This is a genomic window from Ruegeria atlantica, assembly GCF_013033965.1.
Lineage (GTDB): Bacteria > Pseudomonadota > Alphaproteobacteria > Rhodobacterales > Rhodobacteraceae > Ruegeria > Ruegeria atlantica_D.
The window spans coordinates 226,370-283,524 of record NZ_WQFE01000003.1 but is presented as its reverse complement, the minus strand read 5'-3'; the positions used below and the strand labels follow the sequence as shown (position 1 = coordinate 283,524).

The window sequence follows — 57,155 nt, the reverse complement described above, 5'->3', positions numbered from 1 at the left end:
TGGCAGAGCCGGTCAGGATCATCACAATGTCACCGGCAGCCTCTGAAACAGCCTGCGACAGCGGTTCGGCTTTGTGTGGAACTATCCGCACATCGCCAAGGTCCATACCAAGGGCTTCGACCCGGCCACGAATGGCGGCGATGCCTTTGTCGTTGGGGGGACCGCCCGGAATATCCGTAACAATCAGGCCTGCCGTTTTGTGAATCGGCGTTGTCAGGCGGATCGACGCTTTGGCCAGCCCCGCTGCTTGCTCGACATCACCTTTTGGAACGGCGTAGGAAATCACCTTGATCGTGGCGACCATCCCGCCCGCGCCCATCTGTTGATATTGCGGCACCGTCGCAACCGTGATCATCGGATTGACGCAGTTGAACGCGTGCAACGCCCCGACATCCAATTCGACAACACCCGGTCCGCCAGCCAGCAAATTCACCCGCCCTGTAAACGGTTGTGTTACTCGCAATCCTGCCGCCTGCGGATTAGGCGCAAGCGCTGCGGCCAGCATTTCCGCCGCCTCGTCCTCGTGGCAATCTCCGGGCTCAAGCTGTGCAACGGTCACTTCGTCATACCCGGCTGCGGTAAGTTGACCGCAATGTTCGGCAGTCAACAACAGCCCCTTGCGCAGCTTGTTGTCCTGAACCTGAACAGAATGGGCCAGGATCGCGCCGGTGGCCTGGGCTACGGGAACAGGGCCGAACTTCACGCTTTGCCCCGCAGCACGGCTGTCATCTGCGCCAGAATCGCCACGGCAATTTCAGACGGATCAGCCGCGCCAATATCCAATCCGATCGGCCCATGGATCTGAGCAATCTGTTCGTCGGAAAAGCCCGACTCTTTCATCCGCGCGACGCGCTTGGCGTGGGTCCGCGTAGACCCCAGCGCTCCGATATAGAACACGTTGGCCTTCAACGCGGCTTCCAGGGCTGGGTCGTCCAGTTTTGGGTCATGTGTCAGCAAGACAATTGCCGTTCGCGAGTCCATGCCCAGCTTGGCCACCGCCTCGTCCGGCCAATCGGCCAAAATGGTTTCGCCCGGAAAACGGGCGCCGGAAGCAAAGGCGTCGCGCGGGTCGATGATGGCCGGATCATATCCGGCGATCCGGGCCATCGGGACCAAGGCCTGAGCAATGTGAACCGCGCCCACAATTATCAAACGCAGCGGAGGGTTATGGACAGCAACGAAGGTCTGCCCATCCTCTTCAAACCCGGACCGGTCCATACGCAGTCGATCCGGGTAGGCATTGCGACGCAAAGCCCTGTGACCGGTTTCTGTATTTACTTCATAAGCCACCGGTTCTCGTTGTGCCCGAGCTTTGACCAAATCGCGCAACATGGATTCAGGCAGGACCGAACCAATAGGTTCCACCAAAACGCGGATCGTCCCCCCGCAGGCAAGCCCCACAGCAAAGGCGTCTTCGTCGCTGACACCAAATTCCAGCAATCGGGCCTCGCCCTCGTCCATCGCCTCAAGCGCCTCGACAATGACCGCACCTTCGACACAACCTCCGGACACCGACCCCTCGATCCGGCCGTCCGCTGCAATCACCAGCTGAGCGCCTACGCGGCGCGGCGCGCTGCCCCAGGTTTCAACCACCGTGGCCAGAGCGGTTAGGAGACCTTCGTCATGCCATTTCAGGGCCGTCTCTGGGCTGTTGTCGAATCTGTCCATTGCACCCTCCCGGCGTGTTCTGATCCAACATAGGCAGGTTTGGCGCAATGAAAAGTAAGCCTTAAGGCGAATGCCGGCTGCAGCGTCCGTCTTTGACCCTCGGGTGGACATCGGCATATACAAGCCCAGATTGTCACCCAGCCCACAAATCATTGATTGCACTGGACCCAGATTCTAGCCTACACGCGTTGCTGCTGCATTCCAGTATGCGCATATATATTTTTCACAACGGAGACAGAGAGTTGAAACGCATTATTACACTCGGAATGGCACTTGGCCTGTTCACCGCAAGCGTTGCATCCGCAGACACATTCCTGCGTTATGGCGAAGTCGAAGGTTGGAAGGTCTTCGTAGACGAAGACAAGAAATCCTGCCTGATAGAAGCTGTTGATGACGCTGAAAACGTCGTTCAAATGGGCCTGACCGAAGATCGCGGCGTTGGCTATGTCGGTGTTTTCACCAAAGCCAAGACCGATATCAAGCGTGGCGAGAAAGAAGCCGTGGCGATCCTTTTGGGTGACAACATTTATGTTGGCGAAGCGACCGGAATGAAGGGCAACATCACCAAGGGGTATTCCGGTGGCTACGTCCTGTCTGACGATCCCCAATTCGCAGACGACCTCGCCAAGCAGAAGGTCATGGTTGTATTTCCGGAAAAGGAATTTGCCTTTACTGTTGACCTGACCGGCACTTACAAAGCCATGGAAATGGCGCGCAAGTGCAACGAAGAACAGCTAAGCTGATATTCAAGCGGAAAGTGCGGTCATCAACCGCGCTTTCTCACCTACGTCATCGGGTTTTGAGATGACGACGGCCAGATCTTCCAGCGACGCAATCGAATGCCCGGCGCGGAAACTGTCTACATGAGGCAACATGGCCGCTACACCCTGCGCCTTTGGCGCAAAGCCATCCCAGCGCAGCAACGGGTTCAGCCAGATCAGACGGCGCGCGGACAGGTGCAGCCGTTCCATCTCATTCCCCAGTGCTTCGGGGTCTCCACGATCCAGCCCATCCGAGATCAATAGGACCACTGCACCCTGCCCCAAGACGCGCCGCGACCAGTCGCGGTTGAACGCATGCAGGCATTCGCCAATCCGCGTACCACCTTCCCAATCCTGCGCCTCCGCCCCGGCGGCGGCCAAGGCGGCATCTACATCACGTTGCTGCAAATGACGGGTGATGTTCGTCAGGCGCGTCCCGAAGGTGAACGCATGAACCTTGGCCCAACCCGCCCCTTTGTCGTTCGACACAGCATGCAGGAAATGCAGAACGATCCGGCTGTACTGGCTCATCGACCCCGAGATATCGCAGAGTACAACAAGATTGGGCCATCGGGGTTTGGGTTTGAGCTTGGCGATATCTCGCAGCTCCCCTCCCTGACGCATCGAAGCGCGCAGGGTCCGCGCCCGGTCGATACGGTGCCCTAGATGGCTGGCCTGACCGCGCCGAGATTCTATCGGCTTCACCGGCAAAGCAAGACGGGACAACATGCGCTTGGCCTGCGCGATCTCGGCGGTGCTCATCTGTTCGAAATCCAGGCTGCGTAGCCGTTCCTCGGACGATGCGGTTTGTGAGGCGTCTATTTCGAGTTCAGTCTCTTCCTTCTGCTCCGCCACCTCGGGCAGATCACGTTCAACCCCGTCCAGCAACGCCTCAGCAGCTCGCTTTTCGGCCGCATCCGCCTTGCGTTCTTCCTGCACACCACGAATGGCGGGCAGCATCATCGACATCATGTGTTCCAAATACCGGGGATCACGCCAATACAGTCGAAAGACCTGCGCGAACACGGTCCGGTGCTCTGGACGGTTCACGAAACAGGCATGCAGCGTCCAGTAAAAGTCTTGTTTTTGCGTGAAACCTGCCGCCCGAACGGCACGTATGGCATCTACCACTCGGCCAGTCCCGATCGGTAGCCCGGCTTTGCGCAGAGCCCGCGCAAAATGGGTGATGTTTTGCGCCAGCTTTGGGTCGTCGGGGATATCAAGGTCAAGTTGTTCAGCCACGCGGCTGCTCCAAATGTTGGAAAATGACCGCCGCTGCAGCCTGCGCCGTCATATTTGTTACATCCAAGACCACTGCTGCCTCGGGAATGAACAACTTTTCTGAATGCCGAATGGTCTTGAGAATGCCGACATCTGTCAGTTTGTCCCCACCAATACGCGCCGGATCTTGCAGCCGTCTTTGGTTTTCTTGAAGCGAGGCGTCCAACACAAAAAGATGCAAAGGCGCGTTGCGGTCTTTCGCAAAATCAAGTGTTGGTTGGAACAAAGGAACCGCAGCCGGTTCATCCGCTAAAGCGTCCGTAAAAACAATGGGTACCTCTTTGGGTAGCTTGCGGGCGTGACTGAGAATGAGGTCACGCACCTCTTCACGCATTGCAACACTCTCAGGCGTGTTGCGCGCATAAATTGCACGCGTCGCGTCTAGCATCAGGTGATTGTGGATCAAGCGCCCACCCAAACGCTCTGCCAGAACCCGTCCAATCGTCATTTTTCCAACGCCAGGCCAGCCGCCGATATGAACAACAGGTGCGACAGGCATTGGATCAGACGGGCTCCAATTCTGCTTTAGCCTCATCCAGTATCCGTTTCGCCTCGGACCCCTGCAGTTTCTGGATGTCGTCCTGGTATTTAAGGATCGCACCCAGAGTGTCCCCGATAACCTCAGGACTGAGGTTGATCACATCCAGCGCAAGCAGGCATTTGGCCCAGTCGATCGTTTCGGCCACACCGGGTTTCTTGAACAGATCCTCAGTGCGCAAATGCTGAACAAAGGCTACGACCTCGCGGCTCAGCGCTTCGGCGGCTTCCGGCGCGCGGGCGTGCAAGATCTCAATCTCGCGGTCAAAATCGGGGTAGTCGACCCAGTGATACAGACAACGCCGTTTGAGGGCATCATGCACCTCGCGCGTTCGGTTCGACGTGACGATGACGATGGGCGGTTCCGGCGCTTTCACGGTGCCCAATTCGGGGATGGTCACCTGAAAGTCGCTGAGCGCCTCAAGCAGGAAGGCCTCGAATGGTTCATCCGTGCGGTCCAACTCATCGATCAGCAGGACCGGCGCGCCATGTTCATCTGGGCGCATCGCCTGGAGCAATGGGCGTTCGATCAGATACTCGTCCGAGAACAGCTCGGATTGCAGCGCGCCCCGGTCCGCCCCACCCGATGCTTCGGCCGTGCGAATTGCAACCATCTGCGCTGGAAAATTCCATTCGTATACAGCGGAAGAGGCATCCAGACCTTCGTAACACTGCAGACGGATCAGGCGGCGATTCAGACCGGCGGCAAGGGCTTTGGCGATCTCGGTCTTTCCAACCCCAGCCTCACCTTCCAAGAACAGCGGTCGACCCAGTTTAAGGGACAAGAACACCACCGTAGCCAGCGCACGCCCGCAGACATAGCCCTGCGCACCCAGCATGGATTGAACGGCATCGATGGAATCTGGCTGCGTCATGTTCTGGTCTCTCCCTTGCCACAACAGGTCACGCCCGCCCGCGCGCGTCAAGACCGTGTTCTTTCGGGGACTTACGACGATCGGACAAGTTGACAAGGGTTGCTTCCAAATTGAGGGCCTTTCACCGCCGGGTCCGCTGTGCTAGCGGAAGGCCATGACCGATACCCTCACGATCCGCCGCCCCGACGACTGGCATCTGCACCTGCGCGATGGCGCAATGTTGCAGGCCGTCCTGCCCGAAACCGCGCGTCATTTTGCCCGCGCGATCATCATGCCGAACCTTGTACCGCCCGTCGTACGCAGCGATCAGGCCGCTGCCTATCGCGACCGCATATTGACCGCGCTGCCCAAAGGTATGACGTTCGAGCCGTTGATGACCCTGTACCTGACCGAGGATACGGACCCCGATGATATGGCAGCAGCCCATGCCAGCGGTTTGGTCAAAGCGGTCAAACTGTACCCGGCGGGCGCAACAACCAACTCTGCCTCGGGCGTGCAGGACTTCGACAAAGTGCGTCCGGTGCTGGAAAAGATGGCCGAGATCGGCCTGCCCTTGTGCGTACATGGTGAGGTCACCGACGCCGAGATCGACATCTTCGACCGCGAAGCTGTGTTCATCGACCGCGTTCTTGATCCGATCCGCAAGGCCACTCCCGGACTGCGCGTGGTTATGGAGCACATAACGACCGCGAACGGTGTCGATTATGTCAAATCCAATGACAAGGATCTGGGCGCGACGATCACAGCGCATCACCTGATTATCAACCGCAACCATATCCTCGTGGGTGGAATCAAGCCGCATTACTACTGCCTGCCCGTCGCCAAGCGCGAAGAACACCGGCTTGCGCTGCTGGCTGCTGCAACTTCGGGCGATGCACGGTACTTCCTAGGTACCGACAGCGCACCGCATACCGACGCCAACAAGGAAATGGCTTGCGGGTGCGCCGGGTGTTTCACCGCGACCAATACGATGTCACTGGTGGCCGAGATGTTCGACCGCGAGCGGGCTCTGGACAAACTGGAAGGCTTTGTTTCGCTGAACGGCCCGGCCTTCTATCGCCTTCCGGTGAACGAGGAAACGATTACCCTGACCAAGGGCGAACCAGTAGAGTACCCGGACAAGATCGACTCGGACGATGGTCCGGTTACGGTTTTTGAACCAGGCTTCCCGTTGCACTGGCGCGTGGCTTAGCCCGTTAGGAACTTACACAGATCGCGGGCGCGACCGCCGGTGCGCAACATCGACCAGATCGCGTTCGCGTCCTCTGCCCCAATCAGCTTGTTGGCCTTGCCGCGTACTCGATCCTCACGGTCTGACAGAGGCATTGGGGCCAAAAGATCATGGGTGGCCTCGCGCCTCGCCCCATCCCGGCGCAACAAGGTCAGATGCGCCTGCGTTTCCGACAAACTGTCATCCGCTTCGACAGAGATTCGATCCCGCAAGGATACTAGCCGTGGGTCGGCGCATATTTTGTCCGAATAGCTGTTCGGCAAGGCCGTATCATACCCAAGCGCCTGCATCGCGATTACCGTCCGATACGAGAATTTGGCGCCAAGGCCAGTTGTCGGGGATGTCTGGTTGCAAACGCTCATCCACCTTGGATGCGTCTTGATTTTGATCTCGGCCACTTCGGGTTCGGCAATATCCAGATCGCGTGCCGCCTCAAGCGCCGCGTGCAATCCATGGCAACAAGCGTGAAACTTGTGACTGACGCTTTCAAACAGCCATTCCTCGCCCAGCCCATCCAGCGAGGCCGCAATGTCTGACTGTCCGTTGTGGGTCGCGCCAAACCCGTAAGGCCCTTCCAGCGCGTCGGAATTGGGATCGAATCCCGATGCCACCAACAAAGCAGCCTCAACTCCGGCTGACGACGCCAAACCCGCGTTGTACGGTTTACCCATCGTCCCGAATTGGGCCTTTAGACCGGCCGCGCGAGTCGCGGTCAGACCCAGAACCCTTTGCATCTGCTCAACGTCAAACCGCAGAATGCGACCAGCAGCCACGGCTGCGCCAAATGCGCCAGAGGTGGCCGTCTGGTGAAAGCCCGCCTGATAGTGATCCCGCCCCAGCCAGAGACCGATCCGAATGGACGTCTCCATCCCGACCAGCGCCGCCTCCAGAAAATCGACCAGTATTCGGTCATCCCATTCGCTTGCGGCCAGCGCTGCTGGCAAAACGGCAACCGATGGATGACCGATATGGGCGAAATGCGTATCGTCGTAGTCTAGGGCATGTGACACGGTTCCGTTCACCAATGCGGCTCCGCGCAAGGGGGCGGCGCCTCCGCCAAACAAGTGTGCCTGTTCCGCGCCTTGTTCGCCAAGCACAAGGTTCCGCACGGTTTGGGATACGGGTTCCTCATCGCCGGCGCGCCCTACGGCAATCCAGTCCAAAACAGAAAGAGATGTCACAACCCGCGTCTGCAAGGTCGTCGTGATGGGCCCCGCCGCGAAGGCTGCCAAAGATGCGGTAAAATCGGTCATGGGCGCAGTCTAACAACCGCCAACCCGGGGTAAAGGCTTAGCTGTAAAGGTCCTTGGCGCGGGTCTCAAATGCCTGAACAATCCGATGCATGGCCTCGTTGAAGACCACACCGATAATGCCCTGTAGGATGGCGTTCTTGAATTCGAAATCCACATGGAATGAGATGTTGCATCCACCGCCGTCCGCGTCCGAGAACTGCCAGTCTGATTTCATGTATTTGAATGGGCCATCCAGATATTCGGTGTCGATCCGTTTTTGATCGGCAAACAGGGTCACCCGACTGCCGAACCGTTCGCGAAACACCTTGAACGAGATCACCAGATCCGCCTCCATCACCTGTGCCTCACCCGCCGCATAGGTCCGCCGAATGCGGGCAGCAGCGCACCAAGGCAGAAACTCGGGATACTTGGCCACATCCGCGACCAGCTCGTACATCTGCTGTGCAGTGTAAGGAAGGTGACGTGTTTCCGAATGTGTTGGCATGGCGTCCGGTTTTTCAGGTGACAATGGCGCGTCATGTCGTATGTTGCGCGCCAAAGATCAAGGGGGCAGCGATGAGCGACCGCGCATATGTGATAGATACGATGATCTCAGCCAAGGCGATTGCCGCGCGGATCGAGGAGTTATGCCGGGAAATCACCGCTGAATTTGGGGGAACGGACAAGCTGGTTGTGGTCGGTCTGCTACGCGGCAGCTTTGTTTTCATCGCAGACCTGGTGCGTGAGCTGGACCTGCCGATCGAGGTGGATTTCCTGGAGGCATCCTCTTACGGCGATTCGATGGAAAGCAGCCGGGAAGTGCGCATTCTCAAGGACTTGCGGGGCGCGATTGAAGGCCGGGACGTTCTGGTGGTCGAGGATATCGTCGACACTGGTCACACGCTGAACCACGTCACGAAACTGCTGCTCAGCCGCAAGCCAAGCCGCCTGAAATCCATCGCCCTGCTGGACAAGCCCAGCCGGCGCGAAGTCGATTTCCGCTCGGACTGGATCGGGTTTGAAATCCCTGACGAGTTTGTCGTTGGTTACGGGATCGACTATGCACAACGCAATCGCAACTTGCCGTTCATCGGCAAGGTTCGATTTGTCGAGGATTGAGCCGGTCCAGTCCTAATTGTCTCGCAAAACCTGCTGGATGGCTGACAGAAAGATACCGGTTCCGATGGGTATCAGAGCGTCCGGGAAATCATAGTCGGGGTTATGCAATTGCGGGTGACCGCGCCCCGCGCCCAACCAGAACATGGACGCCTTTGCACCTTTGCCAAATTGCCCGAAATCTTCCGAGAACTTTTGTGGCGTCTCCGTCAAGTTGAACTTCACACCTCGAGAGGCACATGCCTTTGCGATGGCAGTCACGGCATCACCGTGATTGACGCAGGCCTCGAAGACATCGTCATAGGTAATCTCAACCCTCAAACGGTCGGCGGACGCGGCATCCTGTGCCAGCGCTTCGGCTTCGGTCATCAGAGTTTGCATTCGGGCATCTGAGACGGTGCGCAGGGTCACCCAGATCTCGGACTGACCCGGAGCGACGCCGAAGGTCGGCTCTCCCAATTGGGCATGCGTCACAGTTGTCAGTGCGAAATCGGTATCCAACGCGCCGCCCACGCCCAAGCCCGCCAGTTTCGACATCAATTCAGACATTGCACGAGCCGGGGAAATCCCATCCTGAGGCGCAGCCGCGTGTGACGTCTTACCGCTCAACGCGATCTTCATCCCGCGCGAGGCGCAATTGGCCGCCCCCTGACACAACTCAACCGCCCCGAGCTCCAATCCCGGTAGGTTGTGCAGAGAGAACACGTAGTCCGGTGCGATCTGGGCAAATTGGGGATCCGCGCGAAAGGCAATGGCACCCTGCCCGGTTTCCTCAGCCGGTTGAAAGATCAGAACCACGCGGCCTTTTGTCGGTCGCTGGCGCGCCAAATCTTCGGCAACGCCAAGTGCCATCGCCATGTGTCCATCATGCCCGCAAAGATGCCCCTTGCCGGGAATTTTCGAAACATGGGGCTGTGTGCTGAGTTCCTGGATCGGCAACCCGTCCAGCTCGCACCGGATACCCACGGTCGGACCGGCTTGTCCGCTGTCAAAAACCGCCGCGACTCCGTGCCCCCCCAACCCGGTCAGCACTTGATCGGCACTGTATCCCTGCAGCAATTGCGCCACTCGGGCAGCGGTTTCACGTTCCTGCCCGGAAAGTTCCGGATATTGGTGCAGGTCGTGGCGCAGGCGTGTCAGCCGAGTGAGCGTTTCCAGGTTCACCCTTGCCCCAGCTTTTTCTGCCGCGCCTCTCGCAACCGGGCAAAGTCATCCCCTGCGTGATACGACGACCGGGTCAGCGGTGTTGCAGACACCATCAGGAACCCTTTGCCGTAAGCCGCCTTTTCGTAAGAGGCGAACTCTTCGGGCGTTACGAAACGGTCCACACCGTGGTGTTTGGGCGTCGGCTGCAGGTACTGGCCGATGGTCAGAAAGTCGATATCGGCGGCACGCATGTCATCCATGACCTGCCGTACTTCTTGTTCATTCTCACCCAAGCCGACCATGATACCGGATTTAGTAAAGATTGACGGGTCCAATTCTTTCACTTTCTGCAACAGCCGCAAGCTGTGAAAATAGCGCGCTCCGGGGCGCACTTCGGGGTAGAGGCCCGGCACTGTTTCCAGATTGTGATTGAATACGTCCGGCTTGGCTTCGACCACTGTTTCAAGGACAGACGGGTCACATTTCAGAAAATCGGGTGTCAGGATTTCGATCGTCGTCTTTGGCGACCGGTGTCGGACTGCACGAATTGTCTGCGCGAAATGGTCGGCCCCGCCGTCCTTCAGATCGTCGCGGTCTACGGAGGTGATCACAACGTGGTTCAAACCCAGTTTTTGCACCGCGTGCGCAACGCGACCGGGTTCGAACGCGTCCAGATCATCGGGCCGCCCGGTGGCGATATTGCAAAAAGTGCAGCCGCGTGTGCAGATCTCGCCCATGATCATCATGGTGGCGTGACCCTGGCTCCAACACTCGCCGACATTCGGACATCCTGCCTCTTCGCAGACGGTAACGAGATTATTCTCGCGCATGATCTTGTGCGTTTCCGCATAGCCCTTACCGCCAGGTGCCTTGACGCGTATCCACTTGGGCTTTTTGGGCTGCGCATTGTCCGGGCGATGCGCTTTTTCGGGATGACGTTGTTCTGGGATCTTCAGATCGCGCACGGCTGGCTTTCCTGACTTTGGGTCAATTTGCTTTGCCCTAACATAGTATGCCTTCAGGTACTATGCTACCCGGGCATACCCGCCATGCAAGGCTGGTTCGCATCCGCAGAAACAGCGCCAAGATTTAGATGCTAAAGAAAGAAATACCAATTTTTTACGGACACTTAAAGACACATTGCAAATGCGGCATTTCTGACGTTGAAGACAGTTTAGAACTGTTTTAAGTCACCTCTAATTCAAATGTGAATCACAGGAGCCCGTAGATGAAAACCGGCGCAAAACTGCCTTCCGTTACCTTCCACACCCGCGTCCGCGATGAAGCAATCGAAGGATCCAACCCGTTCCGTTGGGAAGATAAGACCACTGCAGATTACTTTGCAGGCAAGCGCGTCATCCTGTTCTCGCTTCCTGGCGCTTTCACACCTACATGCTCGACCTATCAACTGCCCGGTTTTGAAAACGGTTATGCCGATTTCACCGCCAAAGGCATCGATGAAATTTACTGCATGTCGGTGAATGACAGCTTTGTCATGAACAAATGGGCACAGGATCAGGGTCTGAAAAACGTCAAGGTCATTCCGGACGGCTCGGCCGAGTTCACGCGCAAAATGGGTATGCTGGTCGACAAGGACAATCTGGGCTTCGGAATGCGCTCTTGGCGCTATGCCGCCATCGTTAACGACGGTGTGGTCGAAGCGTGGTTCGAAGAGCCTGGCCTGATGGATAACTGCCCCGAAGACCCCTATGGTGTTTCGTCGCCCGAGGCCCTGATGAAACATCTGGACGAAGCCAAAGAGCCGGCGCTGGCCTAAGTCTCAACTGGCTTAAACTTTAAAAGGCTCGCCTCTGGCGGGCCTTTTTTAGTGACGGGTCGCAGTCACGATTTCTTCCCCGACGCGGCGAATGACAACGCCCAAACTGTTGAACCAATCTTCGTGCCCTGTCGAAAGGCGCCGAACCAACCCCACCGTTCGCGCAGGCTGCGGTGCCCCAAAACGCATGAGCTTGAGTTCTGGCACGGCATCGGTTTCCGCGCGCGCAGCCAATTCAGGCATAAGCGTCAATCCGAAACCTTCGGCGACCAGTCGCGACAGGGTCGCCAGCGAAGACGCCCCCATATTGATCAGTCCGCTACTTCTGTCCTGACCACAAACCTCAAGCGCCTGATCCGTCAGACAATGCCCGTCATCCAGTAACATTAGTTGTGCAGTTTGTAAGTCCACCGGACGCAAAGCGTCAGGGTCCGAGCGCACAGTCCCAAGCCGCCCGGCGCTGCCGGCAAGCAGAAAGCGATCCTCGAACAGCGGCAGTTCGAACAATTCGCTGCCACCGGCTGGCAACGCCATCACTCCGGCATCGATTTCCCCTGCCCGCAACATGGCCAGCAAGCGCTCGGTCCGAGCCTCGCGGATCTGTACCCTTAGCGAGACGTCTGCAGTACGCAGCCCAGCAAGCACTCCGGGTAAAAGATAAGGTGCAATCGTCGGAATGATCCCGATCGCCAAAGACCGATGCCCAACGGAATGATCCCTTGCGAACTGGTCCAGTCTGTCCGCCGCTCCCAGAACCTGGCGCGCATAGTCCAGAACATCGCGCCCCAACGGCGTCAACAGAATATCCCGGGCCTGACGTTCGAACAGCGGTCCGCCCATGGTTTCTTCCAATGCTTTGATCTGAACTGACAGCGCAGGTTGTGAGACATGGCAGACCTGCGCCGCACGGCCAAAATTGCGCTGATCCGCCACCGCGCTGAAATACTGAAGTTGTCTGAGGGTAAAATTCATAGGCAATTCCTATCACTACCCTCCGAAACCTCAACCTTGAATTATGACCATTCTACCCGATCAGCCGCGTTTTTTCTGCCTGATCTTCGTAATGACGCTTTAAGCGTTGCAGGGCGATGCGAAGCACGATCTTCCCGGATCGCGCCGACCAACCCATGCGTTTTTCAGCCATTTCCAGCCCTTCCAGATAGCAGCAACACCGCAGCGCCACATCGCTCAACCCCGGTCCAAGATCCGACAGGGCACGTTCGACCCGAGCACGCGCATCTGACGATCCTTGTCCGGCACTGGCACCATTGCCGAAACTTCCCCGCCCTCCGGCTGTTAGAAAGTGATCCCAGTTTTGCGCAACCTGCGGTCCGATCTGTGCCAGTTCAAAATCCTCACGCAAACGTTCACCAGCGCTGACAAGGGTTTCATCCAGAAAGGATTTGCCATCCCGGTCCCGTCTGCGCGCCAACGCGATCAGCGGGCTTTCGGCTGCGCTGTACCGGATACGTCTGGCGCGGTTCGGTGCGCCGCTCTGGTTGTGTCCGCACTGCGATTGAAATGGAGTTTGTGCTTCGGCCATGCCGAATTCGTTTCTGGCGCGGGCTTTGTTCTCGGCCTCGGCAATCAGCTGGCTTAGCGCCGACCGCCCGGATGACGAGATGCGGTAACGGGATATACGTCCGGGATTGTCGCAGGAAATCCAATCATTCAGAGCCAGTGCCTGCGCAATCGTGCAATCGACAACAGCAGTTCTTGTGGTCCCACCGTCGCCGGTGTCGCGGACGACTACGGCCTTGTCCATCTCTTCCGCTACGGCCAAAACCGCGCCGGTTTCACATAGGCGGCGAAGTATTCGAAGCGCCTCGCGGTTGAATTCTTCGTCCTTGGTCGCCGTATCGTGGGCCTGTGCCCCCAATGCCTCGTTCAAGGACCCTGTTCGATCCTTTTGATCCGAGAAATGGACTTCTGCCAGCGCTTGCAGCGCGGCGTCTACCAACGGGTCGTCCCGACGCATTTCAATGCGTCGGATCTGTCTGAGTATAGTTGACGCATGGCACCCCACAGACCGCGCAATGTCGCGGATTGATTGACCGGTTTCGGTATGTGCCAAATACCTTTGCGCCCCTTCGGGAACCCACGCCGGAATGGTGAAAGCCATGTTTTCTTGCATAGTTACTTGCCCTCGTCGACAAAACAATCTGTTCTCAATCGCCCCCGATGAATTTGTTAACCAATCCTAACTAGAGCCGCTTTCGTTACTCGTTCGTTAACCAACAGAGGCAAGCACCAGATTTGATTCAAAATCATAAACACTCATGAAGTCAGAGTTCGGGGGGAGCCCACGCAAGGCAACACTCGCTTAGGTTGTGTGACAAAGGGCTATCTTCTGTTCAACCAAGGGAACACCGATATGCAGGACTTGATGACCATGATTACAACGCTCCGCCGCCCACGCCTGTTGGCCCGGGCCGCAAAATTCGGGGCTCAGGACTATGATCGGGATCGTCACCTGCAGCGCGTTTTGGGATACGGATCACTGCCCGGCACAGGGTCCGCACTGGTTCGTCTGTTAGAAATGGAACGAGAGGTTAACGCGCAAAGGCTGGCCGAAGACGCCGCCTATTCGCTGGTCCGTCACTTGGACCTGTTGATCGCGCTGTTGGGCGAGGCGCAACTGTTCAAGGCCAGCCGCGCCACGCAGTATCAGTGATCAGGTGAAGGCATCCGGCATGGATGCTTTCTTTTCCGCCACGTATTCGTTCAGTGCGGCGTTGATTGCTGGGTCGAGTTGCGGCTGCTGGTAGTTGGCCAGCAAATGCTCGACCCGCGCGGTCGCCAGTTGGCGCGTGTCGCGGCCGCCTTCGTCTTCCCAGGTCTCGAATGGCTTGTAGTCCAAAACCTCGGATTTCCAGAACGCGTCTTTGAAATTCGCCTGCGTATGGGCGCAGCCCAGGTAGTGGCCTCCCGGACCAACCTCGCGGATCGCATCCATCGCCTGTGCATTCTCGTCATAGGCCACGCCTTTGGCCAGACCGTGCAGAACACCCAACTGGTCGGCATCCATGACGAACTTTTCGAAGTCAGCAACCAGACCACCTTCGAGCCAGCCGCACGAGTGCAGCATGAAGTTCACGCCAGCCATCAGCCCCATATTCAGCGAGTTTGCCGTTTCGTAGGCCGCCTGAGCGTCCGGCAATTTCGAACCGCAGAACGACCCGGCCGAGCGGAACGGCAAGTTCAGACGCCGCGCAAGCTGACCCGCACCATAGGTGACCATTGACGCCTCGGGGGTACCGAAGGTCGGCGCGCCTGAGTTCATGTCGATCGACGACACGAAGGCGCCAAAGATCGCAGGTGCACCCGGACGAATGATCTGACTGTATGCAACACCGGCCATCACTTCGGCTAGAACCTGCGTCAGCGTACCGGCGACCGATACCGGTGCCATCGCACCGCCAACGATAAAGGGCGAGATGATGCAGGCCTGATTGTTGGCTGCATAAACTTCAAGCGATCCCATCATCACATCGTCGAAGGTCATCGGCGAGTTGATGTTGGTTAGCGAGGTCATCACCGTATTGTTCTGCACGAACTCTTTGCCGAACAGAATCTCGCACATTTCGACCGAATCCTGCGCGCGGCTGGGATCGGTAACCGAACCCATGAACGGCTTGTCGGACAAAGTCATGTGCGCCATCAGCATATCCAGGTGACGCTTGTTCACCGGAACGTCCGTGGGTTCGCACACGGTTCCGCCCGAGTGGTGCAGCCACTTGGACATATAGGCCAGTTTTACGAACTTGTTGAAATCGTCCATGGTCGCGTAGCGACGGCCACCTTGTGCGTCGCGTACAAACGGAGGGCCATAAACCGGGGCCAGAACCAGATTGCGACCGCCGATGACAACCGATTTCTCAGGGTTGCGCGCGTGCTGAGTGAACTCGCTGGGGGCAGTTTTGATCAGCTGACGCGCCAGACCACGCGGAATGCGCACACGTTCACCGTCCACATCGGCACCGACATCTTTCCAGCGCTTCAACGCTTCTGGGTTGTCGACAAAGTTCACGCCGACTTCGGCCAGAATGGTTTCTGCATTGGTTTCGATGATTTCCAACGCTTCTTCGTTGAGAACCTCGAAGTTCGGAATATTCCGTTCGATATACTTCGCGGTTTCGATGCGTACCGCGGTGCGTTCGGCCCGGCGGGCGGCGCCACCGCCACCTCTTGCCCGACGCCGGGTGTTTGCCTCTGCCATGAGAAGATCCCGTCTATTGGTTGGTTTGGTCAGTTTGTTACAGGAAGCATTTGATGCACAGCATCTAATTAACGGCGCTATAGGGGGAAAAGCGACATCCGAAGGAACCAAAACCGTCAGACAATTGCCCCCGTCAGGAAAGTTCTTTCTCCATCAGAATTGTGTTCCCACTCATCTCTTTCTCGACCCAGCTCAAATGCAGGTACATGGACACTGTCCTCTGCATCATTTTATGCGTTCGCAGCCTGAGGATTGTGACGCCCGAATCCTTGGCTTCCTGTTCCGCTATTTCGATCAACCGCCTCGCCAGCCCTGCCCCTTGTGCCTTTGGCGATACGGCGAGATTGAAGATCATCATCGCAGAATCAACCTGGTCAAAAACAATGAACCCGACGATGCCCTCATCCATCGTGGCAACCCAAGCCTGATGCGCCGTGATATCGTCACCAACCCCGTCCGTGACGTCGGGCAGATCAGGAATATCGCGCATCGCATTTGCATAGGCCGCCGCAATGCAATCAGTGACGGCTTCGGTGTCAGCGGCACCCGCGCGGCGAAACTCGATCTCGGACATCTCGCGGCCTTTCTGTTTAATCCTGAAGCACAATTGCACAAATGACGTCATAGCGCTTGCACATGCAAGGCTTGCAACCTAATAGCCAACCATGACCCAAGACACCCATGACCGCCTTCTGATCATCGACTTCGGCAGCCAGGTTACGCAGCTTATTGCCCGCCGCCTGCGCGAGCTGAATGTCTATTGCGAAATCCACCCCTATCAGAACGTCACGATGGACTTCGTTCGGGAAATGGCCCCCAAAGCCGTGATATTCTCGGGCGGTCCGGACAGCGTGACGCGCGAGGGGTCGCCACGAGCACCGCAAGAGATTTTTGAATACGGCGTGCCGATCCTGGGTATCTGCTACGGCCAGCAAGTGATGATGCATCAACTGGGCGGTAAGGTTGAAAGCGGGCACGGCACGGCAGAGTTTGGGCGTGCATTTGTTACCCCGCAGGCAAAGCTGGATATTCTGGATGGTTGGTTTGCGGATGGCGACGAGCAGGTCTGGATGAGCCACGGCGACCACGTCAGCGAAATCGCGCCCGGGTTTGACGTCTTTGGCACCTCTCCCAATGCGCCTTTCGCGATTACGGCAGACAGCACGCGTCACTTCTATGCGGTTCAGTTCCACCCCGAGGTGCACCACACCCCCAAAGGCGCGAAGCTGTATGAGAACTTCATCAAACTCGCCGGTTTCAAGGGTGATTGGACGATGGGTGCCTATCGCGAACAGATGATCGAAAAGATCCGTGAGCTGGTCGGCGACAAGAAAGTGATCTGCGGTCTGTCGGGCGGTGTCGACAGCTCGGTCGCGGCGATCCTGATCCATGAGGCGATCGGCGATCAGTTGACCTGTGTCTTCGTTGACCACGGACTGCTGCGCAAGAACGAGGCCGAAGAAGTCGTCGGCATGTTCCGCGACAACTACAACATCCAACTGATCCATGCAGATGAAAGCGATCTGTTCCTGGGTGAGCTGGAAGGTCAAAGTGACCCCGAAACCAAGCGCAAGATCATCGGCAAGCTGTTCATCGACGTGTTCCAAAAACACGCCGACACAATCGACGGAGCCGAATTCCTGGCGCAAGGCACACTGTATCCGGACGTCATTGAATCGGTGTCCTTCTCGGGCGGCCCCTCGGTCACGATCAAGTCGCACCACAACGTCGGTGGCCTGCCGGAAAAGATGGGTCTGAAACTGGTCGAACCCCTACGCGAGCTGTTCAAGGACGAGGTCCGCGCGCTGGGTCGTGAACTGGGCCTGCCGCAGAGCTTCATTGGCCGTCACCCCTTCCCCGGTCCCGGTCTGGCGATTCGCTGCCCCGGTGAGATCACCCGCGAAAAGCTGGACATCCTGCGCGAGGCCGACGCGGTCTACATCGACCAGATCCGCAAGCACGGCCTTTATGATGACATCTGGCAAGCTTTTGTTGCGATCCTGCCGGTGCGTACCGTCGGTGTCATGGGCGACGGGCGCACATATGATTATGCTTGCGCCTTGCGCGCGGTGACATCGGTGGACGGCATGACGGCAGATTACTACCCGTTCAGCCACGAATTCCTGGGCGAAACGGCCACGCGAATCATCAACGAGGTCAAGGGAATCAATCGCTGCACCTATGACATCACCTCGAAACCTCCGGGCACGATTGAGTGGGAATAGACGTCAGATTGTGTCATTTGTGCGCTTAGAATCTCTTTTTCCACATTCATCCGCGAGAGGCCATTCATGACGAACACCCATTTCTGGTTATTGCGAAAGGTCCTGAAACGTGCGTCAAAAGCGTCACTGGAGCAGGTAAAGACCTATCGGATTCTGGGTGAGACCTATGGCCAGTACAATTCCATAGAAAACTGGGATTGCCGCGATGGTGAAGGCCGTGAGATCCCCTGGTACACATATCCGGCCATCGAATATCTGGACGGTTTCGACCTGAATGGCGTTCGCGTTCTGGAATATGGCAGCGGGAACTCTTCGATCTTCTATCTGAATGCGGGTGCAGAGGTTGCATCGGTCGAAAATGATAAAGGCTGGTTCGACAAGATTTCTGCCTCACTCGCCGACAGGCCGCATTTCACCTACTTCTTCGAGCAGGAAGAAACGCAATACGTTCAACGCGATGAGATACGAAATGCTGATGTCATCGTCATCGATGGACGCTATCGCAACGCCTGCGCCAGGTTTGTCCGGGAACAGTTTCAACAGAAACGGATCGACCCGATTATGATCGTGTTCGACAATTCGGACAGGCACCCGGACTGCATCACCTTGCTGGACGAGGCCTTAGGCTGGAACAGATGCGATTTTAACGGCTTTGGCCCGATCAATTCCTATACATGGACCACATCTGTCTATCTCAATCCATCGCGGCAACTACCCAGGAAGAAACCATTGGCCCCTATAGGCGGGCTTGGTGTTGTGAGCGCGGACGACAGTTAGGACACCACGGATGTGGTGCCGACGACACGTGATAGGATGAGCGTTTTGAAAATACTCAACAGGTTCAGAAATTCGGTTTCAAAGCGGCTCAACCCTCAAAAGACCAGATACTATGGGCTGAACGCTCTGGATCAAAAGCTTGAGCCCTATCTGGATTTCAACAACGGTTTCTTTGTGGAACTCGGTGCCAATGACGGCGTTACGCAATCCAATACCTATCATTTCGAAAAAGAGCGGGGGTGGCGGGGCGTCCTGATCGAACCAGCGCCGCATAACTTCCTAAAATGTTTTTCAAGACGCGGAAGCCGGAGCAAGGTTTTTTGCAATGCCTGCGTCGAATTCGGATTTCCCGATCGTCTGATTGAGATGGTTTACGCAAACCTAATGAGCGTCAGCGTCGGACAGGACCTGGACCTTGCGGATCGAAACGAGCATTTAAGAAATGCCCAGTTGCACATGAAAGAAACCGAGGTCAGTTTCTCGTTCGGTGCGGTCGCGCGCCCGCTCAATGAAATTCTCATCGAGGCTCAGGCCCCCGATAGGATAAACTTGCTGTCTCTGGATGTCGAAGGGGCGGAACTCAATGTACTCAAAGGGGTTGATCACGACCGGTTTCGCTTTGATTTTATGTTGATCGAGTGCCGGAACCTGGATCGGCTGCAGGGATTTCTGGGCACCGTCGATTACAAATTGGAAACTGCTCTGACCGAGCATGATTATCTTTTCCGCAACAACCGATAGGCTCAATCCATGCTCTTGCCTTTATCGCTGAAACTGCACGAGTCAGGCCAGTGGTTGGCCCTGACGCCCGGTTGTGTTGAGCCTGTACCGCGTTGACGCGCTCGCCCAGCAATATTTTCAAAGCCGCGCTCTGGATGACGGGCGCAATTGCGTCATTTTCGGCTATGGCGATCGCTGGCCGTGAACTGAGCGTGACACACGACACGTTCGAGATCATGTTTTACCGCAGCCTTGTTGGAATCTGCGTGGTCGCCCTGATCCTGACGCTGACGCAAAAATGGCACCAGGTCTCGACCAATCGGATCGGGTTGCATGGGGTTCGCAACGTACTGCATTTCACAGGGCAAAACCTTTGGTTTTATGCAGTCAGCGTCATCCCATTAGCACAGGTGTTTGCGCTGGAATTCACCCAACCGATATGGGTCATCCTGCTGTCTCCGCTCTTGTTGAATGAACGCCTGACAACTGTGCGTATGATGTCCGCGCTGATTGGTTTTGCAGGGATCTTACTGGTTGCCCGCCCCGGTGCCGTGCCGCTCAGCGCGGGTGTTTTGACCGCTGCCTTGTCCGCTGTTTTCTTTGCCTTAACAACAATATCGACGAAGTCCCTCACGCGTATTGCCAGCATCGGATGTATCATGTTCTGGCTGACAGTTATGCAAGCCGCACTAGGGCTGATCGCATCCGGCATCGATGGCCAAATCACCCTGCCCTCCGCAAACACCGCTCCGTTTCTGTTGTTGGTGGGACTGGCCGGGTTGCTGGCGCATTACTGCATCACAAACGCACTTGCTATCGCCCCGGCAACCGTGGTGGTGCCGTTTGACTTTGCGCGTCTGCCGACAATCGCCGTCGTCGGCATGGTTTTGTATCACGAGCCGTTGGACCACTGGACCTTGCTGGGGGCTGCGGTGATCTTCTGCGGTATATTTATGAACGTTCACGCCGAGAATCGTAACAGTTTGGCAACACTTCGGCAGGACACTCAACACAAGTAACGCATGGTCACGTGTTGACGATAAAGTAAACCTTAAGAAAGTATCGAGCACCACAATGCAGGTCGGTCCGCACCACAAAATTCATTTGCACCGACCTTCAGGAGACCTAGAGGGAGGAACTAATGAAAAAAGCGCTTCTACAGGCGTGCGCGGTATGCGTTGGCGCGACCGGAGCTTATGCGGGCGGTCTTGATCGCAGTGGTCAGGGCATCAACTTAATTTTCGAAGAAGGATCAGTTGTACAGTTCCGGCTGGGCTACACTAACCCAAGTGTTAGTGGCTCTCTGCTAGACGCGAACCCTGCCAGTCCGACAAGGGGACAAGTTGTAGACTCTGGGAACGTGACCAACGACTTCTTCACGCCGCATCTTGGTTACAAGACGTCACTGACCGAGAAAATCGACTTTGCGATTATGTACGACCAACCTTTTGGTGCAGACATTGCGTATGCGTCAAGCTATCCGCTTTCGATCAACCCAGTGTCGCCAACTACCGTCGGTTCGCTGCGCGCAAAAGCAGATACTGACGCGATTACGGCATTGTTTCGTTACAAATTCGACAATGGATTCAGCGCGATTGCTGGCTTGCGCGCTCAACGCGTAAAGGCAAACGTAGATGTTCCAGCTGCTCTTGGATATTCTGTCGATACAGATGCAGATACAGCATTCGGATATGTTGTTGGCGTTGCGTGGGAAAAACCTGAAATCGCCGCGCGTGTCGCATTGACCTACAACTCTAAGATCTCGCACGACCTTTCGCAGACAGAAAGTGGTACGTTGATCGGCACCGTTGAAACGAGCAGCGAAATTGAAACACCTCAGTCCGTAAACCTGGATTTCCAAACCGGTATTGCACCCAAAACACTCTTGTTTGGCTCGATCCGTTGGGTTGATTGGCCGCAGTTGGTTTACAATCCACCAAACTACCCGCCAACCACTGCTTTGGTTGACTACGATAACGCCACTTACACATATACTCTTGGTCTCGGCTATCAGTTTTCGGAACAGTTCTCTGGTGCTGTGACCCTTGGCTACGAAACCGATGAAGGCGAACCTGTTACCAATCTTGGCCCAACGGACGGTTTCTGGAGTATCGGTCTTGGCGGGACTTACTCGCTCGAAAAAGCCAAAATTTCGGGCGGTGTCCGCTATACAGACATCGGTGACGCAACTGCTGACGGCGGATTTGGTCAAACCGCAGACTTCTCAGGCAACAGCGCTTGGAGCGTTGGGTTCCAAATCACTTACGCTCTGAACTAAACGCCTCTAGAGAAATCAACTAGACCCCGCCCTTTCGGCGGGGTTTTTCTTTGCGCAAGTTTCGGGTCGAACAATGCCTTGGCGAGTGTAAGAACGGGCTATGGAACCTCAAAAACATCTCTCTCCAAGGGCTTGGGCTGAACTGGCACTTTTGGGCGTCATTTGGGGCGCCTCTTTTATCTCGATCCGCATCGCACTGGACACGATTCCGGTGATGACCTCGGTTCTTCACCGTGTTTTCTGGGCAATGCTGGCGCTTTGGATCGTAGTTTGGGTCAAAAAGCTGAGCGTTCCGACCAGTCCGCGCGTCTGGGGTGCGTTTCTGATGATGGGATTGTTGAATAATGCCATCCCATTCTCGCTGATGGCGTGGGGGCAGCTTTACATTGAGACTGGGCTGACTTCGATCCTGAATGCTGCAACTGCCGTCTTCGGCGTCCTGATCGCAGCAGTGTTTTTCAAAGACGAGAGGTTGACCCTTGCACGCGGCGTGGGCGTCGGCTTGGGTTTTCTGGGCGTTGCAATTGCAATTGGCCTAAAGAACTTCGCGACCTTCAACCTTCAAAGCGCGGCTCAACTGGCGATCATCGCGGGCACCATTTCTTACGCGTTGGCCGGTGCCTGGGGCCGTAGCAAACTGTCAGGTCTGTCTCCCATCGTCGCCGCTGCAGGCATGCTTACCGGTTCGACACTACTGATTTTGCCTGTATCGCTTATGGTTGACGGCCCTCCTGTCTTGGACCTGCCGGCGATTACATGGGCGGCCATTGCCTACTACGCTTTGATCGCGACGGCCGGGGCGTATCTGCTCTACTACCGCGTTCTCGCCATGGCAGGGGCCGGAAATCTGATGCTTGTGACACTTGTCATTCCGCCCGTGGCCATCGTTCTGGGCACGCTGGTGCGCGACGAAGCCTTACCGCCACAGGCTTTTCTGGGCTTTGCAGTGCTGGCAGTCGGGCTATTGATTCTAAACTGGTCCCGCTCACGTGATTGACGCCGCCCCCTGCCCGTTTTAGCTAGGTCAGAAAAAGGGACAGCGGACAATGATCTACAGCTCGGCAAAGGACTGGCGCGAAGCGGCCCGGAAAAAAGTGCTGTTCTTCGGCATGTCGGGGCTGGGCAAGACCTATGTGTCAAACGTGCTGCGCGATTCCGGCGACTGGTTTCACTACTCGATCGATTACCGTATCGGTACCCGCTATATGGGCGAATACATCATCGACAATGCCAAAGCCGAAGCGATGAAAGTTCCCTTCCTGCGCGACCTGCTTCTGTCGGATTCGATCTATATCGGCTCGAACATTTCATTCGAAAATCTGACACCGGTCGCCACGTATCTGGGCAAACCGGGAAACCCGGAATTGGGCGGGTTGGAACTGACAGAGTATCGCCGCCGGCAGGAGCAGTTCCGCCTGGCCGAAATCCACTCTCTGTTGGACACCGAGTATTTCATTGACCGGGCCAAGCGTCTGTACCAATACCCAAATTTCATTTGCGATACCGGCGGATCGATCTGCGAATGGGTTGACCCCGAGGACCCGGCAGATCACGTCCTGTCCGAATTGTCGCGGCAAACCCTGATGATTTGGATCAAGGGCGATGAGGATCATACCGCAGAACTTATCCGCCGTTTCGACAAAGCACCCAAGCCGATGTCCTACCAGCCAGAGTTTCTTACCAAAGTCTGGGATGAATACCTCGCAGAAAATGGCTACGCACCCGAGGCGGTCGATCCCGACGCATTCATACGCTGGACCTATGCGCGTGCCCTGGCGCATCGTCAGCCGCGTTATCAGGCTATGGCGGACAATTGGGGTGTCACAGTCACCGCTGACGACATGCATAAGGTCCGCGACGCCGGTGATTTCGATGAGTTGATCGAACGCACCCTTGAGACCCGGACCAACCGGGCTTAATTACCGCCTCTACACAGTAACTCCAAAGGCTTGCACCTGATGCCGATCAAGATCCCTTCCGACCTGCCCGCTTACGACGTTCTCACCAAAGAGGGCGTCATGGTCATGGCTGCGGATCAGGCAATGCGTCAGGATATTCGCCCTTTGCGGATCGGTTTGCTGAATCTGATGCCCAAGAAGATTCAGACCGAGAACCAATTCGCGCGTCTGATCGGTGCGACTCCGCTACAGATCGACCTGTCGTTGATCCGCATGACTGAGCACCGCACGAAGAACACTGCCGCCGACCACATGGCCGAGTTTTATCATCCTTTCCAAGAGGTGAAGGATCAGAAGTTTGATGGCCTGATCATCACCGGCGCGCCGATTGAGCATCTTGAGTTCGATGACGTCACCTATTGGGACGAAATGACCGAGGTCTTTGAATGGACGCAGACCAATGTCCACTCAACCTTTGGCGTTTGCTGGGGCGGGATGGCGATGATCAACCATTTCCACAGTGTTCGAAAGCACATGCTGGATGCCAAGGCCTTTGGTTGTTACCGACATCAGAACCTGGCCCCTGCTTCCCCGTTTTTACGCGGTTTTTCAGATGATTGCGTGATCCCTGTCAGCCGCTGGACGGAAATGAAGCAGGTCGAGATCAACGACGCGCCTGGCCTGATCACATTGCTGGGCAGCGACGAGGTTGGCCCCTGTCTGGTCGAAGACCGCGCGCACCGCGCGATCTATATCTTCAACCATTTCGAATATGACAGCGATACGTTGAAGCAGGAATATGACCGCGATGTCTCGAACGGGACACCCATCAATGTGCCGATGAATTACTATCCAGATGATGATCCGTCGCAACCCCCACAAAACCGGTGGCGCAGCCATGCGCATTTGCTTTACGGCAACTGGATTAACGAAATTTACCAGTCCACACCGTTCAACATGGAAGACATTGGCCGTTAAAATTCTGATATCCCTTGGCCTTGTCTTGGTGGGCCTAACCCTGCTGACCGCCTGGCGCGCAGCACAGAACGAGGCTGCGGCCGAGGCTGATTTCCCCCCCGAGGGCGAGATTGTCATGGTCGACGGCGTCGCTGTACATGCGGTGGTCATGGGCGAAGGCCCCGATGTGGTTCTGATCCATGGGTCCAGCGGCAATACCCGCGACATGACTTTTGCCCTTGCGCCGATCCTGGCTAAAAACTTCCGTGTGATCGTGTTCGACCGCCCCGGCTTGGGTTATAGCGACAGCTTCAACTCAAACGGGGAAACTATTGAGGAGCAAGCGTTAATCTTGCAAAAGGCCGCAGCGCAATTGGGAGCTGAAAAGCCCATTGTTGCGGGGCAAAGCTATGGCGGGTCCGTATCGCTGGCTTGGGCCGTCACCCGGCCCGAAAACATTTCGGCCCTAGTTCTGATTGCACCGGCCGCAATCCCGTGGGAGACGCCATTGGATGGCTTTAACCAGCTGGCGTCGACCGAGGCTGGCAATACACTGGCCCTCCCCCTTATCACCGCGTTTGTCCCCGAATGGTACGTGGAAAAGGCGTTGGACAAAGTCTTTGCCCCTCAGACCGCACCCGAAGGATATTCGCAGCACTTCGGCCCGGGCCTGACGATGCGGCGCGCCTCGATGCATGCAAATGCCAAGCAGCGCGCCAATCTGCTGGACGAAGTCCGAGCGTTGCAGCCGCGCTATGGCGAGATTTCAGTGCCAACGGAAGTCGTTCACGGAACGGCTGACACCACTGTCAAATTTGCCTGGCATGCAGAACAACTGGTCGATCAAATCCCTGACGCCGAACTGGTCGAGCTTCCGGGTATTGGCCACATGCCACAGGTTGTGGCTGCCCCCGAGGTTGCATCAGCAATCGACCGTGCCGCAGAGCGCGCGGGTTTGCGTTAATCCGCCAGCTAATCCATAGTAGGATATGGGTTTTATGGCGAGGTAACTAATGGCCCGTTCGGACAAAGGTTCCATTGAAAAATACTTCCGCAAGGACGCACCAAATGAGGTGCGATCTGCCATTGAAAACGCCAAGAAAGACGACATCCTGAACCCGACCTATCCTTACGAAGAGCGAATGAAGCGTAAGGATTACGGCAAAGAAATGGAGTTGCTGCAGATCGAACTGGTCAAAATGCAATCCTGGGTCAGGGAAACGGGTGATCGCATTGCGATCATTTTCGAAGGCCGCGACGCCGCAGGAAAAGGCGGTACAATCAAGCGCTTTCGCGAAAACCTTAATCCCCGTGGCGCCCGCAACGTGGCTCTGAGCAAACCGTCAGATACCGAACGCAGCCAATGGTATTTTCAACGCTACATTCAACACCTGCCTTCAGCGGGTGAAATCGTGTTCTTCGACCGTAGTTGGTACAATCGCGGTGTCGTCGAAAACGTCTTTGGCTTTTGCGAACCCGAAGAACGTGAGCGGTTTTTCAGGCAGGTTTTGCCCCTAGAAACCGGACTGGTGAATGACGGGATCAAACTGTTCAAATTCTGGCTCAACGTTGGGCGCGCTGAACAACTGAACCGCTTTCTGGCACGTGAAACAGACCCGCTAAAGCAATGGAAACTCAGCCCAATCGATATTGCAGGACTCAGCAAATGGGACGAGTACACGCAGTCGATCGCAGAAACTCTGACCCGTAGTCATACAGACATCTGTCCTTGGACCATAATTCGCTCGGACGACAAAAAACGCGCTCGTATAGCAGCCATCCGAACCGTTCTGCATGCGCTGGACTATGACGAGAAGGACAAGAAAGCCATTGGCAAGATCGATCCTATGATCTGTGGCGGACCCGAAGTTTTGGACGCGTGATGACATTTTCGCGTTCCATTGCTGCCATCGGTTGGACGATCCGGTATACGTGGATTATGTCTTGGTTATATAAGACTTAAACAAAAAAAGGCTCGTGAAACAGGCATGGCGAAACGCGGGTATCACCACGGCAATCTCAAACAAGCCCTGATTGAGGCCGCTCTTTCGCTGATCGAAGAAAAAGGGCCGACTGGCTTTACACTGTCCGAGGCCGCAAAGACCGCCGGGGTGACACCTGCAGCGGTGTACCGGCACTTTCAGGGGCGTGAGGACCTGATCGCCGAGGCCGCCCGGCAGGGTTTCGATATGTTCGCGGACCTGATGCAATACGCCTACGACACAGGACAACCCTCAGCGCTTGCAGCGTTTGAGGCAACCGGTCGGGCGTACCTGGCTTTTGCCCGCAAGCATCCCGGGCACTACATCGCCATGTTCGAAAGCGGGATATCCGTGAACCGAACGCCGGAATTGGCGCTGGCCGCGAACCGGGCCAAGAACGTTCTGGAAAAAGCCGCTGCGGACCTTTCCCAGCATATCCCACCTGAAAAACGCCCGCCCGCGTCAATGTTCAGTGCTCATATCTGGGCCATGAGCCATGGCGTCGTTGAACTCTACGCTCGTAATACCGGTGCCAGCTCTCCGTTTCCACCAGAGGATCTACTGGAAAGTGGTATCGGGATCTATTTGCGGGGGTTAGGTTTGGTTCCTCAAGACGATTGAACGCCGTCTAAAACATCGGCCGTGGCGCCGGTGCGCTAAGGCCTGATGTGACGTTGATCAGATCCATCTGGCCCATGCCTTTGATATCCACCGGACCAATATCCGAGACCTGAAACTCGTCGATCAGGGCGTATTTCATCTCTTCGGGGGCGACGATATTCATTGGATTTGCAAAGACTTGCAGGCGTGAAGCAATGTTCACGGCCGGACCAAACACGTCGTAGACGTATTTCTGAATGCCCACGACTGAGCCCACCGCTGGGCCCATGCCCAGACCGATCCTGGCCTGCCACTTGTGGGGATGGCTTTCGTTGCGCCGCTCGAGGTAACGCAGGAACCGGACCGCGCAATGGGCCACGGCCGTCGCGTGATCCGGCGTTGCGTCCGGCATACCCGAAACCGCCAGATAGGCGTCCCCGATGGTCTTGATCCGCTCGCATCCATATTGCTCAACAATCCGGTCGAAGGCCGTGAAAATGTCATTCAACTCACTGAGCGTAACTGTGGGGTCAGTCTTGGCCGCAAAATCGGTAAAGCCCACAAAGTCCAGCATTACGACCGAGACCTGATCGTAGAGCTGCGGGGTGACGACACCAAAAGTTTTGAATTCCTCGTACACAGCGCGTGGCATAAGGTTCAGCAGCAACCGTTCCACCCGCTCTTTCTCACGTTCCAACTCGCGCGTGTTCCGCTCGACCATGGTCGAATAGCTGTCGATCATGCTCTCAAGCTCACGAATACGGGTGATGTTCTGAAATTCGACCACCAGCACCTGTTCGGACAGACCATTGGCCAGGGACACCGCGACCGCGAATATCAGCGTCCTGCGTTTGGGTTTGACCTGCAATTCGGCCGAATAGCGAAGGCCGGATTGTTTGACGTCTTCAAGCTCTTTTGGATCAAGATCGGGGAAATAATCCAACAGAGTCTGCCCTTCGGCTGGCGCCCCGAACCATTCGGCAAATGGACCGTTGTGAAACACGAAACCCAGATCCGACGCCCGCACAACGGCGACACCCACACCGATCGCGCGCAGCAGCTGCTCATTTATGGCCAGAATGCTCATGCGGCGTCGCGAGCCACGATGATTGCCCGTTTTGATTCAATGGCATCAAGGGCAATCTTAATATGTATGTCTTCCATTCCATGCGTCGACAGGGCTTCGCTGAAAAGCGCGGCCATCTCGTCAAAATCGGCGTGAGAGATTTTCAGATGACGATGCACCGCCTCGATCCGGTCATCGCTAAAGGACGCAGGACCACCAACCAGAGACGAAACGAACTTCGTTTGATGATCAATCAAACGGGGCATGTCTATGTCCTCGAAATGGCCACCGATCTGGTCGGATTCCAACGCCATCTCGTAAAAGGTCATCACGATCCGCGAGATCGTTTTGAAACCACCGTATCTTTCATAAATTGTCTGCCCCACGACACAAAACCCAAACGTTAAACACCACTGACGTCACGAGGTTATATCATATTGACAGTTTTGTTAACGCTTATGACGCGGATGGTCTGCGAGGTGACCATTTAGGTGGCTTTGTTGCTGCGTGCATTCAAACACTCAGATCGTCGGTGACTGGAATAAACCCAACGTAACCACCATGTTTCAGTAGCCTTGTCTGGCCGCCATTACGCCAATACAGCTTGCGCCGTGCCGCCATAAGCTCTCGCCTAAGGCGAAACCAAAACGGGCCCTTATCTAGGCCACTGTTGGTCTTTTGGTCTTGCGAACGCTCGCTGACCTTTACCTCTTCGAATGTATGATCCTGCTGTTTCGACCAGATCATCTGCACTCCAACAGCCGGAAAACACTGATACATCCGCCAGTCCGGCCGAGGGAGGGAAACAAAATCGTCGAGGTGATCCGAGTACTTCTCGGACAAGTTCAATAGTTTTTGGCAGGCCCGTTGGGACAGCACATAGGCGGCGGCGCTCGGGGCCATTTCCAGCATAGGCCGGACGGTTACACCCGCGATCCGCGTTTCTGGTCCAAAACGAAGGGATTTGGGGGAAAAGTCTAGCTTGACCATGTCATAGGCATCTGGGTCCGCCAACAGTGCTGAAATCACAGATCCTGCATGGGTGGACATTTCAACGTCATCTTCGAAAATGGCCACTGCTTTCAGGTTTTGATCTACGGCCGTCCGCCAAACTGCGAGATGGCTTTCGAAACAGGCGATTTCGCTTTGTGTCAAACCCCAGCGACTGCCCGATCCGGGAACGTAACCGTTGACGTCCAGCACACCGGCCACTTGGGCATCTGTCGCGCTGAACCGGGTGGCGCCCACCAAGCCTGCATGATCGAACTGCATTTCCATGAAGGCACAGCGCCCAGGAACCCGATCCAGATTGATGAAAAAGGCACCCGTTTCTGGTGGCAGTTCATGACGTCCCACGGCGTTTCCTTTCAAGTGATTGCGCCAGTTACACAACGGTGAGGCCGACAATCAAGCCTGCGCTTGCGCAACATGCATCCCTTTATGCCTATCCAGAGCCAGACGTCCTGACTAAGCTGCGTGGGTAAAACAAAAAACGGGATTCTTGCAATGACGTCACACGGATATTCCGGCGGCCGCCTCAACCTTCCATTTGTGGGCATTTCGACCTTTGGCAAGGCTCCGTATGTTGACGATTGGGACCAAATCGAAGCTGATGTAGCGATTATGGGCGCCCCTTTTGATTTCGGCACGCAATGGCGTTCGGGCGCGCGTTTCGGCCCAAGGGCGGTGCGAGAGGCGTCGACCCTTTTCAGCTTTGGGCACGCAGGCGCGTATGATCACGAGGACGATGCCACCTACCTGGATGGCTCAGTGCGTATGGTCGATATTGGTGATGCGGATATCATCCATACCAAAACGGACGAAAGCCATGCCAATATCCAGTTCGGTGTGGAAAAGATGCTGAACGCAGGTGCCCTGCCCGTCACTATTGGTGGTGATCATTCGGTCAACATCCCGTGCATCAACGCTTTCGAAAGCGATTGCGAGAAAAACGGGCCAATCCACGTTGTTCAAATTGACGCGCATTTGGATTTTGTGGACGAACGCCACGGCGTGACCGCGGGCCATGGCAACCCCATGCGGCGCGCAATTGAAAAACCATATGTATCAGGCATGACGCAGCTGGGCATCCGGAACGTGTCCTCGACCGCCAAGGAAGGGTACGAAGATGCACGCGCCCGAGGATCAGATATTCTGTCTGTGCGACAAGTGCGCAAGCTTGGGACCGAAGGTGTGTTGAACCGTATTCCGGATGGCGCACGGTATTACGTTACGATCGATATCGACGCTTTCTGCCCGTCCATCGCAGCGGGCACCGGAACACCCAGCCACGGTGGTTTCCTGTACTACGATGTGTTGGAAATCCTACAGGGGCTTTCGAAACGCGGCGATGTCGTTGGAATAGACCTTGTCGAAGTCGCACCAAACTACGACCCGACCGAAAGCACGCAGATACTGGCCGCTCAGGTTCTGCTGAACTTTATCGGGTTCATCTTTCACGAGCGTGGCAGGAAGGGCTGATCGCCCCTCCCGCCGGATCAATTACACGCTGATCGTGTTGTGTTCGGGGCCATAGGGGAAGCCGGTGATGTTCTCGGCACCGGTTTCTTCGACCACGAGAATGTCGTGTTCCCGGTACCCGCCAGCGCCTTTTTGACCTTCGGGAATCCATAGCATTGGTTCGATGGAAACAACCATGCCCGGCTCCAGAACCGTGTCGATGTCTTCACGCAACTCCAGCCCGGCTTCGCGACCGTAGTAGTGGCTGAGAATACCGAACGAGTGACCGTAGCCGAATGAACGGTACTGCAGCAGCCCTTCGTCGGCAAAGAAACGGTTGATTTCCTCACAGATGCCGGAACAGGTCGCACCGGGTTTGATCAGGCTCAGACCCAGTTCATGCGCGGCGACGTTGGCCTTCCAGATGCGCAGGCTGTCCGCGTCCGGCTCGCCCAGAAACAGAGTGCGTTCCAGCGCGGTGTAATAACCTGAAATCATCGGGAAGGTGTTCAGCGACAGGATATCCCCCTTTTCCAGCGCGCGCTTGGTGACCGGGTTATGAGCACCGTCCGTGTTCAAACCCGATTGGAACCACACCCATGTGTCGCGATACTCGGCGTCGGGATAAGCACGTGCAATCTCGGCTTCCATTGCATCACGCCCGGCCATAGCGATCTCGATCTCGGTCGCGCCTTCCCGGATCGCTGCATGAATTGCCGCACCACCAACATCAGCAGTCCTTGCGCCGCCTTTGATCAGTTCAATCTCTTCAGCAGACTTAACCATGCGCGCAGCCATTGTGTCAGGTGCGATGTCCACCAGTTCAGGTGCGCCCAGCATGTCCAGCGCAGTGTCGCGCATCGCCAATGTCAGATGATCGCCTTCAATGCCAATCCGGCGCGCCGACCCGATCAGGTTGGCCACTGCACGCCAGTAGTTGTTCCGCTTCCAGTCGGTGTAGATCACGTTCTCTTCAACCGAACGCCGCCACGGCTGCCCTGCGTCGATGTTCGCAGAAACCGTCGTGCAGGCATCCTGCGTCACCACGCACCCGTAAGGGCGGCCAAACGAGCAGTACAGAAACCCCGAATAGTAAGCGATGTTATGCATCGACGTCAGCAGAACCGCCGGGATATCCCGTGCGGCCATCGTGGCGCGCAGGCTGGCAAGGCGGCGGTCGTATTCCGCCCGGCTGAACGGCAAAGGCGCCTTGTCACCATTATGGCTGGTGAAGAACTCGGGGCGATTGTTCAGGTCATTCATCTTTGACTCTCCTCAATGCCGGACTGGCATCGCCCGGCCACAAGTCCCGGCGTTCAGGACGAGCGGCCTCGGGATCCGAGAGCCATGCACCCCGCCTTGCGTCACGACGCCATCGTGACCGGGGTGCATGGTGAAATCGCTAAATCAGCTTTTGAGTCGCGTCAAGCCGGACTGAGGCCCCGCAGGCGTTCCGACCGGCGGCGCAGCAATTCGACCGTGGTCAGCAATGCGATCGAAATCACCACAAGGATGGTCGCGACGGCCAGAATGGTCGGGCTGATCTGCTCACGCAGACCGGTGAACATCTGCCAAGGCAGTGTTTTCTGGCTCGCCGATCCAACGAACAGAACCACGACAACTTCGTCAAACGAGGTGATGAAGGCGAACAAGCCACCCGAAATCACACCTGGCAGGATCAGCGGCATCTGGATTTTGAAGAACGTCCGCACCGGACCCGCACCCATATTCGCAGCGGCCCGCGTCAACGATTGATCGAAGCCGACCAGAGTAGCGGTCACAGTGATGATGACGAAGGGAATTCCCAGAACCGCGTGGGCCAGAACAACTTTCACATAGCCGACGAAGTTCTTGTTCATGCCCAGCGTGCCTTCTAGAAAGCGGCCGATGTCGCTGTAGAAAAAGAACATCCCCGTCGCCGAGATGATCAACGGCACGATCATTGGCGAAATCAGAATCCCCATGATCGCCCGACGTCCCGGTACATGCGATTGGCTCAGCCCGATCGCCGCCAAAGTCCCCAATGTAACCGAGATGAAGGTCGCAATAGGTGCGATAATCAGCGAGTTCTTGAAGCTTCTCTGCCATTCATTGTTAGTAAAGAAATCGCGGTAATGCTTCAGCGAATACCCCTCGGGGTCCAGACGCAGCATCTCGGGCGTGAAGGTAAAGAAGTCCTGCGCGTTAAACGACAGGGGCAGAACCACAAGGATCGGTGTGATCAGGAACACGAAGATCGCGCCGCAGATGACCCGGAACGCGTAATGCCAGAACACCTGACCGGCGGTCATGTAAGGCAGTAGTTTTTGGCGATAGCGTCCTTCGTAAAGCCAGAAGATAAAGAACGCAAAGAACCAGCCCGCCAGCAGCCCAACGATCAATCCTGTAATGCCTGCGAAGAAAAAACCGATTGCAGCAAGGCCAAGGATCGTCATCCAGCGCGCGACACGCTCGTTGTCGAGCACGTTGATATACAGCCATGCCAACCCTGCCATCAAAGCAGCACCGATCAGGATGCCCAGCAGGACATTGCCCTGCCCGGCCCCGACGAACATGCCAAGGAAACCTCCGGCAATTGCGACAGCTGGCAGAACCACGGACAAGGGTTTGCGGGATATTGGTGTAAGTGCAGCCATAATTCTTATCCCAGCTTGACGTTATCAATGCCCACGATCTTGTCGTAGCACCAGTAGAGTAGAAGAACGACCGCCAGCAGGATCGTCCCCAGCGCCGCAGCCAGTCCCCAGTTCAACGAGGACGAGATGTGGTAGGCAATCCGGTTCGAGATGAAGACACCTTTGGTGCCGCCTACGATCTCGGGCGTGATGTAGTAGCCGATGGCAAGAATGAACACGAGGATCGAGCCCGCTCCGATACCCGGTATCGATTGCGGGAAGTAAATCCGCCAGAAGGTCGTCCAGTTGGTTGCACCCATGGATTTGGCCGCACGGGTGTAATACGGCGGGATCGTTTGCATGACCGAATACATCGGCAGGATCATGAACGGCAGCAGGATATGCGTCATCGCGATGATCGTGCCAAACTGGTTGTTGATGATCACCAGTCGCGCGTCATCGGCAACAAGCCCCAGCCAGACCAGCGTTTCGTTGATCACCCCCTGCTGTTGCAACATCACTTTCCACGCTGACGTGCGCACCAGCAGCGATGTCCAGAACGGAAGCAGCACCAAAATCATCAGCATGTTCGAAACGCGCATCGGAAGGTTAGCGAGCAAGTATGAAATCGGGTATGCCAGCAGAATACAGGAGCCGGTAATGATCAGCGACATGAACAAGGTCCGGCCGAACAGCTTGATGAGAATGCGCTTATCTTCCGGTTGCGCCTGCGCACCTTCCGGAGTCCGACGCATATCAACTGCATTCAGGAAGTAGCCGTTGGTGATCGGCACCGCATGCGTCTTGATCACGCGCCAAGTGTCTACGTCACCCCAGCCGTCGTGTATTTCGATAAGCTTTTCCTTGAACGGCGCATCAGCTTCGGGATCCAACCGCTTGATCTTGCGCCCGGATTTCCGGAACATCGAGGACATACCCGTCTGTTCATAGTTCAGACGTGTCCCGAGTTTGGTATGTTCTTTCGCCTCAATTGCAGCGATCATATCCTTTGTGAAGGCAGCGTACAGCGCCTCGTCCGGAAGCTCTCCGCTTTCTGCGTCCCAATTCTGCAGCTCAACCACCGTCAGGGGGAGCGTCTGGGCCACGATACCATTCTCGACCGAACGGAACAGCATCGACACAATCGGTACCACAAAGGACAGCAGAACGAACAACAGCAACGGCGCAATCAGTGCCAAAGCCCGGAGTTTTCGGCGGCGCAATGATCGCGCCAGGGATTTCTTCAGCGGCGTGCCGTCGGCAGCTAGCATCGGACCGGATTGAGTTGCGTCAGTCATCTGCGTCCCTTGGTCTTAGATAAGCCGGGGCCAATGGCAGCCCCGACCGTGTTTTTCAAAACCGGCTTATTGTGCCAGCCATGCCTGGAATTTCGCGTCGATATCGTCGCGGTAGTCAGCCCAGAACTCGTAGTTGTACAGGAATGTGTTCTTTGCGTTTTCCGGATCGGTCGGCATGTGAGGGGCCATGTCGATACCCAGATCGGCGTGCTGACCAACCAGTGGAGCAGAGGATGCACGGGCCGGGCCGTACGAGATGTACTTGGCCTGATCCGCCAGACGCTGCGTGTCGGTTGCGAACATGATGTAGTCCAGCGCACGCTTCTGGCGCTCCTCGCTCAGACCGGCGGGGATAATCCAGCCATCCAGATCGAACACTTGCGCGTCCCACAGCATTGCGACCGGCTGTTTCTGCTCTTCGATCACGCTGAACAAACGGCCGTTATAGGTCGAGCCCATGATAACTTCGCCATCGGCCAGCAGCTGCGGCGTGTCAGCACCCGCAGACCACCAGACAACGTTATCCTTGATCGTACCCAACTTGGCCAGCGCCTGATCCTGCCCTTCTGGGGTCGCCAGAACATCATAGACGTCGTCCTTGGCAACGCCGTCACACAGTAGTGCCCATTCCATGTTGTTGATGGGGCGTTTTTCCAACGAGCGCTTGCCGGGATAGGTCTCAAGATCAAACACCGCGCAGATGTCGCTCGGAGGATTGTCGCCTACCAGATCCGTGCGATAGCCGAATGTGGTCGAATAAACGATCTGCGGGATAAAGCAGTCGCTGACCAGCAGGTCCCCGAAATCGTCAGATGCAGATGTACCGTCCGGCGCAGGTGCAAGCTGAGTGTCAAAGTCGATTTCCAGCGCCAGGCCTTCGTCACACAGGCGAATGGCGTCGGCAGCCACAACATCAACTACGTCCCAGGTGACGTTGCCCGCTTCGTTCATCGCACGCAGCTTCGCAACCGCCTCGGCCGAGCTGTCGTCGTTCAGGATCGTGACGCCGGTCTTTTCCGAATAAGGCTCATGATAAGCTTTTAGCTGCGACTTGGAATAGGCTCCGCCCCAAGAGACGATCGTCATCTCTTCAGCTGACGCAGCGCCGGCAACAGCCACAATCGCACCCGCCATAAGAGTGGTTTTAGTAACTTTCATCGTTAACTCCCTGTTATTCCCGTTGATTTTGATCTTTGCGGCTGGGCCACGGGGTAACCCACCCATGCCTTTCCCCGCGCACCTTGGCGACATGAGCGGGGTATTTCCTGATCAGGCGTCCAAAGCCCTGCAGTCGCGCGCAAGCCAGCCGATTTCGACCTCCTGGCCTGGTGACAGCTTGATAGCATCCGGGGCATTTCGGGTCTTGATGATGAAGTCATCATTTCCTGCCACCGAAAGACGGAAACGGAATACGTCACCCATATAGATGAACTCTTTCACCGTTGCCTTTAGTGTATGCGCATCGGCGTGCAGTCGGTCTTTATTGAATTCCACACGCTCAGGTCGGATCGACACTTTGGTCCGATCACCAGCCGCGTGGACGTTGACCGGCTTCGCGTCAATTTCAGATCCATCATCCAGTGCAACTACGCATTCGTCACCGTTGATAGATTTAACAACACCTTCCAGGGTATTGTTTTCACCTATAAACTGAGCAACAAAGCTGTTTTCCGGCTCTTCGTATAGAAGATCCGGTGGCGCAAGTTGCTGAATACGCCCGTCATCGAATACAGCGACGCGATCAGACATTGTCAGAGCTTCGGTCTGGTCATGCGTCACGTAGACGGTCGTGATCCCCAACTCATGCGCCAGACGCGTGATTTCAAACTGCATATGCTCGCGCAGTTGTTTGTCCAGCGCGCCCAGCGGTTCGTCCATCAGAACCAACTCAGGCTCGAACACCAGCGCGCGGGCCAGAGCGATCCGCTGTTGCTGACCACCCGACAATTGTGCGGGTCGACGGCTTCCGAAGGCTCCCATTTGAACCATGTCGAGCGCACGGCGGACTTTTTCTTCTCTTTCGTCCTTGCCGATTTTTCGTACTTCCAGAGGGAAGGACAGGTTTTCAGCCACCGTCATATGCGGGAACAAAGCGTAGTTCTGGAAAACCATGCCGATGCCGCGCTTGTGCGGTGGGATATTGTTGATCGGCCGTCCGTCCAACATAATCTCGCCATGAGTGGCTGTTTCAAACCCTGCCAGCATCATCAGGCAAGTTGTCTTGCCGGACCCCGAGGGCCCAAGCATTGTAAGAAACTCACCCTTCGGCATGGAAAGGTTGAGGTCTTTTACAACAAGGATCTCGCCATCATAGGATTTTTGGACATGCTGAAACTCGACGAACGCTGCGTCATTAGACATTTACCGATTAGTCTCCCCTGTACGGTCCTTGCATGCCCGGTTCATCCGGATCTCAAAGACCTGTCTGCGCCATTTAAGGACATGCAGGGTGCAGCACGCAACCAAAATGTGACGCACGGGTAACGATTAAAAAATAAGCAGCAGAGTTTTCAGGCACAATTCAACCTGCGCATGTGCCACGCGAGGCTTTGATTGCTGGATAGTACAGGTTTTCTTAACCGTTCCTGCACAATCGGAATAACGTTAAAAGTTCTTAGATTCGTGCAGCTTAGAAAGATCGCTTCAACCGAATCGTCCTGGCCAAGTTTAACTGCTGCGTCGATCAGAGACTCTTGGGAAATCCGAGCGACCTTGGCTTCTTCGGCCTCCCCGAAAGTGCCAAAAACATCCATCGAAATACCGTTTTGCGCAAAAGCAGTGCGTAAGGGATCGTTCACTTCTTCGATATATGGCGACAAAAGCGCGAGTTTTGCCACGCCAAGTTCGTGGGCACAGGCAGACGCTGCGCGCAATGGGTTCGTGACTATCGCCGTCTCGCACGTCTGTTGAACCATTTTCTCAACCTGTTCCGACCCGATGACCGAGCTGGCAGAGGTGCAGCCGTACCCGACCACACGATATGGTCGGGTCTTGGGCAAAAGATCAGCAGCGGCTGGAAGGGCTGTTTTCATTTCCGCCAACGTATCGGTCGTCACCTCTTTGCCGCTGGGAATTCTGGAGACGTAAATTGGACAGCTACGATCTGAAAAATACGCGTTGAACTCCGGCTCAAGCGTTTCATCTGTCTGCAAGACGATAAGCCCCATCGGCGATGTGGCGGGATCATCCGCATCAACGGTATAGGATAGACGCGTCATATCTCGGGCAACTCCCTGTCAGAACGGGGGCTCAGAAATCGGGGTTCTCCTTCGGTTACTACGATGTTCTCTTCATGGACAAGGATCTTTCCACCCACCGAAATACCCGGCTCAAGCGTCAGGACCATACCGGGTTCCAAAACGGTGTGGTCAGTTGGAATGAGGGAAGGCCATTCTGTCAGTGACATACCTAAACCATGCCCCAATCGCCCTGCCCCCGTATCGGCATCGTGGCGCGACAGCACAGAGTTCATTGCCTCAAACAGGTCCGCCGCCGTGGCGCCGGGGCGCGCAATCTCGAACGCAGCATCCGACGCCTCAATCAACGCACTGTAGGCCGACTTAACCTGAGCGCTCGCAGAACCTATGGCCCAGTTGCGGTCATAGTCGCTGAAATACCCATCCCAAACCAGACCGGTGTCCAGCATCAGGACATCGCCTTGTTGCAGCAGCGTATCAGATGCCGGGGAAATCACGTCGGTATACCCGCCCTGCTCCGCTCCGCCCGCGAGGTAGGGAACCCAATCAGCACCCTCGTCCAGGCACAGCATCTGAAACCGGCGAAACACGGCATCCAGCGCTACGCCCTCTCCGGCAATTTCAGGAACCCGCTGAAACGCACGGCCGGCGATCGCGCATGCCGTCTCGATCTTTGCTATTTCCGCTGACGATTTCACCATCCGCAGAGAGCGGATTAATCCGTCGTCGCCGCAAAGATCCCGTGGACCGATAGTCTGTTGCAAACGGTGAAGATCTGACAACGGCATTCTGACATGTGTTTCATGTCCGTCGGGCAATCCGATCTTCGCGTCGCGGGGCGTAACCTCGCAAAGCACGTCAGCCAAAAGACTGACCCCATCGTCAGTCAAATCAGGGGCAGTCCAGGTTCGGATATCTTCAACCCACGTCTCCGCCATAAGCGCAGCACCGATCGAAGGTATCACCGCAATCGGCTTGCCACTGGCGGGAACGATCAGAAACCAGGGGCGCGTCGGGCTTTCCCAAAACCGTGTCAGGTATCCGGTGAAGTAACGGACTTCCGGTTCCGTGGTCAGCAGCAGCGCGGACAGGCCCGAGGCTTGCATCCTGCGTTGCGCGCGTTCGGTACGCGCAGCGAACTCTGATACCTCGAACCCCCTCACCCTGCGACCTCAGGAAAAACGCGCAGAACCTGCACGTCCATGCCAATTCTCATGGGGGTACCGTCCATCAGCCTTTGGCCACCGCAACGGGAGTATGGTGAGATTCTCAATTTGGTGTCTTTCTTATGATGCCCATTGACGTGATCGCATTCGTCAAGTTCTGTCAACAAAACTCGCCCCAGGCAGGAACCTAAAATGCCCCATTCTGATCCGGCCTTCAGCCGCGCCGAGTATAACCGCAGGTTGGCAAAGACCCGCGCCGCCATGGCAGCCGCGGGCTTGGATGCCTTGTTCGTCGAGGACCCTTCGAACATGGCATGGCTGACGGGGTATGATGGCTGGTCATTCTACGTGCATCAGGGGGTGCTGGTGTTGCACGACGCCGACCCGATCTGGTGGGGCCGCAGTCAAGACGCCAATGGCGCGCGCAGAACAGTATGGATGCCCAACGACCGAATCCGCGGGTACTCCGACGAATACGTACAATCCACAGTCCGTCACCCCATGCAGGACCTGGCCGCACTGATTGCGGACACCGGTATCGCCAAGGGGCGCATTGGTGTCGAGTTGGACAATTATTACTACTCAGCCAAGGCGCATCTGACTTTGCTGGCAGAGCTACCCGAAGCACAACTTGTCGATGCAAATGCTTTGGTCAACTGGCAACGTGCGGTTAAATCCGATGAAGAAATCGTGCTGATACGAAAGGCGGCCCGGATATCCGAGCATGTGACCGACGGTGTATTGGAGCGCATTGAACCGAGTATGCGAAAGAATGACCTCGTCGCACAAATCTACCATGACGCAGTCACCGGAGTTGGCGACGATTGGGGCGATTACGCGGCCATTGTGCCCCTGCTCCCGTCCGGTCCGGATGCCGCCGCACCACACCTGACTTGGGATGGTGAGCCATTCAAATCCGGTGAGTGCACATTTTTTGAACTGTCGGGCTGCTATCGCCGTTATCACGCGCCATTCTGCCGCTCAGTCTTTTTGGGTAAGCCACCCGACTATTTGCTTCGTGCTGAAGCCGCTCTGGTAGAAGGGCTTGAGGCAGGACTAGAAGCCGCGCGTGCCGGCAACCAAGCGCGTGATATTGCCTTGGCTCTGGCTGCTCCATTGGAACGGGCCGGCATCGAGCGCGGCGCGCGATGCGGGTATCCAATTGGCCTCAGCTATCCACCCGATTGGGGCGAGCGCACGATATCCTTGCGGCCGGAGGATGAGACCGTACTGGAACCCGGTATGACCTTTCACTTCATGCCCGGCCTTTGGATGGACGATTGGGGGTTGGAGATCACTGAGTCGATCCTCATCACTGAGTCCGGACCTGCCGAGTGTTTCTGCAACCGCCCCAGAAAGCTGTTTGTAAAGCCATGACTCTAGCGAGAACCAAGGAAATACTAGCCGATCTGATTGTTTTTGAGACGGTGTCTGCAGATTCCAATCTGGAAATGATCGGTTATCTGACCGAACAGCTTGAGGCATTGGGCGCACGGTGCATCGTCACGCGGGACAAGACTGGCACCAAGGCCAATGTGTTTGCCACCATCGGCCCCGATCAACCCGGCGGTATCCTTCTGTCAGGCCATACGGATGTGGTGCCGGTGGCCGATCAGGACTGGACGACCGATCCGTTTCAGATGGTCGAAAATGACGGCAAGCTCTACGGTCGCGGCACGTGCGACATGAAGGGCTTTATCGCTGCGGCGGTGGCTTTCGGCGAAACGTTGGATGTCAGCAAACTGACCCAGCCGCTGCACTTTGCCTTTACTTATGATGAGGAAGTCGGCTGCCTTGGTGCCCAAACACTGGTTGATGATTTGTCTGATCGCGGCATCGTCCCGGACATCGCCATTATCGGCGAACCAACCGAGATGCGCGTGATTGAGGGTCATAAGGGCTGCTTTGAATACACCACCCGCTTCTATGGGCTAGAGGGACACAGCTCTGCCCCCGATGACGGGGTGAATGCTGCGGAATATGCTGCACGATATATCGGAAAACTGCTGGAGTTGCGCCACATTCTCAAGTCTCGCGCACCGGCAGACAGCCGGTTCGAGCCGCCCTGGACCACTGTCAATATCGGGCAAATCACCGGGGGTGTTGCCCACAATGTCATCGCCAGCAAGGCCGAGGTTTTGTGGGAGATGCGGCCTGTGCAAGCAAGCGACGCCGACCTCGTCAAAAAGACCCTTTCGGACTACGTACAGCATTCGCTTTTGCCGGAAATGCAAGCGGTCCACAGTGACTCGAGCATCACGCAAGAGGCTATCGCCGAAGTCGAAGGCCTTGAGCCCATGGAAGAAAACGCAGCCCGTGATCTGGTCGCCGAACTGACCGGGGCCAACGGTACAGGTGTTGTTGCCTTTGCGACCGAGGCCGGATTGTTTCAGAAGCTTGGCGTTCACGCGATCGTTTGCGGGCCAGGTTCAATCGCACAGGCGCACAAGGCGGACGAGTTCCTCGAGATTGAACAGTTGGACATGTGCTGCAGAATGCTAACCCGATTAGGTCATCGCCTCACCCGTTAACCGCATCCGTGGGTGCGGTCATATTTTGACCGATCTGGTTGCACATGCGCAGCCCGTGCATCCTCGCCTGGGTCGTAGACCTCCATCACCAACGGATAGCAGGCCGCCGCGTCTGAGGAGTGTTCCGAGGAACAATCCCCTCCGGGGCACGCAGACAGGCCGACGATCAGATCGATTTCAGCGTGGAACTCAAGATAATCGCCGGGGCGAACCGGGCTGGCTTTCATAAAATACTGGCCGGTATCGCGGGTAAATCCAGTGCACATGAACACGTTCAGCACGTCATGCACCAGCATCTCGGCATCATGCAGCGGCAGGTCGCAATGGCTGGCCAGCGCGCGGGTCAGGTTCGAGTGGCAGCAATAGTGATAGTCGTCCCCCGAAAGCAAACGCCCGGTATAGGGATCACACCGTGTGCCAATCACGTCATGGACCGATCCGCCATAGGTATCGAACCCGTACCAGTCCAGAGTATCGGCAACGATCGTCGCCATCGGTCGCATGTTGGGAAAGCACGACCACATCCGGTCGCCAGTCGACAGATGCGTGCCATGCAGCGCGCGGGTTTTGCCCGAATAGAACCGCTCGGTCAGGTCATGTTTGTTCCACATGTTCAGATCGCCAACCTGAGGGCCATCGACCGATACCACCCTGACAAAAGCGCCTGCGGGAACTTCGATACAGGCCGCATCGCGCGGTGCTGCTGTGACCTCGGCCGTTTTGGCCGCACCCTCCCGCAGCATCGCCAAAGTGGTCAGGTCTGGTGGATCGAGCGTTTCTGGCGGGTAGCATATTACCGGCGCAATGGCTTTGCGATCATCGGCATCCGACGGCGGTAGGAAGTTTGGTTTTTCTAGCTTCATGATCGCCTCCCTTCCCGGCTTAATGCCCTGCTTTGCCGAATCTTTAGCGCATTATGAAGGGGTTCGCCATCGGCTCTTGCGCCGTGCTGATCCAGGTGGTCTTGGTTCTGGTATAATCCAATATCGCCTCAACGCCGGCCTCGCGGCCATATCCCGACTGATTGAACCCGCCAAACGGCGCGATAGGAGAGATCGCGCGATAGGTATTCACCCAGCAGATTCCTGCACGAATGCGTTTCGACACACGATGCGCGCGCGCAAGGTTCTGCGTGAATACACCCGACCCCAATCCGTAAGGCGTGCTGTTTGCCAGTGCGATGGCTTCTTCTTCGGTGTCAAACGGCAACAAAGACATCACGGGGCCGAACATTTCGATTTTCAGTGTTTCGGTTTCTGGCGATTTGCACTCAACCAACGTGGGGTTCATGTAATTTCCGGGACGGTCTGCAGCTTCTCCGCTGAGATGAATTACAGCTCCCTGCGCCCGCGCTTTGTTCAAGGTCTCTTCGATCTTGCGCACCTGCGCTGCGGTACAAAGCGGACCAACATGCGTTTCCGGCTGCAAAGGATCACCCAACCGGATGGCGCTGGCCTTTTCGGCGATCCGTTCGACCAGAGGTCCCAGGATCGACCGGTGCACCAGCCCGCGCGTACCCGCCACGCAGCTTTGGCCAGATGCGCCGAAATTTCCCGCAATCAGGCCATTTGCGGCGCCGTCCAGATCAGCATCTTCAAACACGAGGATCGGGGATTTTCCACCCAATTCCAGTGAGGTGACCGCAAAGTTCTCGGCTGAATTACGCACCACATGGCGGGCAGTCTCAGGCCCGCCGGTAAAGGCAATTCGGTCGACATCAGGATGGCGGGTCAGCGGAATTGCGCAGTTTTCCGCGTCACCGGTGATGACCGACACAACACCGGGCGGGAACCCCGCCTGTTCGATTAGCTTTGCGAATTCCAGCATCGGCGCTGGCGCAATTTCCGACGCCTTCAGCACCACAGAGCAACCTGCAGCCAACGCCGGGCCCAGCTTGGTCGCGGTCAGAAACATTTGCGCGTTCCACGGCACAATGGCGGCAACAACGCCGATCGCTTCGCGTGTGGTAAAGACGTGCATGTCGGGCTTGTCGATGGGCAAGACCGTGCCTTCGATCTTGTCTGCCAGCCCCGCAAAGTAACGGTAGTAGTCCGCGACATATCCGGTCTGTGCCGAAGTTTCTGCCAACAGCTTTCCGCTGTCTGTCGTCTCCAACTCACCCAGCCGAGCTGCATTCTCAGCAACCAGTTCAGCCAGGCGATACAACAGTTTGCCCCGCTGGGTCTGCGTCAAATCCCGCCATTCAGGATCATCCAAAACACGTTTGGCAGCAGCGATGGCACGGTCGACGTCCTCGGACGAAGCGCAAGCGAAGGTGGCCCACCCTTGACCAGTCGCAGGGTTTTCGGACGTCATAACCTGCGAGGCTGACCCTTCGGTCCAGACGCCATCAATGAAAAGCTGAAAATGCGGAAGGTTTCCCATGGTGGTCCTCACTGAAATGCCGGCATGACGTCGTCTATGAACCGCGCCAAAGACGCGCGCTTGCGTTCATTGGTCATGCCGCTGTCGACCCAGAACGAAAACTCGTCATATCCCAGATCCTCATAGCGTTTGATCCTGTCGATCACCTGTTGCGCAGTCCCAATTGTCAGATCACGGCCCAATTTTTCTTTGGTATACATCGGGTTCGCGTCCATCTCGGCCTCGGTAATCGGCTTGATCAAGCCCTGTTCAACCGGCCGTTTATTCATGAACCATGCACCAAAGTAATTGTAGTACCTGCGCAGATCTTGCACGCCCCGTGCTACGTCGTCGTCATCTTTGCCGACATAGGTGTGGTGCAACAGCATGATCTTGGGGCGCGGCCCTGAATAGCTATCGCAGGCGTCGTTGAACCGTCCCATCAAGGTCTCGATCTCTTCCATCCCCTGCCACAGCGGAGTGACCTGAATGTTGAACCCATTGTGAACGCCGAATTCATGACTGTTTGGATCCCGCGCGGCGATCCAGATCGGCGGGCCGTCCGCTTGATAAGGTTTTGGCGCCGAAGTCGCGGCCGGAAATGTATAAAATTCGCCCTCATGGGCGCAGTCGCCCTTCCAGATCTGAGGCAACAGCGGCGTAGACTCGCGCATGCGCTGCCCCGCTTCCCACGCGTCCATTCCCGGCATCAGACGCTCGTATTCATAGGAGTACGCACCGCGCGCGATCCCCAATTCGATGCGTCCCTTTGTTATCTGATCCGCTGCGGCGGCCTCACCCGCCAGTTTGATCGGATGCCAAAACGGCGCAATCACGGTTCCGGTCCCTAGCCGCACGTTTTGCGTGTGATGGGCCAGATCGACCAATGACAGGAACGGGTTCGGAGCGATGGTAAATTCCATCCCGTGATGTTCGCCCGTCCAGACGGCGCGCATCCCCCCTTCGTCGGCCATTTTCACCAGGCTCACGAATTCATCGTACAAAACGTCGTGCGGCTGATCCGGAGAAAGACGCTCCATATGGGCAAACAGTGAAAACTCCATCAAAGCGCTCCTTTATCGAAAACTGTGAATTTCGCCGCGCTCGGCGTCGCCGAGATACAGCCCAAAAACGCCCTCGCGGGCTTCAAGGGCGTAGCGCGACATCATGTGGTGCAAACTCTTGCTGGCATAGGTCAGATCCGGCAGCGCGCTGACGTCGATCCACTCGGCCCCGATTGCAGGTGCGTTCTGATCCGACGATGCCAGAAAGAACGTGTAATGCAGGTTTGTCTCGGCGTCGTTATATGACGAATAAACCTGCTCGATCCGCGCATCGATGCCCCTGTCGGACAAACCCTGCGCCAGTCTGTTACGTTGGCCACCAGGTTCGACACCAGTCATCTGAACCGGGCGGAATGCACCGTCGTGCTGTTCCAGCAATACCTTGCCGTTTGCCTCGACGATTGCACCGCAGATCGTCGGAACCCGGGCATCCATCTCTCGCTCGAGACCAAGGCTGAAATAGGATCCGTTCACGTAACCAAGGCCGTTGCCTCTGTTGTGAGTGAATTCCGTGACCCGGCCAATCAGAACTGTGTGGTCGCCTGTGGGCAATGCCTGATGCGTTTCACAGCTGAACTGCGCCAGCGCGCCATCGATCAACGGCACACCATTCGGGCCGTCGCGATGTGCCACCTTGGCAAAGCGATCGCCTTTGAAGCCTGCGAAGGTATTCGAGACATCCTGTTGACCATCCGCCAAGACATTCACAGCGAAATGTGTGCAACCCGAAAATACGTCGTGGCTGGACAAGAACTTACCCGGGCACACCAGCAACAGCGGCGGATCCAGGGAGACCGAAGTAAAAGAATTCGCGGTGAATCCAACCGGTTCCCCGGATTTATCGCGGGTTGTGACAACGGTTACGCCGGTCATGAAATTCCCAAACGCATCGCGCAAGGCGCGTGTGTCGATCCCTGTCATGGCAGGCACCCCCGGACAAACTGCTGCAAACTGGAATTGACCTCTGCGGGATGGGTCATGGGCATCATATGAGCGGCACCCGGAAGGATCTCGGCCCGGCCGTTTGGAACCAAGCCAGCCATGTCCTGCGACATGCGTGGGGTTGAGTTTGGCTCGTCCTCGCCCGTCATGAAGAGCGCAGGGCATCGAATTTGTGTCAGTTGCGCATCAGACGGCCCGTCGCTTTCTGCAAAAACAGTATAGGCTGCTTTGTATGCGGCCGGGTTCACCTCATTCAGCCAACTTTCGCAGGCAGTGCTTTCTGTCGTTTCATTGTCGCCGAACCAGCGCTGCAAAGTCGTCGTCGGATCATTCACGCGGTCCACATCCAATGCTGCAGCGCGCGACGTTACCGCATGCCGTGCTTCGGGAGTACGGCGATAGATCGCGTTCAGCGCCACCACACCTTTGACCTGATCGTGCCCGCTTGTTGCGATGTGCAACGCGATCAATGCGCCCATCGAATGGCCCACCAGAACCGCAGGTTGGGTCAAAAGTGCTGCTAGGGGTTCACAGTAATCTTCCAACCCAATGGGCTTGAGGAACGGCGTTTCGCCATGTCCGGGCATATCCGGACACAGAACCCGGTAGCCTGCAGCACTCAGCGCATCGATTTGCGCGCCCCAGGCTTCGGCCCGCAACCCGACGCCGTGCAGCAGGACCACAAGGGGCCCCTCGCCCGCCTCGATTGCGGCGAGACCGCCGATGTCAGACCGAGGCCGGATTGTCCACGTCATGGCCCAGATCCTTCAGGTCCTGATAACGATCTCCGATACGGTGGTGCGGACGGCCCGAGGTTGCGCCCCCAAGTACCACGACTATCTCGTCAGCGCGCGGCGCGTCGGGAATAGCAAATTGCAGCGTCAGGTAGTGCGACCGGCGGCCAGCATCATTCTTGTCCATTAGCGGCACCATGATCGGCGCGTTCGCTGCCCCCCGCGTATTGGTGAAGGACAGGTAGGATTTGGCGCCAACCGCCTGCCGGAATATGTTCCCGAAATGCAGCGTATGGATCAGGCCCGAGGCATGTTCGACCTCTCCGTCCAGCCCCACGACTGCGGCCTTGCCATAGGCTTCGATTGCGTCACCACTTCCGGCAAGCGCGATCATCCTGCGGGTTAGTTCTTCGCCCAGAATCGGACCATAAGCCAAGATTTCGGGCCGCAGGTCTTCAACGAAACGACCCGCCCAAGGGTTCTTTACTACGGCCGCCACGGCGAACATGCGCCAGGGTCGGTCTGCTTTTCGATATCCTTCGACAAGCACCTCTTCGTCGAACGTCACGATTTTTCGAATTTCCGGCTGCACAGTTTCCCCCAATCTTGAGTTTGGGAAATATCTTTTACGAGCATGCTCTTTGACAAACGAAAGAACTTTGGTCTTAGGTATTAACAACACTAATAGGTCGGTTGCAGATGGCAAAAACCCTACCACCACTTACATGGTTCAGGTCTTTCGAGGCCGCAGCCCGAAGGCTGAGTTCAACTGCCGCAGCGGATGAAATCGGATTGACCCAATCCGCCGTAAGCCAGCAAATCAGGTCGCTGGAATCCCGGCTTGGTGTCGTTCTGTTTCATCGGCACCCGCGCGGCCTGTCCTTGACGGATGAAGGGCGAAAGCTGCTGCCGCAAGTCGAAGCCGCGTTGCAGATGCTGCAATCTGCGGCGTCCCCGTATTTGGCAGAGGAACGCGCCAGGCACGTCACGGTTGCGGCGTCGATCAGTATCATCGAATGGTTGATTTCCCCGGCCCTGCCCCAATTCCGAGAGCAAAACCCAGATACGTCCATTCGTTTTGTCAGCACGATCTGGCCGGATGAATACTCGGCCCTGCGCGCCGATGTCGAAATCCGGTTCGGGTCAGAGAAACAGGTCGGACGGGATGCAAAACCGTTGCGACCAAATGAACTGATCACGGTAAAAGCACCCGGTCTTACTGGCCGATTTCAGGACTTGCCCTTGATCGAAGCCGTTGGAACGTCGGACAACTGGTCCACCTGGTCGGATGTCACCGGCCACAGCATCCACACACCCGCCTATTTCGTTGATTCCTATGGGCTGGCCTTGCAACTGGCAGCCTCTGGTAACGGCGTGGCTCTGGTGAATGCCCTGATCGCAGATCACGCTCTGCGAACCGGCCAGGTTGAGCGTGTTTTCGACGCCACGGCTCCGGCGGCCGAGGGGTATTTTTTGGCCATACAGCGCGCCTCATCCGAGGTTGAAGCATTTGTATCTTGGTTTTCACAGCTGGTCCCCGTCGCGTCACCGCAAAGGGTCTGATTCAGACATGCCGATGTCGCATCTGAGGATATCTTCGCGCGGAAAAATAGTTAATTCTGGCAAAAAAGGTCCGATTCATGCGATATTCCGGCTTTCGAGTCATCAAAGAGGCGCTTACCGGCCACAAAGGGTGGAAACCGGTCTGGCGAGACCCTGAACCTAAGGCCCATTACGATATCATCGTCATCGGCGGTGGTGGTCATGGACTGGCAACTGCCCATTACTTATCCAAGGTCTATGGCCAACGTAACGTTGCCGTGGTCGAGAAAGGCTGGATCGGCGGCGGTAATGTCGGGCGCAACACGACCATCGTGCGCTCGAACTACATGCTGGACGGGAACGAGCCGTTCTACGAGTTCTCGATGAAGCTTTGGGAAGGGCTGGAGCAGGACCTGAACTACAACGCGATGATGAGCCAGCGCGGGATCATCAACCTGTTCCACACGGACGGTCAACGCGATGCTTACATCCGGCGCGGCAACGCCATGATCCTAAACGGTGCAGATGCCGAGCTGCTGGATGCCGATCAGGTGCGCAAGGAACACCCTTATCTGAATTTCGATGACGCGCGATTCCCGATCAAAGGCGGTCTCGTCCAACGTCGCGGCGGAACCGCGCGCCATGATGCGGTGGCATGGGGCTATGCTCGGTCCGCGGACACCCACGGTGTAGACATCATTCAGAATTGCGAAGTCACGGGGCTGCGCATCGAGAACGGCAAATGTCTGGGTGTCGAGACGTCAAAGGGCTTTATCGGGGCCAATAAGGTCGGCTGCGCCGTTGCTGGAAACTCGGGGCGCGTAATGGGCATGGCAGGAATGCGTATGCCGATTGAAAGCCACGTGTTGCAGGCCTTTGTGTCCGAGGGTTTGAAGCCGGTTTTGCCCAGCGTCATCACCTATGGCGCCGGGCATTTCTATGTCAGCCAGTCCGACAAAGGCGGACTGGTCTTTGGTGGCGATCTCGACGGCTATAACACCTATGCCCAACGGGGAAACCTGCCCGTGGTCGAGGATGTCTGCGAAGGCGGCGTCTCGTTAATGCCGATGATCGGGCGCGCCCGACTTCTGCGCATGTGGGGAGGTGTTATGGACATGTCGATGGATGGCTCGCCCATCATCGACCGCACCCCGGTCGAAGGGCTCTATTTCAATGGCGGCTGGTGCTATGGCGGGTTCAAGGCAACCCCGGCCTCGGGCCATTGCTTTGCACATCTGCTGGCGAAAGACGAACCACATCCAACGACCACGGTCTATCGTCTCGACCGGTTCCGGACGGGCCGAATGATCGACGAAAAAGGCGTGGGCAACCAGCCCAACCTGCACTGAGGGGAGCACGAGAATGATTATCAACCATCCCCTTCTGGGTCCGCGCGACTCATCAGAGTTCACCTATCTTGGTGACGCGTCGCTGATCGACCGCCCGGACTGGCAGGCCGAAAACGCAGCCGAAGCGTTCTATGAATACGGATATCTGCGCGACAATCCCGCTGGCAAGCATCAGGAGTTGTGGTTTCACGAGGCAGGCGACCGATCCTGGCTGGTTGTAACCCGCGACACCACCACACATGAGATTTCCAAGGTAGAACTGGCCCGCGACTTGGCCCGCGCGCGGGGACGATCCAAATGACCCAGAACAACAGGCTGAGCGGCGGCCAGATCGACCGCAACACCACAGTGAACTTCCGGTTCGATAACCGCAGCTACACCGCCCATCCCGGCGATACGCTAGCTTCGGCTTTGCTGGCTAATGACGTGCGCCTGGTTGGGCGGTCGTTCAAATACCACCGCCCGCGTGGGCTGTTGACCGCAGGGTCCGAGGAACCGAATGGCATTGTCGAATTGCGCACCGGCAACCGGCAGGAACCCAACACGCGGGCCACAACAATCGAAATGTTTGAGGGGCTTGAGGCACAATCGCAGAACCGCTGGCCCAGCCTGAAGTTCGATGCGCTGGGCGTGAACGATCTGTTCTCGAACTTCCTGTCCGCCGGGTTCTACTACAAGACCTTCATGTGGCCCGCTGCCTTTTGGGAAAAGGTCTATGAGCCGATTATTCGCCGCGCTGCGGGTCTTGGGTCACTCTCAATGGAGGCTGATCCAGACGAATATGACAAAGGTTTCCGTCATTGTGATCTGCTGATCATCGGTGCGGGCCCGTCCGGCTTGATGGCCGCTCTGACCGCCGGGCGTGCTGGTGCGGATGTTATTCTCGCAGACGAAGATTTTCAGTTCGGCGGGCGCCTAAACAGCGAGACCCTCTCGGTCGGAGATCAAAGCGCCAGCGATTGGGCCGCGCAGGCCGTAGCTGAGCTGTCGACCATGCCGAATGTCCGCTTGATGGCCAGAACAACCGTCATCGGAGCGTTTGATCACGGCATCTATGGCGCGGTCGAGCGGACCGGAGATCATCTGCCTACTCTGCCCGCTGGTAAGCCGCGCCAGATCCTGTGGCGTATCTACACCAAGAAGGCCTTGCTGTGTGCTGGCGCGACCGAGCGGCCAATTGCGTTCGAAAACAACGACCGCCCCGGCATAATGATGGCCAGCGCTTTGCGAACCTATGCCAATCGGTTTGCCGTCACTGCCTCTCAGCGCGTGGCGATCTTTACCAACAATGACGACGGCCACCGAACCGCCGCTGATCTACATGCCAAGGGCGTTCACATTTGCGCCGTTATCGACGTGCGTGAGGATGCTCCGGTCAACTATGACTACGAAGTCCTGAGCGGCGCGCAGGTTGTAAACACCAAGGGGCGCCTTGGTCTGACCTTTGTCGAAGTTGCCCTGCCCGACGGCTCGACCCGAACGCTGGAATGTGGCGCGCTGGGCGTTTCGGGCGGGTGGAACCCGAATGTCCACCTAACCTGCCATCAACGCGGTAGACCCGTCTGGAACGAGGATCTGGCCGCTTTTGTCCCTGGTTCAAACCTGCCCGTCGGATTGACTGTCGCGGGTGCAGCGAACGGGGTGATGTCTACGCAAGGTGCATTGCAGTCAGGGATGGATGGCGCTGTCGAAGCGATGGAACTGTCCGGCAAACTGCCCGACCTGCCCGAAGCCGAAGATGCCCCGGCCTCGCAGAAACCTTTCTGGTATGTCGAAGGATGCAAACGCGCCTGGCTGGATCAGCAGAACGACGTGACCGTCAAAGACGTCAAGCTCAGCTATCAGGAGGGGTTCCGCTCGGTAGAACACCTCAAGCGTTACACCACACTGGGCATGGCGACCGATCAGGGCAAGACCTCGAATATCAGCGCCTTGGCGATCATGGCCGAAGTCGCCGGAAAGTCGATCCCCGAAACAGGGACGACAATTTTCCGCCCGCCCTACACACCCGTTCCCATCAGCACCTTCGCAGGTCGGATGAAGGGGCAGGAGTTTCACCCCACCCGCCTGACACCTTCACACTACTGGGCCAAGGAACGGGGCGCTGTGTTTGTCGAGGTCGGCAACTGGCTGCGTGCGCAGTGGTTCCCCCTGCCGGGTGAGACGCATTGGCGCGAGTCCGTGGACCGCGAGGCGCGACAGACCCGCGCGTCTGTCGGGGTTTGCGATTGTACGACGTTGGGCAAAATCGACGTGCAGGGCACGGACGCAGCTGCGTTTCTGAACCGCGTCTACGCCAACGGTTTCGCCAAGCTGGCTGTCGGTAAAACCCGTTACGGTTTGATGCTGCGTGAAGACGGCATGGCTATGGATGACGGCACGGCCGCGCGTCTGGCCGAAGATCATTTTGTTGTCACAACCACCACGGCGAACGCCGTAAGTGTCTATCGTCACATGGAATTTGTGCGCCAGTGCCTGTTCCCCGACATGGACGTGCAGTTGATCTCAACAACCGAATCCTGGGCGCAGTATGCGGTTGCCGGTCCAAACTCGCGTAAACTGCTGCAAAAGATTGTCGACCCGGATTTCGACATCTCGAACGACGCGTTCCCATTCATGGCCTGCGGCAACATCACAGTCTGCGGCGGGCTTCGCGCGCGGCTGTTCCGAATCTCGTTCTCGGGTGAGCTGGCGTTCGAGATCGCGGTGCCGTCACGCTATGGCGATGCCCTGATGCGACGTTTGATGACCGAAGGCGAAGAATTTGACGTTGTCCCCTATGGCACCGAAGCGTTGGGCGTCATGCGGATCGAAAAAGGCCACGCAGCCGGAAATGAACTGAATGGCACCACAACGGCACTGAACCTTGGATTGGGTAAGATGGTGTCGAAAAAGAAAGACAGCATCGGCTCGATCCTCTCTGAGCGTGAGGCTTTGGTTGAACCCGACGTCCTGCGTATGGTCGGGATCAAGCCAGTATCATCCGAAGAGAAAATCACCGCTGGAGGCCATCTGATGAATAGCGCCGGACCGGTGGATGCCGCCCACGATCAGGGCTATGTCACTTCGGCTGCGTATTCGCCAATATTGAACAGCAGTATCGGGCTGGGCTTTTTGAAGGACGGCGCAAACCGAATGGGCGAAAAAATGCGCCTTGTGTCCCCATTGACCGATCTGACTGTCGAGGTCGAAATCGTCTCGGCCCATTTCGTTGACCCCGAAGGAGAGCGTCTGCGTGCATGATCTAGTTGCAATAACCGCATTGGGCGGGTCTGAGCCGCAAGTCGACACTGTCGGCGGGGTTACGTGCAGGGAAGTTCCGGCTGTTGCGCTGGCCTCAGTTGCATCGCGGATGGGACAGGAAGCCAGCGCCTCCAAGGCTCTGGCCAAACTGATTGGTGCTCCGACGCCCGATGTCGGCCAGCATGCCGGTGAGACCATCACTGCCTTTTGGGCCGGTCCGGATCAATGGATGATCGAGGCGCCGTTCGAGACCCACGAAGACCTCGCTGATCAGGTGAAATCCGCAATGGGCGATACTGCATCGGTGACAGAACAAACCGACGGTTGGACACGGTTCGACCTGAATGGCGATCAAATACCAGCGGTGCTGGAACTGTTGTGCATGTTGGATCTGCGCAAGTTCGATGCGGGCTGTGTCGCCAGATGTTCAATCCACCATGTCGGATGCTTTGTCCTTTGCAGGTCTCCGGAATCCTGCAGTGTCTATGGCCCCCGTTCATCCGCCGGTTCTCTGCATCATGCAATCGTCGCCGCAATGCGGTCGGCTCTGTGAAGCAACGTTAGACTGACGGCAGCGGCGCGTTGCCTTCGACACGGAAGCGGTTGATCCGACGCCGGTCTTCGCTGGGGCTTAACCCAAAGGTCGAACGGTAATGCGTCACAAGCGGTGCCACTGAGCCATATCCAATCGCTGCGGCGATATCTGCGATCGGGTCCTTGGTATAGACCACCATCTGCCGCGCCGCTTTCATGCGCATGGCGCGGTAATAATGGCTGGGGCTTTGGCCTGTCGCCTGTTTAAAGGCGCGTTCCACCTGTCGCGGTGTAACACCGATCCGCTGTGCGGCCTCTGCGATGGAAATCGGTTCGCTCATATGACCCGCAAACAGGTCGACACAGCGCGACACCAACGGCGGAAGGCTGTCGCCGGTTTCCGGCGCGGTCGTGGTGGGAACCTGTTGCCGCACCCCTGCCCCGCGCATCATCGGATGTTGGAACCAGCAGGCGACCTCATGCGCGACTTCGCCGCCCAACCGATCCTCGATCAGATGCAGCGCCAGATCGAACCCGGCTGCGGCACCGGCTGCGGTGTAGCGTGTGGACGTCTTCACGATCACCTCGCTGCGCGAGTCGATCTCGGGGAACTCGGCCAGAAATGCAGCCTCGTAGCACCAGTGGACGGAAACAGGTTGCCCGCCCATGACCCCGGATCGGACCAATGGAAAAACTCCTCCGCTGATTCCACCCAGAACGGTACCATGCCGTCCAAGGCTGCGCAGAGCACCGTTGCCGACGGTTGGGTTGTCGAAGCCGGACGTCGGGCTACTGAGAAGGAACAGAATATCAATGTCTTTGCAGTCGGCCAAAGACTTCTCGGCCTCGAACCGGACACCGGCGCTGGATTGAACCTTCTGCCGGTGTTCGGAGACCAGCGACCAGCAGAACGCCTCTTGCCCGGCGATTTCATTGGCCGCCCGCAACGGTTCGATCACCGAAGTCAGGCAAGCCATGGGAAAGCCGTCAAACAGCAAAAAGCCGATTTCGATTCTGTCTTTCTTGCGCATGAGACTTTCCTAGCAGGAATTCCGTGTCAGCCCCATGCGAAGTTCACGCCCAGCGGATCAAACCGATAATCGCCGAAGCCGCATAAAACCCTTGCAATAACAGGAACGTCCAGCGGCGATCTATCACAGCCCATGCTGCAAACAGACCTGAGGACAGCAAAAGCAGCGCAAACCCCAAGAGCTCTGCTCCGGTGTTCGAAGCGATCAGCAAGGCATAGGCCATGGCCAGCACCGATCCGGTGATTTCGAAAACGGTCGTCAGACCGCGCCGGTTACGGGCAGTGATTTGATCCGTCATGCTTCAGCCCTTTCTTTGCAGGAAATCGATCAACAGCGCGGAAATCTGCTCGGGCTGATCCTCCATCGCGAAATGGCCGCAGTCTTCAAGCACATGCAGTTCTGATCCGGGGATCGCGGTATGCAGCTTATAGGCCCAATCCACCACCTGCCAAGCATCATCCGCCCCCCAGATTAACTGAACGGGCAACGCGGCAAGTTCGCCATAGCGTGGTGCAATATCATTCGTGTGATGTGGGCTGTAGTGACAAATCTGATGCTGGAACAGGCTGCTTTGCCCAATCGGCCCGCTTATAAACTCCAGGTAGGTCGAAAGCGACGTATCCTCCAAACGCTGCTTGTTCTGAACCGCAGACCGTAACCACTCGCTGAAATGGGCACGGTGATCAGCGTCAGAGGCATTGATCAGGGTCTCAAGCCCTGCCTGCATCTGTTGGCGCGTCCGCTTCGACGGCCAGCTGTCAAAGCTAACGATGTCGATCAGAGTCAAAGAGCGTACACGCTGCGGCGTCTGCAAGGCAAAACGCTGCGCAACCGCCCCGCCGATGTCATGGGCGATGATATGTGCATCCTTCAGCCCCCACAGATCCAGCAACCCCTCAAGGATCGGAACCTGACCGGTGACCGACGTATCAATCGCCCGGTCCCAGGGGCGTTCGGACAGACCAAAGCCTGCCAGATCGAACAGGTGAATCTTGTAACCCGCCGCGACCAATTCCGGCAACACGTCGCGCCAAATGTAGGATGATGATGGTGTGCCGTGGATCAGAACCACCGGAACGCCTTCGCCATGGGTTCCGTGCGCAATCCGCAGGTTTTTGATCAGCGTGTGGTCCGAGACGAGATGTGCCATTCGACAGCTCCTGAGTATTGATTTGTCTGATCAATAGCTCACCGCTAGCAAGTGACTCAAATGAATGATATCAATAGTTCGATCTATTTTTGTCATGAGATAATAAATGACCGAAAGAATGGAAATCGACGCCCTTCGTGCCCTTCTGGCCATCGTATCCCATGGCGGCGTGACACGCGCAGCCCAGCATCTGGCGTTGTCGCAATCGGCCGTGAGCCACAAAATCCGACGGTTGGAACACGCATTAGGTTGTGATCTGCTGGCGCGCCGGACAGGCGGTCCTCTGCTAACCGATGCCGGTTTGCGCCTATGCGACTACGCCCGCAGAATCTGTGCTCTGCATGACGAGGCGCTTTCCAGCTTGGGCAAGAAACCCTTGGCCGGTGCGATCCGGTTGGGCATGACCGAGGATACGGCAACCAGCGATATCGCCCGCATATTGGGCCGCTTCACACGGCTGTATCCGGATGTTCAGGTCCGCACACGGACCAGCCAAAGTCTGAACGTTCAGGAGTGGCTGAAAGCGGGCGAGCTTGACGTCGCCGTCATGCAGATATTCAAACACGATGCGCAACCTGATGACCTGATCCTGTTCGAAGACACTGTGCACTGGGTCAAGTCACCGGATTTCAAGCTGGACGTGGCAGCACCGATTCCGTTCCTGTCTTTTGACAAACAGTGTTTCTATCGAATGTGGGGATTTGGAGACGGGCGGATGCAAAGACTCCGCCTCGACAATGTATTGGAATGCCCTAGCGCTGCTGGCATTCAGTCCGCCGTTCGGTCCGGTCTGGGCGTCGCTCTGCTGAACGGTATGCATGTCACGACAGACATGGAGGTTATTGACGGCGTGTTCCCGGATCCACCAACCATCGCGTTTGTCGTGCGTTTACATATCAAACGGCGAAACCCTGCTGCGATGGCACTAGTACAAGAAATCGGCCGCGAATTTGGAAGCGCCAAACCCCTGAAAGCTGTCAGTTGAACATCAGATCTGAAGGTGTCCAAAGCGCCTTTAGTCAAGCGTGATCAATTGCGCGATCTCGTTCCTGCAATGCGCGGATGCGCATCCGCTGAGCGGCGTGAATATGAGCACGCATCGCCAGTTCGGCCGCGTCGCCGTCGCGGGCTTGCAAGGCTTCCATCACACGGCGATGTTCACCGGCAGCCTTGTCCGCGCGTTGACCGTCCAACATTTGGGATGGACCCAGGATCAACAACGCCTTTTGCAGCGATAGCATGGACTTTGCGAGAAAACGGTTTTTAGCGGCATCCAAAAGAGTGGCGTGGAAAATACGGTTCAACTGCGCGGCTTCGGGGCCGGTGCCTGCCTTGGCAAGGCGATCATTCAGAACGTTCAACTCGTCCAACTCCACATCCGAAGCCGCCCGCGCCGCCAACCGTGCCGATGTTCCTTCCAGCACAGCGCGCATCTCATAAAGTTCCATGACTTCCGAGTAACTCAGACTTCGGACCGTCGCGCCCAGTCTGGGGACGTGTGTCACCAACCCATCTGCTTCCAGCTGCCGGATCGCCTCGCGCACAGGTGTTCGACTGACACCCAGCCTTTCGGACAGCTCGATCTCTCT

Annotated in this window: 58 protein-coding genes (2 of these 58 running past the window's edge); 25 read left to right on the top strand and 33 right to left on the bottom strand. The window is 56.8% G+C overall.

From position 1 onward, the window contains the following. Positions 1-703, bottom strand: partial view of a molybdopterin-binding protein gene (locus tag GOW16_RS07700; protein WP_170412737.1) — the 5' portion only. The gene continues 299 nt to the left of window position 1, outside the view; only the first 703 of its 1,002 coding nucleotides appear in the window; the start codon lies at positions 701-703; its stop codon lies off the left edge, out of view. Next, a complete protein-coding gene (locus tag GOW16_RS07695) occupies positions 700-1,668 on the bottom strand; it encodes an XdhC family protein (RefSeq protein ID WP_170412733.1) in 969 nt (322 codons plus the stop codon). The genes GOW16_RS07700 and GOW16_RS07695 overlap by 4 nt, the downstream gene beginning before the upstream one ends. 242 nt (positions 1,669-1,910) lie before the next feature. On the opposite strand from GOW16_RS07695, the gene GOW16_RS07690 reads away from it, so the two are divergent. Beyond that, a complete protein-coding gene (locus GOW16_RS07690; RefSeq protein ID WP_254429714.1) occupies positions 1,911-2,411 on the top strand; it encodes a hypothetical protein in 501 nt (166 codons plus the stop codon). A gap of 3 nt (positions 2,412-2,414) precedes the next feature. Here GOW16_RS07690 and GOW16_RS07685 read toward each other — a convergent pair whose 3' ends face one another. From GOW16_RS07685 to GOW16_RS07675, 3 genes are all read right to left on the bottom strand, one after another. After that, positions 2,415-3,671 (bottom strand): vWA domain-containing protein, encoded by a 1,257-nt coding sequence (locus tag GOW16_RS07685; RefSeq protein ID WP_170412730.1) that lies wholly within the window; start codon positions 3,669-3,671, stop codon positions 2,415-2,417. Next, positions 3,664-4,044, bottom strand: coding sequence for a hypothetical protein (locus GOW16_RS07680; RefSeq protein ID WP_170412728.1), 381 nt, complete (start codon positions 4,042-4,044; stop codon positions 3,664-3,666). Before GOW16_RS07680 ends, GOW16_RS07685 begins: the two co-directional genes overlap by 8 nt. A gap of 169 nt (positions 4,045-4,213) precedes the next feature. Then, complete coding sequence (locus tag GOW16_RS07675) at positions 4,214-5,122, bottom strand: AAA family ATPase (protein ID WP_170412725.1); 909 nt, start codon at positions 5,120-5,122, stop codon at positions 4,214-4,216. 154 nt (positions 5,123-5,276) lie between these two features. Here GOW16_RS07675 and pyrC point away from each other — a divergent pair, with 154 nt between their 5' ends. Then, on the top strand, positions 5,277-6,314 hold the full coding sequence (pyrC, locus tag GOW16_RS07670; protein ID WP_170412723.1) for a dihydroorotase: 1,038 nt from the start codon (positions 5,277-5,279) through the stop codon (positions 6,312-6,314). Here the strand turns inward: pyrC and GOW16_RS07665 are convergent. Both GOW16_RS07665 and GOW16_RS07660 read right to left on the bottom strand, forming a co-directional pair. Beyond that, on the bottom strand, positions 6,311-7,606 hold the full coding sequence (locus GOW16_RS07665) for an MmgE/PrpD family protein (protein ID WP_170412720.1): 1,296 nt from the start codon (positions 7,604-7,606) through the stop codon (positions 6,311-6,313). The genes pyrC and GOW16_RS07665 overlap by 4 nt on opposite strands. 37 nt (positions 7,607-7,643) lie before the next feature. After that, complete coding sequence (locus GOW16_RS07660; protein ID WP_170413367.1) at positions 7,644-8,090, bottom strand: type II toxin-antitoxin system RatA family toxin; 447 nt, start codon at positions 8,088-8,090, stop codon at positions 7,644-7,646. Positions 8,091-8,161: 71 nt separating this feature from the next. Between GOW16_RS07660 and hpt the strand changes: the two genes are divergently transcribed. Continuing rightward, a complete protein-coding gene (gene hpt, locus GOW16_RS07655; protein WP_170412718.1) occupies positions 8,162-8,704 on the top strand; it encodes a hypoxanthine phosphoribosyltransferase in 543 nt (180 codons plus the stop codon). Between the two features lie 12 nt (positions 8,705-8,716). Here the strand turns inward: hpt and GOW16_RS07650 are convergent, their stop codons facing one another. After that, positions 8,717-9,865 (bottom strand): amidohydrolase, encoded by a 1,149-nt coding sequence (locus GOW16_RS07650; protein ID WP_170412715.1) that lies wholly within the window; start codon positions 9,863-9,865, stop codon positions 8,717-8,719. Then, complete coding sequence (lipA, locus tag GOW16_RS07645) at positions 9,862-10,812, bottom strand: lipoyl synthase (protein WP_170412711.1); 951 nt, start codon at positions 10,810-10,812, stop codon at positions 9,862-9,864. Before lipA ends, GOW16_RS07650 begins: the two co-directional genes overlap by 4 nt. Positions 10,813-11,075: 263 nt before the next feature. Between lipA and GOW16_RS07640 the strand changes: the two genes are divergently transcribed. Beyond that, entirely contained in the window at positions 11,076-11,624 is a 549-nt protein-coding gene (locus GOW16_RS07640; RefSeq protein ID WP_170412708.1) for a peroxiredoxin, read from the top strand. A gap of 48 nt (positions 11,625-11,672) precedes the next feature. On the opposite strand, the gene GOW16_RS07635 is transcribed toward GOW16_RS07640, so the two are convergent. Together GOW16_RS07635 and GOW16_RS07630 are read right to left on the bottom strand one after the other, a co-directional pair. Beyond that, positions 11,673-12,596 (bottom strand): hydrogen peroxide-inducible genes activator, encoded by a 924-nt coding sequence (locus GOW16_RS07635; RefSeq protein ID WP_170412705.1) that lies wholly within the window; start codon positions 12,594-12,596, stop codon positions 11,673-11,675. Between the two features lie 52 nt (positions 12,597-12,648). Then, complete coding sequence (locus GOW16_RS07630) at positions 12,649-13,758, bottom strand: DUF6456 domain-containing protein (RefSeq protein WP_170412702.1); 1,110 nt, start codon at positions 13,756-13,758, stop codon at positions 12,649-12,651. A 240-nt stretch (positions 13,759-13,998) separates the two neighbouring features. Here GOW16_RS07630 and GOW16_RS07625 point away from each other — a divergent pair, with 240 nt between their 5' ends. After that, a complete protein-coding gene (locus GOW16_RS07625; protein WP_170412699.1) occupies positions 13,999-14,298 on the top strand; it encodes a DUF6477 family protein in 300 nt (99 codons plus the stop codon). Here the strand turns inward: GOW16_RS07625 and GOW16_RS07620 are convergent, their stop codons facing one another. Further along, positions 14,299-15,843 carry a trimethylamine methyltransferase family protein gene (locus tag GOW16_RS07620; protein ID WP_170412696.1) on the bottom strand — a complete coding sequence of 515 codons (1,545 nt, stop codon included), beginning with the start codon at positions 15,841-15,843 and terminating at the stop codon, positions 14,299-14,301. 133 nt (positions 15,844-15,976) lie between these two features. Next, complete coding sequence (locus tag GOW16_RS07615) at positions 15,977-16,417, bottom strand: GNAT family N-acetyltransferase (RefSeq protein WP_170412693.1); 441 nt, start codon at positions 16,415-16,417, stop codon at positions 15,977-15,979. A gap of 91 nt (positions 16,418-16,508) precedes the next feature. Here GOW16_RS07615 and guaA point away from each other — a divergent pair, with 91 nt between their 5' ends. The 11 genes from guaA (at position 16,509) to GOW16_RS07560 (ending at position 27,301) form a co-directional block, all read left to right on the top strand. Next, positions 16,509-18,068: a glutamine-hydrolyzing GMP synthase gene (gene guaA, locus GOW16_RS07610; protein WP_170412690.1), complete on the top strand. Its 1,560-nt coding sequence runs from the start codon at positions 16,509-16,511 to the stop codon at positions 18,066-18,068. A 66-nt stretch (positions 18,069-18,134) separates the two neighbouring features. Then, on the top strand, positions 18,135-18,845 hold the full coding sequence (locus tag GOW16_RS07605; protein ID WP_170412687.1) for an SAM-dependent methyltransferase: 711 nt from the start codon (positions 18,135-18,137) through the stop codon (positions 18,843-18,845). 45 nt (positions 18,846-18,890) lie between these two features. Continuing rightward, entirely contained in the window at positions 18,891-19,586 is a 696-nt protein-coding gene (locus GOW16_RS07600) for an FkbM family methyltransferase (protein WP_170412684.1), read from the top strand. Positions 19,587-19,678: 92 nt separating this feature from the next. After that, positions 19,679-20,584 (top strand): DMT family transporter, encoded by a 906-nt coding sequence (locus GOW16_RS07595; protein ID WP_302478054.1) that lies wholly within the window; start codon positions 19,679-19,681, stop codon positions 20,582-20,584. 122 nt (positions 20,585-20,706) lie between these two features. Further along, positions 20,707-21,843, top strand: coding sequence for an OmpP1/FadL family transporter (locus GOW16_RS07590; RefSeq protein WP_170412677.1), 1,137 nt, complete (start codon positions 20,707-20,709; stop codon positions 21,841-21,843). 100 nt (positions 21,844-21,943) lie between these two features. Further along, positions 21,944-22,840, top strand: coding sequence for a DMT family transporter (locus GOW16_RS07585; protein ID WP_170412674.1), 897 nt, complete (start codon positions 21,944-21,946; stop codon positions 22,838-22,840). Between the two features lie 49 nt (positions 22,841-22,889). Beyond that, positions 22,890-23,762: an ATPase gene (locus GOW16_RS07580; protein WP_170412671.1), complete on the top strand. Its 873-nt coding sequence runs from the start codon at positions 22,890-22,892 to the stop codon at positions 23,760-23,762. 39 nt (positions 23,763-23,801) lie between these two features. Beyond that, the gene (metA, locus tag GOW16_RS07575; protein WP_170412668.1) at positions 23,802-24,719 is read left to right on the top strand and encodes a homoserine O-acetyltransferase MetA; all 918 of its coding nucleotides are present in this window, start codon (positions 23,802-23,804) and stop codon (positions 24,717-24,719) included. Then, entirely contained in the window at positions 24,709-25,662 is a 954-nt protein-coding gene (locus GOW16_RS07570) for an alpha/beta fold hydrolase (protein ID WP_254429712.1), read from the top strand. Before metA ends, GOW16_RS07570 begins: the two co-directional genes overlap by 11 nt. 49 nt (positions 25,663-25,711) lie before the next feature. Next, a complete protein-coding gene (gene ppk2 / locus GOW16_RS07565; RefSeq protein WP_170412663.1) occupies positions 25,712-26,581 on the top strand; it encodes a polyphosphate kinase 2 in 870 nt (289 codons plus the stop codon). Positions 26,582-26,686: 105 nt separating this feature from the next. Further along, complete coding sequence (locus tag GOW16_RS07560) at positions 26,687-27,301, top strand: TetR/AcrR family transcriptional regulator (RefSeq protein ID WP_170412659.1); 615 nt, start codon at positions 26,687-26,689, stop codon at positions 27,299-27,301. A 7-nt stretch (positions 27,302-27,308) separates the two neighbouring features. Here GOW16_RS07560 and GOW16_RS07555 read toward each other — a convergent pair whose 3' ends face one another. From GOW16_RS07555 to GOW16_RS07545, 3 genes are all read right to left on the bottom strand, one after another. After that, a complete protein-coding gene (locus tag GOW16_RS07555; protein WP_170412656.1) occupies positions 27,309-28,367 on the bottom strand; it encodes an adenylate/guanylate cyclase domain-containing protein in 1,059 nt (352 codons plus the stop codon). Then, positions 28,364-28,732, bottom strand: coding sequence for a group I truncated hemoglobin (locus tag GOW16_RS07550; protein ID WP_170412653.1), 369 nt, complete (start codon positions 28,730-28,732; stop codon positions 28,364-28,366). The genes GOW16_RS07555 and GOW16_RS07550 overlap by 4 nt, the downstream gene beginning before the upstream one ends. Positions 28,733-28,859: 127 nt before the next feature. Further along, the gene (locus GOW16_RS07545; protein WP_170412650.1) at positions 28,860-29,702 is read right to left on the bottom strand and encodes a glycosyltransferase family 25 protein; all 843 of its coding nucleotides are present in this window, start codon (positions 29,700-29,702) and stop codon (positions 28,860-28,862) included. Between the two features lie 150 nt (positions 29,703-29,852). On the opposite strand from GOW16_RS07545, the gene speB reads away from it, so the two are divergent. Next, complete coding sequence (gene speB / locus GOW16_RS07540) at positions 29,853-30,827, top strand: agmatinase (protein WP_170412647.1); 975 nt, start codon at positions 29,853-29,855, stop codon at positions 30,825-30,827. A gap of 21 nt (positions 30,828-30,848) precedes the next feature. Here the strand turns inward: speB and GOW16_RS07535 are convergent, their stop codons facing one another. The 7 genes from GOW16_RS07535 to GOW16_RS07505 all read right to left on the bottom strand — a co-directional run bounded on the left by GOW16_RS07535 (position 30,849) and on the right by GOW16_RS07505 (position 39,079). Next, positions 30,849-32,069 carry an aminopeptidase P family protein gene (locus tag GOW16_RS07535; protein WP_170412644.1) on the bottom strand — a complete coding sequence of 407 codons (1,221 nt, stop codon included), beginning with the start codon at positions 32,067-32,069 and terminating at the stop codon, positions 30,849-30,851. Between the two features lie 161 nt (positions 32,070-32,230). Continuing rightward, positions 32,231-33,442 carry an ABC transporter permease gene (locus GOW16_RS07530; protein WP_170412641.1) on the bottom strand — a complete coding sequence of 404 codons (1,212 nt, stop codon included), beginning with the start codon at positions 33,440-33,442 and terminating at the stop codon, positions 32,231-32,233. 5 nt (positions 33,443-33,447) lie between these two features. After that, positions 33,448-34,719 (bottom strand): ABC transporter permease, encoded by a 1,272-nt coding sequence (locus GOW16_RS07525; RefSeq protein ID WP_170412639.1) that lies wholly within the window; start codon positions 34,717-34,719, stop codon positions 33,448-33,450. Between the two features lie 66 nt (positions 34,720-34,785). Further along, positions 34,786-35,877 (bottom strand): extracellular solute-binding protein, encoded by a 1,092-nt coding sequence (locus GOW16_RS07520; RefSeq protein WP_170412635.1) that lies wholly within the window; start codon positions 35,875-35,877, stop codon positions 34,786-34,788. A 111-nt stretch (positions 35,878-35,988) separates the two neighbouring features. Further along, the gene (locus GOW16_RS07515) at positions 35,989-37,080 is read right to left on the bottom strand and encodes an ABC transporter ATP-binding protein (RefSeq protein WP_170412632.1); all 1,092 of its coding nucleotides are present in this window, start codon (positions 37,078-37,080) and stop codon (positions 35,989-35,991) included. A 149-nt stretch (positions 37,081-37,229) separates the two neighbouring features. Then, positions 37,230-37,937, bottom strand: coding sequence for a maleate cis-trans isomerase family protein (locus tag GOW16_RS07510; RefSeq protein ID WP_170412629.1), 708 nt, complete (start codon positions 37,935-37,937; stop codon positions 37,230-37,232). Further along, entirely contained in the window at positions 37,934-39,079 is a 1,146-nt protein-coding gene (locus GOW16_RS07505; protein ID WP_170412626.1) for a M24 family metallopeptidase, read from the bottom strand. The genes GOW16_RS07510 and GOW16_RS07505 overlap by 4 nt, the downstream gene beginning before the upstream one ends. A gap of 195 nt (positions 39,080-39,274) precedes the next feature. Here GOW16_RS07505 and GOW16_RS07500 point away from each other — a divergent pair, with 195 nt between their 5' ends. Both GOW16_RS07500 and argE read left to right on the top strand, forming a co-directional pair. Next, positions 39,275-40,459: a M24 family metallopeptidase gene (locus tag GOW16_RS07500; RefSeq protein WP_170412624.1), complete on the top strand. Its 1,185-nt coding sequence runs from the start codon at positions 39,275-39,277 to the stop codon at positions 40,457-40,459. Beyond that, positions 40,456-41,613 (top strand): acetylornithine deacetylase, encoded by a 1,158-nt coding sequence (argE, locus tag GOW16_RS07495; RefSeq protein ID WP_170412622.1) that lies wholly within the window; start codon positions 40,456-40,458, stop codon positions 41,611-41,613. The genes GOW16_RS07500 and argE overlap by 4 nt, the downstream gene beginning before the upstream one ends. Here the strand turns inward: argE and GOW16_RS07490 are convergent. The 6 genes from GOW16_RS07490 to GOW16_RS07465 are packed head-to-tail and all read right to left on the bottom strand — an operon-like array spanning position 41,610 to position 47,309. Further along, positions 41,610-42,476 (bottom strand): urea carboxylase-associated family protein, encoded by an 867-nt coding sequence (locus GOW16_RS07490; protein WP_170412620.1) that lies wholly within the window; start codon positions 42,474-42,476, stop codon positions 41,610-41,612. The two genes, argE and GOW16_RS07490, sit on opposite strands and share 4 nt — an antisense overlap. A 43-nt stretch (positions 42,477-42,519) precedes the next feature. Beyond that, positions 42,520-43,998 (bottom strand): aldehyde dehydrogenase, encoded by a 1,479-nt coding sequence (locus GOW16_RS07485; protein WP_170412618.1) that lies wholly within the window; start codon positions 43,996-43,998, stop codon positions 42,520-42,522. Positions 43,999-44,006: 8 nt separating this feature from the next. After that, positions 44,007-45,041 (bottom strand): LLM class flavin-dependent oxidoreductase, encoded by a 1,035-nt coding sequence (locus GOW16_RS07480; protein WP_170412616.1) that lies wholly within the window; start codon positions 45,039-45,041, stop codon positions 44,007-44,009. 12 nt (positions 45,042-45,053) lie between these two features. Further along, positions 45,054-45,962 (bottom strand): flavin reductase family protein, encoded by a 909-nt coding sequence (locus GOW16_RS07475; protein ID WP_170412614.1) that lies wholly within the window; start codon positions 45,960-45,962, stop codon positions 45,054-45,056. After that, complete coding sequence (locus tag GOW16_RS07470) at positions 45,959-46,738, bottom strand: alpha/beta fold hydrolase (protein WP_170412612.1); 780 nt, start codon at positions 46,736-46,738, stop codon at positions 45,959-45,961. The genes GOW16_RS07475 and GOW16_RS07470 overlap by 4 nt, the downstream gene beginning before the upstream one ends. Further along, entirely contained in the window at positions 46,710-47,309 is a 600-nt protein-coding gene (locus GOW16_RS07465) for an amino acid synthesis family protein (RefSeq protein WP_170412610.1), read from the bottom strand. The genes GOW16_RS07470 and GOW16_RS07465 overlap by 29 nt, the downstream gene beginning before the upstream one ends. Before the next feature lie 107 nt (positions 47,310-47,416). Here GOW16_RS07465 and GOW16_RS07460 point away from each other — a divergent pair, with 107 nt between their 5' ends. The 5 genes from GOW16_RS07460 to GOW16_RS07440 all read left to right on the top strand — a co-directional run bounded on the left by GOW16_RS07460 (position 47,417) and on the right by GOW16_RS07440 (position 53,404). After that, the gene (locus tag GOW16_RS07460) at positions 47,417-48,280 is read left to right on the top strand and encodes a LysR family transcriptional regulator (protein ID WP_170412608.1); all 864 of its coding nucleotides are present in this window, start codon (positions 47,417-47,419) and stop codon (positions 48,278-48,280) included. Positions 48,281-48,357: 77 nt separating this feature from the next. Then, entirely contained in the window at positions 48,358-49,608 is a 1,251-nt protein-coding gene (locus tag GOW16_RS07455; protein WP_170412606.1) for a sarcosine oxidase subunit beta family protein, read from the top strand. A gap of 13 nt (positions 49,609-49,621) precedes the next feature. Then, the gene (locus tag GOW16_RS07450) at positions 49,622-49,909 is read left to right on the top strand and encodes a sarcosine oxidase subunit delta (protein WP_170412605.1); all 288 of its coding nucleotides are present in this window, start codon (positions 49,622-49,624) and stop codon (positions 49,907-49,909) included. Continuing rightward, entirely contained in the window at positions 49,906-52,851 is a 2,946-nt protein-coding gene (locus GOW16_RS07445; RefSeq protein ID WP_170412604.1) for a sarcosine oxidase subunit alpha family protein, read from the top strand. The genes GOW16_RS07450 and GOW16_RS07445 overlap by 4 nt, the downstream gene beginning before the upstream one ends. After that, complete coding sequence (locus GOW16_RS07440) at positions 52,844-53,404, top strand: sarcosine oxidase subunit gamma (RefSeq protein WP_170412603.1); 561 nt, start codon at positions 52,844-52,846, stop codon at positions 53,402-53,404. The genes GOW16_RS07445 and GOW16_RS07440 overlap by 8 nt, the downstream gene beginning before the upstream one ends. 7 nt (positions 53,405-53,411) lie before the next feature. Here GOW16_RS07440 and GOW16_RS07435 read toward each other — a convergent pair whose 3' ends face one another. Genes GOW16_RS07435 through GOW16_RS07425 form a run of 3 tightly spaced genes read right to left on the bottom strand, consistent with a single transcriptional unit; the run spans position 53,412 to position 55,566 of the window. Next, on the bottom strand, positions 53,412-54,416 hold the full coding sequence (locus GOW16_RS07435) for a GlxA family transcriptional regulator (RefSeq protein WP_170412602.1): 1,005 nt from the start codon (positions 54,414-54,416) through the stop codon (positions 53,412-53,414). Between the two features lie 43 nt (positions 54,417-54,459). Then, the gene (locus GOW16_RS07430) at positions 54,460-54,714 is read right to left on the bottom strand and encodes a hypothetical protein (RefSeq protein WP_170412601.1); all 255 of its coding nucleotides are present in this window, start codon (positions 54,712-54,714) and stop codon (positions 54,460-54,462) included. Positions 54,715-54,717: 3 nt separating this feature from the next. After that, positions 54,718-55,566 (bottom strand): alpha/beta fold hydrolase, encoded by an 849-nt coding sequence (locus tag GOW16_RS07425; protein ID WP_170412600.1) that lies wholly within the window; start codon positions 55,564-55,566, stop codon positions 54,718-54,720. A gap of 106 nt (positions 55,567-55,672) precedes the next feature. Between GOW16_RS07425 and GOW16_RS07420 the strand changes: the two genes are divergently transcribed. Beyond that, complete coding sequence (locus GOW16_RS07420) at positions 55,673-56,551, top strand: LysR family transcriptional regulator (protein WP_170412597.1); 879 nt, start codon at positions 55,673-55,675, stop codon at positions 56,549-56,551. Between the two features lie 34 nt (positions 56,552-56,585). Here the strand turns inward: GOW16_RS07420 and GOW16_RS07415 are convergent, their stop codons facing one another. Then, positions 56,586-57,155, bottom strand: the 3' portion of a protein-coding gene (locus GOW16_RS07415; protein WP_170412594.1) for a GntR family transcriptional regulator. The gene runs 108 nt beyond the window's last position; the window shows 570 of its 678 coding nt (coding positions 109-678); the start codon falls outside the window, past its right edge — the gene reads right to left on this strand; the stop codon is at positions 56,586-56,588.

Coding starts and splice junctions, on each gene's coding strand:
- GOW16_RS07695 (WP_170412733.1), bottom strand. CDS start 1,668: ATGGACAGATTCGACAACAGCCCAGAGACGGCCCTGAAATGGCATGAC.
- GOW16_RS07680 (WP_170412728.1), bottom strand. CDS start 4,044: ATGCGTGAAGAGGTGCGTGACCTCATTCTCAGTCACGCCCGCAAGCTA.
- GOW16_RS07675 (WP_170412725.1), bottom strand. CDS start 5,122: ATGACGCAGCCAGATTCCATCGATGCCGTTCAATCCATGCTGGGTGCG.
- pyrC (WP_170412723.1), top strand. CDS start 5,277: ATGACCGATACCCTCACGATCCGCCGCCCCGACGACTGGCATCTGCAC.
- GOW16_RS07665 (WP_170412720.1), bottom strand. CDS start 7,606: ATGACCGATTTTACCGCATCTTTGGCAGCCTTCGCGGCGGGGCCCATC.
- GOW16_RS07660 (WP_170413367.1), bottom strand. CDS start 8,090: ATGCCAACACATTCGGAAACACGTCACCTTCCTTACACTGCACAGCAG.
- hpt (WP_170412718.1), top strand. CDS start 8,162: ATGAGCGACCGCGCATATGTGATAGATACGATGATCTCAGCCAAGGCG.
- GOW16_RS07640 (WP_170412708.1), top strand. CDS start 11,076: ATGAAAACCGGCGCAAAACTGCCTTCCGTTACCTTCCACACCCGCGTC.
- GOW16_RS07635 (WP_170412705.1), bottom strand. CDS start 12,596: ATGAATTTTACCCTCAGACAACTTCAGTATTTCAGCGCGGTGGCGGAT.
- GOW16_RS07630 (WP_170412702.1), bottom strand. CDS start 13,758: ATGCAAGAAAACATGGCTTTCACCATTCCGGCGTGGGTTCCCGAAGGG.
- GOW16_RS07625 (WP_170412699.1), top strand. CDS start 13,999: ATGCAGGACTTGATGACCATGATTACAACGCTCCGCCGCCCACGCCTG.
- GOW16_RS07620 (WP_170412696.1), bottom strand. CDS start 15,843: ATGGCAGAGGCAAACACCCGGCGTCGGGCAAGAGGTGGCGGTGGCGCC.
- GOW16_RS07615 (WP_170412693.1), bottom strand. CDS start 16,417: ATGTCCGAGATCGAGTTTCGCCGCGCGGGTGCCGCTGACACCGAAGCC.
- guaA (WP_170412690.1), top strand. CDS start 16,509: ATGACCCAAGACACCCATGACCGCCTTCTGATCATCGACTTCGGCAGC.
- GOW16_RS07605 (WP_170412687.1), top strand. CDS start 18,135: ATGACGAACACCCATTTCTGGTTATTGCGAAAGGTCCTGAAACGTGCG.
- GOW16_RS07590 (WP_170412677.1), top strand. CDS start 20,707: ATGAAAAAAGCGCTTCTACAGGCGTGCGCGGTATGCGTTGGCGCGACC.
- GOW16_RS07585 (WP_170412674.1), top strand. CDS start 21,944: ATGGAACCTCAAAAACATCTCTCTCCAAGGGCTTGGGCTGAACTGGCA.
- GOW16_RS07580 (WP_170412671.1), top strand. CDS start 22,890: ATGATCTACAGCTCGGCAAAGGACTGGCGCGAAGCGGCCCGGAAAAAA.
- metA (WP_170412668.1), top strand. CDS start 23,802: ATGCCGATCAAGATCCCTTCCGACCTGCCCGCTTACGACGTTCTCACC.
- ppk2 (WP_170412663.1), top strand. CDS start 25,712: ATGGCCCGTTCGGACAAAGGTTCCATTGAAAAATACTTCCGCAAGGAC.
- GOW16_RS07560 (WP_170412659.1), top strand. CDS start 26,687: ATGGCGAAACGCGGGTATCACCACGGCAATCTCAAACAAGCCCTGATT.
- GOW16_RS07555 (WP_170412656.1), bottom strand. CDS start 28,367: ATGAGCATTCTGGCCATAAATGAGCAGCTGCTGCGCGCGATCGGTGTG.
- speB (WP_170412647.1), top strand. CDS start 29,853: ATGACGTCACACGGATATTCCGGCGGCCGCCTCAACCTTCCATTTGTG.
- GOW16_RS07535 (WP_170412644.1), bottom strand. CDS start 32,069: ATGAATGACCTGAACAATCGCCCCGAGTTCTTCACCAGCCATAATGGT.
- GOW16_RS07530 (WP_170412641.1), bottom strand. CDS start 33,442: ATGGCTGCACTTACACCAATATCCCGCAAACCCTTGTCCGTGGTTCTG.
- GOW16_RS07525 (WP_170412639.1), bottom strand. CDS start 34,719: ATGACTGACGCAACTCAATCCGGTCCGATGCTAGCTGCCGACGGCACG.
- GOW16_RS07520 (WP_170412635.1), bottom strand. CDS start 35,877: ATGAAAGTTACTAAAACCACTCTTATGGCGGGTGCGATTGTGGCTGTT.
- GOW16_RS07515 (WP_170412632.1), bottom strand. CDS start 37,080: ATGTCTAATGACGCAGCGTTCGTCGAGTTTCAGCATGTCCAAAAATCC.
- GOW16_RS07510 (WP_170412629.1), bottom strand. CDS start 37,937: ATGACGCGTCTATCCTATACCGTTGATGCGGATGATCCCGCCACATCG.
- GOW16_RS07500 (WP_170412624.1), top strand. CDS start 39,275: ATGCCCCATTCTGATCCGGCCTTCAGCCGCGCCGAGTATAACCGCAGG.
- argE (WP_170412622.1), top strand. CDS start 40,456: ATGACTCTAGCGAGAACCAAGGAAATACTAGCCGATCTGATTGTTTTT.
- GOW16_RS07490 (WP_170412620.1), bottom strand. CDS start 42,476: ATGAAGCTAGAAAAACCAAACTTCCTACCGCCGTCGGATGCCGATGAT.
- GOW16_RS07485 (WP_170412618.1), bottom strand. CDS start 43,998: ATGGGAAACCTTCCGCATTTTCAGCTTTTCATTGATGGCGTCTGGACC.
- GOW16_RS07480 (WP_170412616.1), bottom strand. CDS start 45,041: ATGGAGTTTTCACTGTTTGCCCATATGGAGCGTCTTTCTCCGGATCAG.
- GOW16_RS07475 (WP_170412614.1), bottom strand. CDS start 45,962: ATGACAGGGATCGACACACGCGCCTTGCGCGATGCGTTTGGGAATTTC.
- GOW16_RS07470 (WP_170412612.1), bottom strand. CDS start 46,738: ATGACGTGGACAATCCGGCCTCGGTCTGACATCGGCGGTCTCGCCGCA.
- GOW16_RS07460 (WP_170412608.1), top strand. CDS start 47,417: ATGGCAAAAACCCTACCACCACTTACATGGTTCAGGTCTTTCGAGGCC.
- GOW16_RS07455 (WP_170412606.1), top strand. CDS start 48,358: ATGCGATATTCCGGCTTTCGAGTCATCAAAGAGGCGCTTACCGGCCAC.
- GOW16_RS07450 (WP_170412605.1), top strand. CDS start 49,622: ATGATTATCAACCATCCCCTTCTGGGTCCGCGCGACTCATCAGAGTTC.
- GOW16_RS07445 (WP_170412604.1), top strand. CDS start 49,906: ATGACCCAGAACAACAGGCTGAGCGGCGGCCAGATCGACCGCAACACC.
- GOW16_RS07435 (WP_170412602.1), bottom strand. CDS start 54,416: ATGCGCAAGAAAGACAGAATCGAAATCGGCTTTTTGCTGTTTGACGGC.
- GOW16_RS07430 (WP_170412601.1), bottom strand. CDS start 54,714: ATGACGGATCAAATCACTGCCCGTAACCGGCGCGGTCTGACGACCGTT.
- GOW16_RS07425 (WP_170412600.1), bottom strand. CDS start 55,566: ATGGCACATCTCGTCTCGGACCACACGCTGATCAAAAACCTGCGGATT.
- GOW16_RS07420 (WP_170412597.1), top strand. CDS start 55,673: ATGACCGAAAGAATGGAAATCGACGCCCTTCGTGCCCTTCTGGCCATC.